This window comes from Micromonospora sp. AMSO1212t (genome assembly GCF_008868145.1).
Taxonomy (GTDB): domain Bacteria; phylum Actinomycetota; class Actinomycetes; order Mycobacteriales; family Micromonosporaceae; genus Micromonospora; species Micromonospora tulbaghiae.
Map to the genome: position 1 here is coordinate 1 of NZ_WBKS01000027.1, position 54,544 is coordinate 54,544.

Annotated in this window: 48 protein-coding genes; 22 read left to right on the forward strand and 26 right to left on the reverse strand. The window is 72.2% G+C overall.

Features of this window, described 5'->3' with window-relative positions:
- The 6 genes from F8279_RS10110 to tmk form a co-directional block, all read right to left on the reverse strand.
- A partial coding sequence (locus tag F8279_RS10110) for a regulatory iron-sulfur-containing complex subunit RicT (protein ID WP_151499778.1) occupies positions 1 to 851 on the reverse strand: 851 nt, incomplete at its 3' end.
- Between the two features lie 258 nt (positions 852 to 1,109).
- The gene (locus tag F8279_RS10115; protein WP_151499779.1) at positions 1,110 to 1,778 is read right to left on the reverse strand and encodes a hypothetical protein; all 669 of its coding nucleotides are present in this window, start codon (positions 1,776 to 1,778) and stop codon (positions 1,110 to 1,112) included.
- Positions 1,778 to 2,083 (reverse strand): hypothetical protein, encoded by a 306-nt coding sequence (locus F8279_RS10120; RefSeq protein ID WP_018788783.1) that lies wholly within the window; start codon positions 2,081 to 2,083, stop codon positions 1,778 to 1,780. Before F8279_RS10120 ends, F8279_RS10115 begins: the two co-directional genes overlap by 1 nt.
- Position 2,084: 1 nt before the next feature.
- Positions 2,085 to 2,414, reverse strand: a complete 330-nt coding sequence (locus F8279_RS10125) for a YbaB/EbfC family nucleoid-associated protein (RefSeq protein ID WP_013473591.1) — start codon at positions 2,412 to 2,414, stop codon at positions 2,085 to 2,087.
- Positions 2,415 to 2,546: 132 nt separating this feature from the next.
- On the reverse strand, positions 2,547 to 3,809 hold the full coding sequence (locus F8279_RS10130) for a DNA polymerase III subunit delta' (protein ID WP_091414629.1): 1,263 nt from the start codon (positions 3,807 to 3,809) through the stop codon (positions 2,547 to 2,549).
- On the reverse strand, positions 3,806 to 6,031 hold the full coding sequence (gene tmk, locus F8279_RS10135; RefSeq protein ID WP_225853213.1) for a dTMP kinase: 2,226 nt from the start codon (positions 6,029 to 6,031) through the stop codon (positions 3,806 to 3,808). Before tmk ends, F8279_RS10130 begins: the two co-directional genes overlap by 4 nt.
- Before the next feature lie 148 nt (positions 6,032 to 6,179).
- Between tmk and F8279_RS10140 the strand changes: the two genes are divergently transcribed.
- Positions 6,180 to 7,388, forward strand: coding sequence for an amino acid deaminase/aldolase (locus F8279_RS10140; protein ID WP_151499780.1), 1,209 nt, complete (start codon positions 6,180 to 6,182; stop codon positions 7,386 to 7,388).
- Between the two features lie 65 nt (positions 7,389 to 7,453).
- Here the strand turns inward: F8279_RS10140 and F8279_RS10145 are convergent, their stop codons facing one another.
- Entirely contained in the window at positions 7,454 to 8,029 is a 576-nt protein-coding gene (locus F8279_RS10145) for a TetR family transcriptional regulator (protein ID WP_030274442.1), read from the reverse strand.
- Positions 8,030 to 8,248: 219 nt separating this feature from the next.
- On the opposite strand from F8279_RS10145, the gene F8279_RS10150 reads away from it, so the two are divergent.
- Together F8279_RS10150 and F8279_RS10155 are read left to right on the forward strand one after the other, a co-directional pair.
- Positions 8,249 to 9,565 (forward strand): D-arabinono-1,4-lactone oxidase, encoded by a 1,317-nt coding sequence (locus F8279_RS10150; RefSeq protein WP_175438600.1) that lies wholly within the window; start codon positions 8,249 to 8,251, stop codon positions 9,563 to 9,565.
- Positions 9,566 to 9,700: 135 nt separating this feature from the next.
- Positions 9,701 to 10,597, forward strand: a complete 897-nt coding sequence (locus F8279_RS10155; RefSeq protein ID WP_225853214.1) for a DUF559 domain-containing protein — start codon at positions 9,701 to 9,703, stop codon at positions 10,595 to 10,597.
- 46 nt (positions 10,598 to 10,643) lie between these two features.
- Here the strand turns inward: F8279_RS10155 and topA are convergent, their stop codons facing one another.
- The 6 genes from topA to F8279_RS10185 form a co-directional block, all read right to left on the reverse strand.
- A complete protein-coding gene (gene topA, locus F8279_RS10160; protein WP_151499781.1) occupies positions 10,644 to 13,454 on the reverse strand; it encodes a type I DNA topoisomerase in 2,811 nt (936 codons plus the stop codon).
- Positions 13,455 to 13,721: 267 nt separating this feature from the next.
- Positions 13,722 to 14,330: a hypothetical protein gene (locus tag F8279_RS10165; RefSeq protein ID WP_091414623.1), complete on the reverse strand. Its 609-nt coding sequence runs from the start codon at positions 14,328 to 14,330 to the stop codon at positions 13,722 to 13,724.
- Positions 14,321 to 14,863 carry a hypothetical protein gene (locus tag F8279_RS10170; RefSeq protein WP_091414621.1) on the reverse strand — a complete coding sequence of 181 codons (543 nt, stop codon included), beginning with the start codon at positions 14,861 to 14,863 and terminating at the stop codon, positions 14,321 to 14,323. The genes F8279_RS10165 and F8279_RS10170 overlap by 10 nt, the downstream gene beginning before the upstream one ends.
- Positions 14,864 to 14,964: 101 nt before the next feature.
- A complete protein-coding gene (locus tag F8279_RS10175) occupies positions 14,965 to 17,313 on the reverse strand; it encodes a sodium-translocating pyrophosphatase (protein WP_091414618.1) in 2,349 nt (782 codons plus the stop codon).
- A 321-nt stretch (positions 17,314 to 17,634) separates the two neighbouring features.
- Positions 17,635 to 18,072, reverse strand: a complete 438-nt coding sequence (locus tag F8279_RS10180) for an ATP-binding protein (RefSeq protein WP_013283650.1) — start codon at positions 18,070 to 18,072, stop codon at positions 17,635 to 17,637.
- Positions 18,072 to 18,422 (reverse strand): STAS domain-containing protein, encoded by a 351-nt coding sequence (locus F8279_RS10185; RefSeq protein ID WP_013283649.1) that lies wholly within the window; start codon positions 18,420 to 18,422, stop codon positions 18,072 to 18,074. The genes F8279_RS10180 and F8279_RS10185 overlap by 1 nt, the downstream gene beginning before the upstream one ends.
- A 134-nt stretch (positions 18,423 to 18,556) precedes the next feature.
- On the opposite strand from F8279_RS10185, the gene F8279_RS10190 reads away from it, so the two are divergent.
- The 3 genes from F8279_RS10190 (at position 18,557) to F8279_RS10200 (ending at position 22,158) form a co-directional block, all read left to right on the forward strand.
- The gene (locus tag F8279_RS10190) at positions 18,557 to 21,013 is read left to right on the forward strand and encodes a DEAD/DEAH box helicase (protein WP_151499782.1); all 2,457 of its coding nucleotides are present in this window, start codon (positions 18,557 to 18,559) and stop codon (positions 21,011 to 21,013) included.
- Positions 21,014 to 21,156: 143 nt separating this feature from the next.
- On the forward strand, positions 21,157 to 21,363 hold the full coding sequence (locus F8279_RS10195; RefSeq protein ID WP_013283647.1) for a hypothetical protein: 207 nt from the start codon (positions 21,157 to 21,159) through the stop codon (positions 21,361 to 21,363).
- A gap of 216 nt (positions 21,364 to 21,579) precedes the next feature.
- Positions 21,580 to 22,158, forward strand: a complete 579-nt coding sequence (locus tag F8279_RS10200; RefSeq protein ID WP_013283646.1) for a hypothetical protein — start codon at positions 21,580 to 21,582, stop codon at positions 22,156 to 22,158.
- Positions 22,159 to 22,212: 54 nt separating this feature from the next.
- Here F8279_RS10200 and F8279_RS10205 read toward each other — a convergent pair whose 3' ends face one another.
- From F8279_RS10205 to ssd, 7 genes are all read right to left on the reverse strand, one after another.
- The gene (locus F8279_RS10205) at positions 22,213 to 22,605 is read right to left on the reverse strand and encodes an Rv3654c family TadE-like protein (protein ID WP_151499783.1); all 393 of its coding nucleotides are present in this window, start codon (positions 22,603 to 22,605) and stop codon (positions 22,213 to 22,215) included.
- An 89-nt stretch (positions 22,606 to 22,694) separates the two neighbouring features.
- Positions 22,695 to 23,069, reverse strand: a complete 375-nt coding sequence (locus F8279_RS10210; protein ID WP_192580670.1) for a TadE family type IV pilus minor pilin — start codon at positions 23,067 to 23,069, stop codon at positions 22,695 to 22,697.
- Between the two features lie 116 nt (positions 23,070 to 23,185).
- Positions 23,186 to 23,353: a DUF4244 domain-containing protein gene (locus F8279_RS10215; RefSeq protein ID WP_013283643.1), complete on the reverse strand. Its 168-nt coding sequence runs from the start codon at positions 23,351 to 23,353 to the stop codon at positions 23,186 to 23,188.
- A 23-nt stretch (positions 23,354 to 23,376) separates the two neighbouring features.
- Entirely contained in the window at positions 23,377 to 24,105 is a 729-nt protein-coding gene (locus tag F8279_RS10220) for a type II secretion system F family protein (RefSeq protein ID WP_151499785.1), read from the reverse strand.
- On the reverse strand, positions 24,105 to 25,013 hold the full coding sequence (locus tag F8279_RS30245) for a hypothetical protein (protein WP_192580669.1): 909 nt from the start codon (positions 25,011 to 25,013) through the stop codon (positions 24,105 to 24,107). Before F8279_RS30245 ends, F8279_RS10220 begins: the two co-directional genes overlap by 1 nt.
- Positions 25,010 to 26,212, reverse strand: a complete 1,203-nt coding sequence (locus F8279_RS10230; RefSeq protein WP_151499786.1) for a TadA family conjugal transfer-associated ATPase — start codon at positions 26,210 to 26,212, stop codon at positions 25,010 to 25,012. Before F8279_RS10230 ends, F8279_RS30245 begins: the two co-directional genes overlap by 4 nt.
- Positions 26,209 to 27,312, reverse strand: a complete 1,104-nt coding sequence (ssd, locus tag F8279_RS10235) for a septum site-determining protein Ssd (RefSeq protein ID WP_151499787.1) — start codon at positions 27,310 to 27,312, stop codon at positions 26,209 to 26,211. The genes F8279_RS10230 and ssd overlap by 4 nt, the downstream gene beginning before the upstream one ends.
- Before the next feature lie 246 nt (positions 27,313 to 27,558).
- Here ssd and F8279_RS10240 point away from each other — a divergent pair, with 246 nt between their 5' ends.
- From F8279_RS10240 to F8279_RS10255, 4 genes are all read left to right on the forward strand, one after another.
- Positions 27,559 to 28,254, forward strand: coding sequence for a hypothetical protein (locus tag F8279_RS10240; protein ID WP_151499788.1), 696 nt, complete (start codon positions 27,559 to 27,561; stop codon positions 28,252 to 28,254).
- Positions 28,255 to 28,296: 42 nt separating this feature from the next.
- On the forward strand, positions 28,297 to 29,262 hold the full coding sequence (locus tag F8279_RS10245) for a phosphotransferase enzyme family protein (protein ID WP_151499789.1): 966 nt from the start codon (positions 28,297 to 28,299) through the stop codon (positions 29,260 to 29,262).
- 822 nt (positions 29,263 to 30,084) lie between these two features.
- Positions 30,085 to 30,549: a hypothetical protein gene (locus tag F8279_RS10250; protein ID WP_151499790.1), complete on the forward strand. Its 465-nt coding sequence runs from the start codon at positions 30,085 to 30,087 to the stop codon at positions 30,547 to 30,549.
- The gene (locus tag F8279_RS10255; protein WP_151499791.1) at positions 30,546 to 31,283 is read left to right on the forward strand and encodes a hypothetical protein; all 738 of its coding nucleotides are present in this window, start codon (positions 30,546 to 30,548) and stop codon (positions 31,281 to 31,283) included. The genes F8279_RS10250 and F8279_RS10255 overlap by 4 nt, the downstream gene beginning before the upstream one ends.
- A 3-nt stretch (positions 31,284 to 31,286) precedes the next feature.
- Here F8279_RS10255 and F8279_RS10260 read toward each other — a convergent pair whose 3' ends face one another.
- Positions 31,287 to 31,709 carry a hypothetical protein gene (locus F8279_RS10260; protein WP_151499792.1) on the reverse strand — a complete coding sequence of 141 codons (423 nt, stop codon included), beginning with the start codon at positions 31,707 to 31,709 and terminating at the stop codon, positions 31,287 to 31,289.
- Positions 31,710 to 33,082: 1,373 nt separating this feature from the next.
- On the opposite strand from F8279_RS10260, the gene F8279_RS10265 reads away from it, so the two are divergent.
- Both F8279_RS10265 and F8279_RS10270 read left to right on the forward strand, forming a co-directional pair.
- Positions 33,083 to 33,292, forward strand: coding sequence for a hypothetical protein (locus F8279_RS10265; RefSeq protein ID WP_255474108.1), 210 nt, complete (start codon positions 33,083 to 33,085; stop codon positions 33,290 to 33,292).
- A 333-nt stretch (positions 33,293 to 33,625) separates the two neighbouring features.
- Positions 33,626 to 34,432 (forward strand): HAD family phosphatase, encoded by an 807-nt coding sequence (locus F8279_RS10270; protein WP_091414576.1) that lies wholly within the window; start codon positions 33,626 to 33,628, stop codon positions 34,430 to 34,432.
- A gap of 12 nt (positions 34,433 to 34,444) precedes the next feature.
- On the opposite strand, the gene F8279_RS10275 is transcribed toward F8279_RS10270, so the two are convergent.
- The gene (locus F8279_RS10275; RefSeq protein WP_091414574.1) at positions 34,445 to 35,191 is read right to left on the reverse strand and encodes an oxidoreductase; all 747 of its coding nucleotides are present in this window, start codon (positions 35,189 to 35,191) and stop codon (positions 34,445 to 34,447) included.
- A gap of 201 nt (positions 35,192 to 35,392) precedes the next feature.
- Between F8279_RS10275 and acs the strand changes: the two genes are divergently transcribed.
- The 5 genes from acs to F8279_RS10300 all read left to right on the forward strand — a co-directional run bounded on the left by acs (position 35,393) and on the right by F8279_RS10300 (position 44,734).
- Complete coding sequence (acs, locus tag F8279_RS10280; protein WP_151499793.1) at positions 35,393 to 37,381, forward strand: acetate--CoA ligase; 1,989 nt, start codon at positions 35,393 to 35,395, stop codon at positions 37,379 to 37,381.
- Between the two features lie 230 nt (positions 37,382 to 37,611).
- Complete coding sequence (locus F8279_RS10285; protein WP_225853215.1) at positions 37,612 to 40,395, forward strand: immune inhibitor A domain-containing protein; 2,784 nt, start codon at positions 37,612 to 37,614, stop codon at positions 40,393 to 40,395.
- A gap of 356 nt (positions 40,396 to 40,751) precedes the next feature.
- The gene (locus tag F8279_RS10290; RefSeq protein ID WP_091414568.1) at positions 40,752 to 43,154 is read left to right on the forward strand and encodes an immune inhibitor A domain-containing protein; all 2,403 of its coding nucleotides are present in this window, start codon (positions 40,752 to 40,754) and stop codon (positions 43,152 to 43,154) included.
- 175 nt (positions 43,155 to 43,329) lie between these two features.
- Positions 43,330 to 43,671 (forward strand): hypothetical protein, encoded by a 342-nt coding sequence (locus tag F8279_RS10295; RefSeq protein WP_091414566.1) that lies wholly within the window; start codon positions 43,330 to 43,332, stop codon positions 43,669 to 43,671.
- 130 nt (positions 43,672 to 43,801) lie between these two features.
- Positions 43,802 to 44,734, forward strand: a complete 933-nt coding sequence (locus F8279_RS10300; protein WP_091414564.1) for an alpha/beta fold hydrolase — start codon at positions 43,802 to 43,804, stop codon at positions 44,732 to 44,734.
- Position 44,735: 1 nt separating this feature from the next.
- Here F8279_RS10300 and F8279_RS10305 read toward each other — a convergent pair whose 3' ends face one another.
- Together F8279_RS10305 and F8279_RS10310 are read right to left on the reverse strand one after the other, a co-directional pair.
- Positions 44,736 to 45,101 (reverse strand): hypothetical protein, encoded by a 366-nt coding sequence (locus tag F8279_RS10305; protein ID WP_091414562.1) that lies wholly within the window; start codon positions 45,099 to 45,101, stop codon positions 44,736 to 44,738.
- Positions 45,098 to 48,517, reverse strand: a complete 3,420-nt coding sequence (locus tag F8279_RS10310; RefSeq protein ID WP_151499794.1) for an SseB family protein — start codon at positions 48,515 to 48,517, stop codon at positions 45,098 to 45,100. Before F8279_RS10310 ends, F8279_RS10305 begins: the two co-directional genes overlap by 4 nt.
- A 152-nt stretch (positions 48,518 to 48,669) precedes the next feature.
- Here F8279_RS10310 and mycP point away from each other — a divergent pair, with 152 nt between their 5' ends.
- Positions 48,670 to 49,884 (forward strand): type VII secretion-associated serine protease mycosin, encoded by a 1,215-nt coding sequence (gene mycP, locus F8279_RS10315; protein ID WP_151499795.1) that lies wholly within the window; start codon positions 48,670 to 48,672, stop codon positions 49,882 to 49,884.
- A gap of 61 nt (positions 49,885 to 49,945) precedes the next feature.
- Here mycP and F8279_RS10320 read toward each other — a convergent pair whose 3' ends face one another.
- Together F8279_RS10320 and F8279_RS10325 are read right to left on the reverse strand one after the other, a co-directional pair.
- Complete coding sequence (locus F8279_RS10320) at positions 49,946 to 50,239, reverse strand: WXG100 family type VII secretion target (protein ID WP_120572062.1); 294 nt, start codon at positions 50,237 to 50,239, stop codon at positions 49,946 to 49,948.
- Between the two features lie 20 nt (positions 50,240 to 50,259).
- Complete coding sequence (locus F8279_RS10325) at positions 50,260 to 50,577, reverse strand: WXG100 family type VII secretion target (RefSeq protein ID WP_091414556.1); 318 nt, start codon at positions 50,575 to 50,577, stop codon at positions 50,260 to 50,262.
- A gap of 244 nt (positions 50,578 to 50,821) precedes the next feature.
- On the opposite strand from F8279_RS10325, the gene eccE reads away from it, so the two are divergent.
- The 4 genes from eccE to rarD all read left to right on the forward strand — a co-directional run.
- Positions 50,822 to 52,624: a type VII secretion protein EccE gene (gene eccE / locus F8279_RS10330; RefSeq protein WP_151499796.1), complete on the forward strand. Its 1,803-nt coding sequence runs from the start codon at positions 50,822 to 50,824 to the stop codon at positions 52,622 to 52,624.
- A gap of 58 nt (positions 52,625 to 52,682) precedes the next feature.
- On the forward strand, positions 52,683 to 53,069 hold the full coding sequence (locus F8279_RS10335; RefSeq protein WP_013283623.1) for a phage holin family protein: 387 nt from the start codon (positions 52,683 to 52,685) through the stop codon (positions 53,067 to 53,069).
- A gap of 104 nt (positions 53,070 to 53,173) precedes the next feature.
- Positions 53,174 to 53,662, forward strand: coding sequence for a GNAT family N-acetyltransferase (locus F8279_RS10340; RefSeq protein WP_151499797.1), 489 nt, complete (start codon positions 53,174 to 53,176; stop codon positions 53,660 to 53,662).
- A partial coding sequence (gene rarD / locus F8279_RS10345; protein WP_151499798.1) for an EamA family transporter RarD occupies positions 53,659 to 54,544 on the forward strand: 886 nt, incomplete at its 3' end. The genes F8279_RS10340 and rarD, both read left to right, overlap by 4 nt.

Below are 54,544 nucleotides of genomic sequence, written 5' to 3' on the forward strand. Positions count from 1 at the left end.
TCGGAGATGTGTATAAGAGCCGGGTGCTGGTCGTGGGCCTGCCTCGGGCCGCACACCGAGGCACGGGAGCACATGGAACGCGAGCCGTCGGCGTCCAGGCGGACCGTGACCGCGTCGCGCGGGACACTGTGGCCGACCACCTTGCCCTCGCCCTGCGGCGTGGACACCCGGCTGCCGACCGCCGGGGCCGTCTCCTGGAACTTCTGATACAGAGGATGTTCGTACTTGAGGCAGCACATCAGCCGCCCGCACGCCCCGGATATGCGCAACGGATTGAGCGGCAGGTCCTGGTCCTTCGCCATCCGGATGGTCACCGGCTCGAAGTCGGTCAGGAACGTGGCGCAGCACAGGTCACGACCGCAGGAGCCGATGCCGCCCTGCACCCGGGCGGAGTCCCGGGCGGAGAGCTGCCGCAGCTCGACCCGGCAATGCAGCGTGGCACCCAGGTCGCGGACCAGCGAGCGGAAGTCGACGCGGTGCGGAGCGGTGAAGTAGATGGTGGTGCGGTCGCTGCCGTTCTCCGGCGTGGCCAGGACGTGGTCGACGGAGACCACCTTCATCGGCAGGCCGTGCTCGCGGATGAGCCGCTTGGCGGCCACCTTCGCCTCGGCCTTGCGCCGGCGCAGCATCTCGTCTCGGCGCAGGTCGTCGTCACCGGCGATCCCCGCGAGTTTCGGGAAGCCGTCGGTGTCCTCGCTGACCCACTGCGCGGCCCACACGCACTCGGCCACCTCGGGCCCCTCGTCGGTGGGCACCAGCACCCGGTCACCCACCTGCGGGCGCCACTCGCCCGGGTCGAGGTAGTAGAGGCGCCCGTACCGGTTGAAGCTGACCGCGCAGAGCATGCCCATGCGCCCACACTACGCGGATCGACGTCCGCCGCACGGGGCACCTGTCGCCGCCCGGTCACCCACCGCAGCGATCATCGTGGTCGACCCGGCCGAACCGGCCCCATCGCCTCGCCCGGACGGATGAATCTCCGGCGGGCCCCTGACAAACACCGTCCGGGCGCGTTGAGTGAAGGCATACCTGCGGGGGGTGCAGGGGAAGGCCACGGCGCCGCCGCCGGCCCCGGCCACGGCCGGTCCGGCGCGCGGCGCCGTGGGCCGTCAGTAGCCGATCCGGGTGGTGCCGCCGTAGCGCGGGGCGGTGGTGGCGCGATCCCGCCACGGCGTCTCGGCCAGGCTCGGCCCCCACTGGCGCAGCAGCGTCTCGGCGCCGTCGTAGGCCACCCCGAGCACGCCCAGGATCCTCGTGGCGATCTCGGCCGCGGCCGACGCCCCGGCCCGTCCGGCATCGGCACCGGGCCGGGTCGCCGCGTGCACCGCGACCGCCTCGGCCGAACCCAGCACCTCGGCCAGTGCCCGGGCCAGCGCGACCCGGCTGCCCTCCACCCAGCCGGCCAGCGCGTCGGCGTAGCCCGCCGTCGACTCCAGCCGCCCGACCAGGCTCTCCGGCCCCTCGTCCAGGTGCCGCAGCAGAGCGGCACGTGCCTCGTCGTACGCCGACGCGGCGGCGCCGGACCAGGCGACCTGGTCGGCCAGCAGGGCGCAGGTGTCGTCGTACCCCCGGACGAGCCGGCGCACCGCGTGGCCGGCGCCGGTCAGCGGCGCGGGGTGCAGATCGAGGAACTCGCGTACGGCCGCGCCGGGAAGCACCTGCATGCGGCGCAGCAGCGGCCAGAGCCGGTGCCCCTCGGGCGCACCGGCGGCCAGCACCGTGTCGACGCGGGCGAGCAGGTCGAGGCCCGGCTCGGCGAGGCGGTCGAGCGCGTCCATCAGGCCTCCCGGGCCAGCCGCCGGGCGACCGCGTCGTCGGCGGCGGCGTAGCGGTCGGCGGCGCTGCGCAGCGCCGCCGCGGCGGCGGCCAGCCGGACGGCGGCGGCCTGCGCCTCGCGTGCCCGGTCGGCGGTCGCAAGGGTCCACTGGCGGTGCAGCGCACGGCCCACCTCGCCGGGACGGCCGGTGGCGTGCGCGCCGAACGCGGGATGCGGCGGGTCGGTGGCGGTCACCGTGCGGGAGAGGGTGGCGAGGGTCGCGCCCGCCTCGTCGAGACGGGCGGCCAGGGCACGCAGCGTCTCCATGTCAGGCCCCCGCCAGCGGCCGGTAGGCCGCGAACGTCTCGTTGTGCAGCTTCTCCCGCGCCCACTGCGCCGCGTCGGCGGCAGCGGTGACCGCGGCCTGCACCGAACCGGCCACGTCGCGCGGGCTGCGGTGGTGCAGCGGGCCGAGGAAACGCACGTCGGTGATCCGCCCGCCGGCGGTCACCACCACCTCGACGAGCCCGTCGGGTGAGCGGACGGTGACCTCGACCGTCGCGACCGCCTGGTCGAACTCGGCCTGCAGGTTCTCGATACGGCGGTAGCGCCGCACCGCCTCCTCGATCCAGGCCTCGTCGATCTCGCCCCGCGGCATCGGCGGACTCCTCCCGGCCGGTCGGCCCGACCCTCACTGAGCGTGCCGCCTCGGTCACCGCGGCATCACCGGACCGTACCGCACGTCAATCGCGCGTGTCGATGCCCTGTGGACAGTGCGGAAGGGCCGGGCTCAGCCGCGCCAGAGGGCCAGCATCATCGCCTCCACCGCAATGCGCGGCTTGACGTTCGCCTCGATCGCCGCGCGGCATTCCAGCACCGCCTCCAGGCGGCGCAGCGAGCCCTCGGCGTCCCACTTCTGCGCGCCCGCCGAGGCGAGCGACGCGGTGTCGGTGTGGACCGGGGCGACAGGCGCCCGCAGCGCCATGACGATCGCGTCCCGGTAGAACCCGGCCAGGTCGACGAGCGCCCGGTCGAGCGCGTCCCGCTGGGCGCGGGTGGCCCGCGACTTCTGCCGCTTCTCCAGGTCCTTGAGCTGGCCCGCCGCGCCGCGCATGGCGCCGGCCGCGCCCCGGCCGGTGCCGCCCGCGCCGAGCGCCGTCTGCAACGCCGTACGCTCCGCCTCGTCGATCTCCACGACGGAGGCGGCGGCCTCCGCCTCGGCCGCCTCGATCAGCGCCGAGGCCGCGTCGAACGCCGCGCCCACGCCGGTCAGCCGGCGCGGCACGGCCAGCACCGCGTCGCGCCGCTGCCGGGCCTCCGGGTCGCGGGCCAGCCGCCGGGCCCGGCCCACGTGTCCCTGCGCCGCCGCGGCGGCCCACTCGGCCACGTCCGGCGCGATGCCGTCGCGGCGGACCAGCACCTCGGCCACCGCGGCCGGCGGCGGCTGCCGCAGCGGTACGACCCGGCAGCGTGACCGGATGGTCACGGAGATGTCGTCCGGGTGGGTGGAGGGGGCGCAGAGCAGGAAGACGGTACGCGGCGGCGGCTCCTCGATCGCCTTGAGCAGCGCGTTGCCGGCGGCCTCGGTCAACCGGTCGGCGTCCTCGATGATCACGATCTGCCACCGGCCGCCGGAGGGCGCGCTGGCCGCCCGCAGCACCAGCGCCCGCATCTCGTTGACGCCGATGGACAGGCCCTCGGGCACCACGAGGCGCACGTCCGCGTGGGTGCCGGTGAGCGTGGTGTGGCAGCCGGGGCAGCTACCGCAGCCGGTGCCGTGCACGCATTCGAGGGCGGCGGCGAACGCGCGGGCGGCCACCGAGCGGCCCGATCCGGGCGGGCCGGTGAAGATCCAGGCGTGGGTCATGCCGGCGCCCGGATCGGCCGGCGCCGGACCCGGGTCGCCGTCGTACTCCTCGGCGAGCGCGTCGAGGTCGTCGTGCCCACCTGCGGTGACCGGCGCGCGCAGCTGCGCGGCGGCCGAGGCGGCGGCCCGCCGCAGCATGGCCACCGCCTCGTCCTGCCCGACCAGATCGCCGAAGACGTCGGTCATCGTCGAGGTTGCTCCATCGTCACCAGCTCCGCGTCGGATAACTCGGGCTGGACCGAGGTGTCCGGGCCCTGCGCCGGGCGGGGGTGCACGATGCCGGCCGGATCGGCCAGCAGCTCGCCCACTCGACGGGCGACCGCGTCGGCGGTCTCCGCGATCGGGCGGGACGCGTCGAGCACCAGGTATCGCTTCGGGTCGCCGGCGGCGAGGTCGAGGAAGGCGTACCGGACCCGCTCGTGGAACGTCAGCGACTCGGCCTCCAGCCGGTCGGTGCCCTCGTTGCGGTCCTCGACCCGGCTCAGGCCGGTACGCGGCTCGACGTCGAGCAGCACCACCAGGTCGGGCTTGAGACCGCCGGTGGCCCAGGAGGAGAGCCAGGAGACCTCGTCCACCGGCAGCGTCCGGCCGGCGCCCTGGTAGGCGAGCGACGAGTCGACGTACCGGTCGCTGATCACCACCGCGCCGCGCACCAGCGCCGGGCGGACGACAGTGGCCACGTGGTGCGCCCGGTCGGCGGCGTAGAGCAGCGCCTCGGCGCGCGGCGACGGCGCCTCGTCGGGGGCGGTGCCGAGCACCAGGGAGCGGATCCGCTCGCCGACCGGCGTGGCGCCCGGCTCTCGGGTGACGACCACGTCGCGGCCCTGCGCGCGCAGCCGCTCGGCGAGCGCGGCGAGCTGGGTGGACTTGCCGGCGCCCTCGCCGCCCTCGAAGACCACGAACAGGCCGCTGGAGACGAACGGCTCGGCCGGCATCAGCGGGCGGCCCCGGATCGAGCCCCAGAGGTCCGCGAGGACCGGTACGCCCTTCTTGTCGTCCATCTGGCCGAACGCGCTGATCCCGGCGATGATGCCGGCCGCGCCGGCCGCCAGCAGCAGCAGCCGGGTGGAGGAGATGGAGATGCCCAGGTCGGCGATGGTGAGCTGGCGGGAGCCGCCGACGCCGACCAGGAGGCTGCTGAGCGCGATGGCCAGGATCAGCACCAGCCGGGTGCCGATCTGCACCACCGCGAAGACCCGGCCGCGTACCTCGTCGGCCACCTCGCCGCCGAGCAGCGTGGTGCCGGCCAGGAACGCCATGCCGGCGCCCGCGCCGACCAGGATCGCGCCGAGGATGGCCATGGACAGGTGGATGGCGAACGCGAGCACCAGCACCGAGGCGCTGGCGAGCACGATGCTCATGCCGAACCAGCGGCGGCGGGACATGTCCCGCACGATCATCGGCCCGAGGCCGATGCCGAGCGCCAGGCCGACGAAGATCGCACCGAAGAGCAGCGAGAACGCGGCGTCACCGGCGCCGAGCGAGTTGGCGAAGAACTTGGCCGTGCCGACCACGATGCCGCCGCCGGCGAACGCGCCGAAGATGCCCAGCACCAGGCCACGCACCAGCGGGGTCTGGCCGATGTATTTCCAGCCCTCGGAGAACTGCCGGAACATGCTCTGCTCGGTGCGCTCCGCCTCGCCGCGCTGGGCCTCGCTGATCTCCTTGATGCCGAACGCCACCACGAGCGCGGTGGCCAGCCGGGAGAAGGCGTTGAACCAGAGCGCGAGCTGGGCCGGCTCGGCCCAGTCGGGCAGGTCGCCGCCGACCGCGCCGCGGACGCCGCGGTCCAGCACGGCCAGGGCGATGGCCGCCGCGACCGGCGTCAGGCCGTACGTGGTGATCAGCGTGAGCTGGTTCGCCGCCTCGAGCCGGGTACGCGGGATGAGGTTGGGGACCGCCGCCTCCTTGGCCGGGATCCACAGCAGGGTGATCGACTCGATCAGGAACGTGGCGATCAGCGCCCAGCCGACCACCAGCCCGCCCGCGGCGCCGGTGAGCGCGTACAGCGGGATCGAGGCGAACAGCACGAAGCGCAGCAGGTCGCAGATGACCATCGTCCACCGGCGGTCGAACCGGTCGGCGAGCACGCCCGCGACCGGGCCGAGCACCAGCGCCGGGAGCAGCCGGATCGCTGTCACACCGCCGAACGCGGCGCCCTGGGCGGTGCTGCCGGAGACCTGGGAGGCGGCGAACAGCGCGGTGGCGAGCAGGCCGAGCCAGTCGCCGAAGGAGGCGGCGCTGAGCACGATCCACAGCCTGCGGAACGGCCGGATGCGCAGCACCGACCGGATGGCGGCGGCACCGGAGTGATCGGCGGCTGTCCCGGACGACGACACGCCGGGCGACTCGCCGTTGTTCTGGCTTTCGATGGCCGTACCTCCACGTGCCGGCCCAGGTCTGGGCATCCCCGGTGGAACACTCTAGTCGCGCAGGAAGGGTCGTCCCCCGCGACATTCACCTGCTCGCCGAGCCTAGGCCGCCGGGACCACCGCCCGCAGCCCGGACAGACGCGAGGGTATTTCGCATTGCCGTCCAGACAGTTAGCGTGCAGACGTGGCCATCGACCGTGACAAACTTCGCGATCGTCTCGACCGGGCGACCGCTCACCTCGACCCGCCGTACGCCGTGGTCGACCTCACCGCGTTCGACACCAACGCCGAGGCGCTCGCCGGCCGGTCCGGCGGCAAGCCGCTGCGCGTGGCGAGCAAGTCGGTACGCGTCCGCGAGCTGCTGACGCGGGCGCTCAAGCGTCCCGGCTGGCACGGCGTGATGGCCTTCACGCTGCCCGAGGCGCTGTGGCTGGTCCGATCCGGGGTCAGCGACGACGTGCTCGTGGCGTACCCGACGGCCCACCGGGGCGGCCTCGCCGAACTGGCCGCCGACCCGGTGCTCGCCGACGCGGTGACGCTGATGATCGACGACACCGGGCAGCTCGACCTGATCGACGCGGTGTGCCCGCCCGCGCGCCGCCCCGCGCTGCGGATCTGCCTCGATCTGGACGCCTCCTGGCGCCCGCTGGGGGGCCGGGTGCACGTCGGCGTGCGCCGCTCCCCGGTGCACAGCGCCACGGCGGCCGGCGCGCTCGCCGCCGCCGTCGCCGGCCGGCCGGGCTTCCGGCTGGTCGGCCTGATGTCGTACGAGGCACAGATCGCCGGCCTGGGCGACGCGCCGCCCGGACAGGCGGTGCTCGGCTCGGCGATCCGGGTCGCGCAGCGCGGGTCGTACCGGGAACTGCTGGCCCGCCGCTCCGCGGCGGTCAGCGCGGTCCGGGAGCACGCCGACCTGGAGTTCGTCAACGGCGGCGGCACCGGCAGCGTGGCCGCCACCAGCGCGGACCCCGCGGTCACCGAGGTCACCGCGGGCTCCGGCCTGTACGGGCCGACGCTGTTCGACGCGTACCGTGCCTGGCGGCCCACCCCGGCGGCGTTCTTCGCCTGCGCGGTGGTCCGCCGCCCGGCGCCCGGGCTGGCGACGGTGCTCGGCGGCGGCTGGATCGCCTCCGGCCAGGCGGCGACCAGCCGGCTGCCCCGGCCGTGGCTGCCGGAAGGGCTGAAGCTGCTCGGCGCGGAGGGCGCCGGCGAGGTGCAGACCCCACTGGCCGGAAAAGCCGCGGACACCCTGCGCGTCGGCGACCGGGTGTGGTTCCGCCACGCCAAGGCGGGCGAGCTGTGCGAGCACGTCAACGAGGTGCACCTGGTCGAGGGGGACGCGGTGGTCGCCACAGTGCCGACCTACCGGGGCGAGGGGCACGCCTTCCTCTGATCTGCCCGCGGCATGACGACGGCGGGCCCCGACGCACTCTCAGAACCCGCCGTTCAACGTGCCGCTCAGCCCTGGTGGACGGCCTCCGTGGGGGCGTTCACCTGCCGGTGCAGGTACTCCCGGATGAGCGCCTTGGCCTCGACCAGCACCCGCTCGTCGCCGTCGGTGCGGCGGCGGAAGGCCAGCTTGATCAGGGCGTCGGCGGCCTCCACCGCGACCTCCAGGTGGAACCGCAGGTCGGGCACCCCGGCCAGGCCGAAACGCTCGGTGAGTACGCGGGCGAGCTGCTCCGCGATGACCCCGTTGTTGTCTCGCTGGTCGTCCAGCAGGTGCAGGTCGACCACGTCGCCGAAGTGCAGGGTACGGAAGCCCGGAACGGTGCGGTGCATCGAGATGTACTCGTCGATCGCCGCGTCGACCCCGTCCCACCAGTGGGTCAGGTCGTCCGAGGAGAACCGCTCGTCGAGCCGCTGGAGGTAGGACTCCATGGTGCGCAGGGTCAGCGCCTGCACGATCGCCCGCTTGTCCGGAAAGAACTGGTAGACCGACCCGATCGCCACCTCGGCGCGCTCGGCGAGCAGGGTCGTGGTCAGCCCTTCGTACCCCACCTCGTCGACGAGCTCGGCGCAGGCGTCCAGCATCCGCTGGACCCGCGCGACACTTCGGCCCTGCACCGGTACTCGACGCAGCGGCCCGGTCGTGGCGGCTGGTGTGGACACTCGGCGCCACCCCCCTTCGACGGATGAACATATCTGCACGTCACGAGTCTGTGACTACCGGTACAACGAGCCGGGCTCGATTGCGGTATTTACCAGGCACAACGTTCCTGATATGAATTCAGTTCATATTCATGTCGAGGAGTGGCCGCGATGACCGGTACCACCGCCACCTGGTCCAACTGGGCCGGCAACCAGCACAGCACCGCGCTCCTCACCGTGCGCCCGCGTAGCGTCTCCGACGTCGTCGAGGCGGTCCGCCAGGCCGCCGCGGCGGGCCGGACCGTCCGGGCCACCGGCAGCGGCCACTCGTTCACCGCCACCGCCGTCGCCGACGGGCACCGGATCGACCTCGCCGCGCTGGAGACGGACGTCACGGTCGATGTGGCGCGCCGCTTGGTCACCGTACCGGCCGGGATGACGTTGCACACGCTCAACGATCTGCTCGCCGGGCACGGCCTCGCGATGCCGAACCTCGGCGACATCGACGCCCAGACCATCGCCGGGGCACTCTCCACCGGCACCCACGGCACCGGGGCGAAGCTGGGCTGCCTGTCCACCTTCGTGGCCGGGCTGACGCTGGTCACCGGCACCGGCGAGGTGCTGCGCTGCTCGGCCGAGGAGAACCGCGACGTCTTCGACGCCGCCCGGGTCGGGCTCGGCGCGGTGGGCGTGCTGGTCGAGGTCACGCTGCGCTGCGTGGACGCCTTCGTGCTGCGGGCGCACGAACGCCCGGCCCCGCTCGCCGAGGTGCTCGACGACCTGCCCGGCCTGTACGAGGCGCACGACCACGCCGAGTTCTACTGGTTCCCGTACACCGACCGGGTTCAGGTCAAGACCAACGACCGGGTACCCGCCGACGACCAGCCACTGCCCGGCTGGCGCGGCTGGCTGGACGACGAGTTCCTCTCCAACACCGTCTTCGCCGGCGCCTGCCGCCTCGGCCGGGCCGTACCCGCCCTCGCACCCCGGATCAGCGCCGTCTCCGCCCGCGCGCTCACCGAACGCACCTACACCGGCCGCTCCGACCGCGTGTTCTGCACGCCGCGCCGGGTCCGCTTCGTGGAGATGGAGTACGGCCTGCCGCGCGAGGCGCTGCCCACCGCGCTGGCCGAGTTGCGCCGGATCGTGGACCGCCTGCCGTTCAAGGTGCTGTTCCCGGTCGAGGTGCGGTTCACCGCCGCCGACGACATCTGGCTGTCCCACTCGTACGGGCGGGACTCCGCGTACATCGCCGTGCACCAGTACGTGGGCATGCCGTACGAGCCGTACTTCCGCGCGTTCGAGCAGGTGGCGACCGAGTTGGGCGGCCGGCCGCACTGGGGCAAGCTGCACTGGCGCGACGCGGAGTCGCTGGCTACCGCCTACCCCAGATTCGCGGACTTCCAGTCCGTCCGCACCCGTCTGGACCCGTCCCGCATCTTCCAAAATCCCTACCTGAGTCAGGTCCTGGGCATCTAAGGATCTTGGTACGAGGACGCCCTTCGAGGGGCGTTTCCGTACCAAGATCTCGACGGTTGTCCACAGGGGCAGCGTGACGGGTGCTTTTCGGGTGGGGTTTCCGGTGTGGAGATGCCGGGGGACGACGCAGGGGAATTGAGCTGGTTGCTCTTCCGTCAGGCGCGCGTGCTGGGTGCGGCGCAGGCTCGGCGGTTCCTGTCCGAGAAGGCGATCCGCCACCGCGTCGCCAGCGGGCGCTGGCGGCAGGTGCACCCCAGGGTCTACGTCACGCATGACGGTCCCGTCGGCCCGGAGGAGCGACGCTGGGTCGCGGTGCTGGCAGCTGGACCGGCCGCGACGTTGGGCGGGCTCACCGCGGCCCGGTGCTGGGGACTCAGACGCTACGAGAGCCGGCTGATCCATCTGCTGCTGCCGGCTCGGCACCAGACCCGGGCGCTACCACCCGGCGTACGGATCCACCGCACCACAGTGCTGCCGTCGGAGGACGTGCTCGCGGTCGGCCGACCTCGCCGGACCATGCCGGCCCGCTCGCTCGTCGACGCGGCGCAGTGGGCGGCGACCGACGAGGAGGCACGGGCTGTCATCGCGGCAGGCTTCCAGCAACGCCTGGTCTGGGGCGACGACCTGCACCGGGTGCTGGAGCGGCTCCCTCGCGCACGTCGGCGCCGGCTGATCCTGGCGACCGCCACGGACGCGGCCGGCGGCGCCCACTCCCTCGCCGAAATCGACTTCCTCGATCTCGTCCGGCGGGCCGGGCTACCCGAACCGTCCCTCCAGGTCGTCCGGCGTGACGCCACCGGGCGGCGGCGCTACCTGGACGTCTGGTTCGAGCGATGGCGGGTGCACGTCGAGATCGACGGTGGGCAGCACTTCGACCCGAAGACCGCCTGGGCGGACATGCAGCGGCAGAACGACGTCTGGACCACCGGTGACCGGGTCCTGCGCTTCCCCGCCTGGGCCGTCCGCAACGACCCCACCCGCGTGATCACCCAGTTGCGTGCCGCCCTGCGATACGCAGGCTGGCCCGGCTGAGATCTTGGTACGGATCCGCCCCTCCACGGGCGTTTCCGTACCAAGATCACTCCTTCGGGGTTGAGGTCGCCTTCTTGGGGGCCGCCTTCTTCGCGGGGGCCTTCTTCGCCGCCGTGGTCTTCTTCGCCGCCGTGGTCTTCTTCGCGGCCGTTGCCTTCTTCGCCGGGGCGGCCTTCTTCGCGGCCTTCTTCTTCGGGGCCGGACCCTTCGCGCGCTTCTCGGCCAGCATCTCCGACGCCTGCTCCAGCGTCAGCTCCTCCGGCGTCTGCCCGCGCCGCAGCGACGCGTTGAACTCGCCGTCGGTCACGTACGGCCCGAAGCGCCCGTCCTTGATCACCAGCGGCTTCTCGGTGAGCGGGTCGTTGCCCATCTCCCGCAGCGGCGGCGCGGCAGCCCGGCGCTGGCGCGTCTTCGGGGTGGCCAGCAACGCCAGCGCCTCGTCCAGCGTGACCGTGAACATCTTGTCTTCCGAGTCCAGCGAGCGGAACTCGTCACCGCGCTTGACGTACGGGCCGTAGCGGCCGTTGTTGGCGAACACCTCGGTGCCGTCCGGGGCCACGCCGATCAGCCGGGGCAGGCGCAGCAGCTGCAACGCCTGCTCCAGGGTGAGGCTGTCCGGCGTCTGCGAGCGCAGCAGCGACGACTTGCGCTCACCGCTTGCCACGTACGGGCCGAACCGGCCGGACTTGAGCAGGATCGGCTCGCCGGTCGACGGGTCGTCGCCGAGCTTGCGCTCACCGCCGCCGCCCAGGAACAGCTCGTGCACCTTCTCCGGCGTCAGCTCGTCCGGCGCCAAGCCCTCCGGGATCGGCGCCCGGTCACCCTGCGAGCCGCTCTCCTCGCCCTCACCCGAGGCCGCCGGCGTCGGCACCTGCTGCTCGCCGGGCAGCGCCCGCTGGAGGTACGGCCCGTACCGGCCGACCCGGACGACTACCTCGCGGCCCTCGTCGTCGGTGAACAGCGGGATGGAGTTGACGCTGCGCGCGTCGATCTCGCTGAGGTTCTCGGTGACCAGCTTCTTCAGGCCGCCCGCGTGCGCGATGGCCTGGTCGCCGGTGCCGTTGGTGCTGCCGAAGTAGAAGGAGGTCAGGAAGTCGACGGCGGCGTGGTCACCACCGGCGATCTCGTCCAGCTCGTTCTCCATGCTGGCGGTGAAGTCGTAGTCGATCAGGCGCGGGTAGTGCTGCTCCATCAGCCCGATCACCGCGAACGCCAGGAACGACGGGATCATCGCCTGGCCGCGCTTCACCACGTACCCGCGGTCCTGGATCGTCTGCATGATCGACGCGTACGTGGAGGGCCGGCCGATGCCCAGCTCTTCGAGCGCCTTGACCAGCGACGCCTCGGTGTAGCGGGCGGGCGGCTGGGTGTGGTGGCCCTGCGCGACCAGCTCGTCGGCGGTGAGCGGCTGGTCCTTGACCAGCGTGGGCAGCCGCCGCTCGGCGTCCTCGGCCTCGGCGTTCTCGTCGTCGCTGGACTCGACGTACGCGCGCAGGAAGCCCGGGTCGGTGATGGTCTTGCCGGTCGCGCCGAAGTCGGCCTCCTCCTGGGCGGAGGAGACGGCGCGGATGCGCACCGACACGCTGGAGCCGACCGCGTCGGTCATCTGCGAGGCGATGGTGCGCCGCCAGATCAGCTCGTAGAGCTTGAACTCCTCGGCGGACAGCTCCTTGGCCACCTCGCCCGGGGTGCGGAAGTTGTCGCCCGCGGGGCGGATCGCCTCGTGCGCCTCCTGCGCGTTCTTCACCTTGCCGGTGTAGCGGCGCGGCTCCGGCGGCACGCTGCGCTCGCCGTACAGCTCGACGATCTGCCGGCGGGCCGCCGTGATGGCCGTCTCGGACAGGTTGACCGAGTCGGTACGCATGTAGGTGATGTAGCCGTTCTCGTACAGGCGCTGCGCGGTGCGCATCGTCTGCTGCGACGAGAACCGCATCTTGCGGGCCGCCTCCTGCTGGAGCGTGGAGGTGATGAACGGCGCGTACGGGCGGCGGCGGTAGGGCTTCTCCTCGACCCGCGTGACGGTGAACGGCCGGTCGACCAGGCGGGCCGCGAGTCCCCGGGCCCCACCCTCGTCCAGGTGCACCACGCCCGCGCCGGGCCGGACCTTGCCGGTGGTCGGCTCGAAGTCCTTGCCGGTGGCGATCCGGTCGCCGCCCAGCGCGACCAGCGTGGCGTTGAACGTACGCGGGCCCTCGCCCGGCTTCGCCACCGCGAGCGTGGCCAGGATGTCCCAGTACTCGGCGGTGCGGAACGCCATCCGCTGGCGCTCCCGCTCGACCACGATCCGCGTCGCCACGGACTGCACCCGGCCCGCCGACAGCTTCGGCATGACCTTCTTCCACAGCACCGGCGAGACCTCGTACCCGTAGAGGCGGTCGAGGATGCGCCGCGCCTCCTGGGCGTCGACCAGGTCGCGGTCGATCTCCCGGGGGTTCGCCACGGCGGCCTGGATGGCCGGCTTGGTGATCTCGTGGAAGACCATCCGCTTGACCGGCACCTTGGGCTTGAGCGTCTCCACCAGGTGCCAGGCGATGGCCTCGCCCTCGCGGTCCTCGTCCGTCGCCAGGAAGATCTCGTCGACCTCCTTGGCCAGCTTCACCAGCTTGCTGATCTGCTGCTTACGGTCGGGCGAGACCACGTAGAGCGCCTGGAAGCCGTTGTCGACGTCGACGCCGAGGCGCGCCCACGGCTCACCCTTGTACTTCGCCGGGACGTCGGCGGCGTTGCGGGGCAGGTCCCGGACGTGGCCGAAGCTGGCCTCCACGACGTACCCCGGGCCGAGGTAGCCCGAGATCGTCTTGGCCTTCGCCGGTGACTCGACGATGACCAGACGGGTGGTTCCAGCGTTGCTCGGCACGTCTCTCCCCGACCTCACTCCTACGCCATGCCCGCTTCGGGCCGTGTTGCGCCACCCGGACCAGAGGCGGTCCGGATGTCCAACGTAACGCGCCGTCCGCGTTCCGGGTTTCGTGGGCGGCAAACGGGCCGCCCTCCCGGCGACCGCCGGCCGCACCCTGCCGGACGGCGTCACGGTACACCGTGGGTAGGGCAGCAGGCCGGTCACTGTGACGATCGCGTACCGCCGGCGGAGCCCTCGCCGGGTGTCCGGCTTCGGACAGCGGCGTCAGCTCCGCGGCCCCGGCCAGTCCGTCACCGGCGCCGCTGCCGGCCGTTCCCCCACCAGCTCCGCGAGCCGCGACATCCGCCGTCCGCCGATCCGGAACGCGGGCCCGCCCTCGTCCGGCTCGACGAACGCGGCCGGCAGGCCCACCGCCGCCAGCGCGGCGCGGACCACCGGCCAGGACTGCTCGTCGGCCGGTCCGAGCCGCAGCCGGAACCCGGCCGGCTCGGCCGTGCCGGCGGCCGCCGCCCAGAGCCGCAGCCGCCGCCCGTCCAGGTGGAAGCGGGGCGGCGGCCGCTTCGCCGCGCCGCGCAGCCAGGCCCGCGCGAGCGGCGCCAGCATGCTCGTGTACGCGGTCCGCACCCGGTGCCGCCCGTCCTCGGTCGGCTCCCAGCTGGCCGGCACGCCCCGGGCCCCCAGCTCCGCCACCAGCACGTGCACCCGCCAGGCGGCGTCGACCACCACGGAGATCCGCGCCGTGCCGCCCATCCGCCCCACCTCACCCGGCCCGGCGAGCAGGCCGGCGAGATCCGCCAGCGCGGGATCGGCCGCCTCGGTGGAGAACAGCGAGGGCTGGCGGGCCGGTTTCGGGGTGGGAGGGGTCAGCGACACTCCGGGACCTCGTCGAAGGCCTCTTTCAGCTCGGTCGAGTTGAGCTTGCTGGTGTCCAGCGCGCTCGCGTCGTACTCCTTGTTGAGCGTGTCCACGGCGGCGCGCACGCCGTCGTAGAACGGACCGGCCTGGGCGGTGTCGAGCCGGTCTACGGTGTCCCGGGCCCGGCCGTAGGCGTCGCGCATCTTGCTCAGCGACCCCAGGAACCCGGCGGACACCTCTTCGCCGCGCTCGGCCTCGGGCACGCCCGCCTCCTCGACCTTGCGCCGGGCCGTCTCACTGGCCTGCTCGGCGCCGGCGAAGAGCCGGACCAGGTTCTCCTTGGCCTGCGGCGGAGTCGTCTGCGCGGTCATCTGCTGCTGGGTGCTGCTGGTCAGCTTCGAGATCTCCGCGCGCCACGGGGTCAGCGCCTGGCACACCGACGCGGCCCAGACCCGGGGGCTGGGACCGCCGCCGCACCCGGTGACGACGAGGACCAGCGTGGCCAGGACCACCGTGAGCTTTCCGGCGGTTGCCGCCCGGCGCGTACGCATGCGAAGCAGCGTACGACCTCCGGGCCGAACCGCCACCGGTCAGGTTTGCCGGGCACGGGGTTCCCGGCCGGCCGGGGCCGGCCGGGAACCGTCACGTGCGATCAGGCGTTCACCGTCTCCGGACGCTGGTCCGGGGTGCCGGCGCCGCTGTCCGAGTCGGACATCGCCACACCCTTGCGCTTGCTGAACACCACAGAGGCCGCGATGATCAGCGCGGCCACCACGGCGATCGTGATGCGCAGCGGGTTGTTCTTGTCGTCGCCCACGCTCCAGGCCACCACGGCCGGGGCGATCAGCAGCGAGACCAGGTTCATCACCTTGAGCAGCGGGTTGATCGCCGGGCCGGCGGTGTCCTTGAACGGGTCGCCGACGGTGTCGCCGATGACCGTGGCGGCGTGCGCGTCGGAGCCCTTGCCGCCGTACGCGCCGTCCTCCACCAGCTTCTTGGCGTTGTCCCAGGCGCCACCGGAGTTGGCCAGGAACACCGCCATCAGCGTGCCCGCGCCGATCGCGCCGGCCAGGTACGCGGCCAGCGCGCCCGGGCCGAGGCCGAAGCCGACAGCGATCGGGGCCAGGATCGCCAGCAGACCGGGGGTCATCAGCTCGCGCTGCGCGTCCCGGGTGCAGATGTCCACGACCTTGCCGTACTCGGGCCGCTGGGTGCGGTCCATGATGCCGGGCAGCTCGCGGAACTGGCGGCGTACCTCCATCACCACGGCCCCGGCGGAGCGGGAGACCGCGTTGATGGCCAGGCCGGAGAAGAGGAAGACCACAGCGGCGCCGATGATCAGGCCGACCAGGTTGCGCGGGTTGGACACGTTGAGCGAGTTCAGGATCTCGTTCCCGACGTCGCCCACGCCCGCGTCCTCGTAGGCGGAGCGCAGCGTGTCGGTGTACGAGCCGAACAGCGCCGTGGCGGCCAGCACCGCCGTGGCGATCGCGATGCCCTTGGTGATCGCCTTGGTGGTGTTGCCGACGGCGTCCAGCTCGGTGAGCGTCCGCGCGCCGTGCTCGTCGATGTCGCCGGACATCTCGGCCACGCCCTGCGCGTTGTCCGAGATCGGGCCGAACGTGTCCATCGCGACGATGACGCCGACGGTGGTCAGAAGGCCGGTACCGGCCAGCGCGACGGCGAACAGCGACAGCGTGATCGAGCTGCCACCGAGCAGGAACGCGCCGAACACGCCGGCGGCGATCAGCAGCGCCGAGTAGACGGCCGACTCCAGGCCGACGCTGATGCCGGCGAGGATGACGGTGGCCGCGCCGGTCTGCGAGCTCTTGCCGATGTCCTGCACCGGACGCCGGTTGGTCTCGGTGAAGTAGCCGGTGAGCGCCTGGATCGCGGCGGCCAGCACGATACCGATCACCACCGCGCCGATGGCCACCAGCCGCGGGTTGCGGTCGACGTCGGTCAGCCCGCCCTCCAGCTCGGCGAACGTGGCCGGCAGGTACGCGAACGCGGCGATCGCGACGAGCACCGCGGCGATCAGCGCGGACAGGTAGAAGGCCCGGTTGATCGCGGTCAGGCCGCTGCGGTCGCTGGCGCGCAGCCGGGTGATGAAGACGCCGACGATCGCGACCAGCACGCCGATGGTGGAGATGATCAGCGGGAAGACCAGGCCGGTCTCGCCGAACGCGGCCCGGCCGAGGATCAGCGCCGCGACGAGCGTGACCGCGTACGACTCGAACAGGTCGGCGGCCATGCCGGCGCAGTCGCCGACGTTGTCGCCCACGTTGTCGGCGATGGTGGCGGCGTTGCGCGGGTCGTCCTCCGGGATGCCCTGCTCGACCTTGCCGACCAGGTCGGCGCCGACGTCGGCGGCCTTGGTGAAGATGCCGCCGCCGACCCGCATGAACATGGCGAGCAGCGCGGCGCCGAAGCCGAAGCCCTCCAGCACGGTCGGGGCGTCGCCCCGGAAGATCAGCACGACCAGCGCCGCACCGAACAGGCCGAGGCCGACGGTGAGGAAGCCGACCACGCCGCCCGTGCGGAAGGCGATCTTCATGGCGCCCTCACGGCCGCCTTCTCGCTCCCGCGCGGCCGCCGCCACCCGCAGGTTGGCGCGGGTGGCCAGCCACATGCCGGCGCCGCCGATGAACGCGCTGAACAGCGCACCCACCACGAAGAACGCCGAGCGGCCGACCTTCACGAGCGTTTCGTTGCCGTCGGTGTCGTGCACCGGCAGCAGGAAGAGCAGCACGACGGCGACCACCACGAAGATCGCCAGCGTGCGGAACTGTCGCAGCAGGTACGCCGACGCGCCCTCCTGCACCGCGCCGGAGATCTCCTGCATGTTGGTGGTTCCCTTACCGGCCGCCAGGACCGCCCTGGTGAGGGCGGCCGCGAAGACGAGCGCCACCAGCGCGATGACCGCGGCGATGACGACGTACGTCACGTTGGCTCCGGTAAGGGACAGTGCGCCGCCGTCGGCGGCCAAGGTCCCGGACATCTATGTCCTCCTGTACCGAACAACTCGCGTCGGCTCGTGGAGACGCACGGGCCGACGCCTGGATGCGGACTCGCAAGCGCGCGCCAACCCACCCCGGCGGACCAGCGATGAACTCCCCTTCCCGCTGGCTACGGGACGGGATCACTTGCTGACAACCCGCGTACTGTAGCCCTCCGGCGTGGCGAGGGTCACACCGAGGGGGCACCGTGTCTCGATGATCTTCGTAACTGTGTTATGCGAAGAAATCTGATATATGGCGCGGCCAATACGACGAGGCCGCGCTCCCCCTTCGGGGAACGCGGCCTGCGTGTGCGAATCGGGTCAGGCGCGGCCGGCCGGCCAGGACATCCGCACCTCGGTGCCGACGCCGTCGTCGACCGGGCGGACCTGGAGATCCTCCACGAAACCGGCGAGCAGCGCGAAGCCCACCCCGGTCGTGAGCGCGTCCTCGCTGAGCGACTCCTTGGCCAGCTCGTCCGGGCCGAGCGCGGCCAGACCGAGGCCCGCCTCGATCGGGGCCCGGTCCACCACCCGGACCGTGTAGCCGCCGCCGTCGGACATCTCCACGTACACCGGGTCGGCCAGGCCGTACTGCCGGTGCAGCGCGACCGCCCGCGTGCACGCCTCGCCGATGGCCAGGCGCACCTCGTCCAGCAGGTCCTCGCGTACGCCGGCCCGCCGGGCCACCGCGACGCCGACCAGGCGGGCGGTGCGCACGTGCACCGGGGCCGGAGAGAAGGACAGCTTGACGGTGGCCATCACGCGCCGGTGGAGTCGGCGGCGATGGCCGCGTCGACCGTCGGATGCAGCGGGAAGACCTGGTCCAGTGCGGTGATCCGGAAGATCTTGAGCAGCGGCTCCTTGTCGCAGACCAGCGCGAAGGAACCACCGGCCGAGCGCAGCCGCTTGAGCGCGCCGACGAGCACACCCAGCCCGGTCGAGTCGAGGAAGTCCACCCGGCCGAGGTCGACCACCACGTGCCGGGCTCCGCCGTCGATCAGTTCGAGGAGCCGTTCCCGCAGGCGGGGGGCGGTGTAGACATCCACCTCACCACCGACCTCGAGCACCGTGTGCTCCCCCACGGCGCGGGTCGCCAGCGACAGCTCCATCGGTCCCTCCTCGGTAAACTCTCCTGGGCATCTAACCATCCCCCCGTGCGGCCCTCTCGGGTCACCGGCCACGCCCTCCCCATACCCCCACCCTGCGGTTCCCAATTCCGAACACCAGTGCGAGAGTGCAGGACGTGACCGACCACAGCCCCGGCCCGCGGCGTGCGCCGGGCGAGCTGCTGCGCCGGCTGCGGCTGCGTCACCCCACCGACCCGGTCACCCACGTCGAACGCGTCCCGGCCCGCGCCGGCGAGCCGGTCGGATGGCCCGGCTGGGCGCCGGAGGAACTGCGGGCGGCGTTCGCGCGACGCGGCGTCACCGCCCCGTGGCGGCACCAGGCCGAGGCCGCCGAGCTGGCGTACGCGGGACAGCACGTGGTGGTGGCCACCGGGACGGCGTCCGGCAAGTCCCTGGCGTACCAGCTTCCGGCGCTGAGCACGCTGCTCGCCGACCCGCGCGCCACGGTGCTCTACCTGGCGCCGACCAAGGCGCTCGCCGCCGACCAGCTCCGCGCCGTCGCCGGTCTCGAACTCGACGGGGTACGCCCCGCCACCTACGACGGGGACACGCCGCGCGCCGAGCGGGAGTGGATCCGCCGGCACTCCCGGTTCGTGCTGACCAACCCGGACATGCTGCACCACGGCATCCTGCCCGGGCACGCCCACTGGTCCGGGTTCCTGCGCCGCCTCGCGTACGTGGTGGTCGACGAGTGCCACACCTACCGGGGCGTCTTCGGCTCGCACGTCGCGCACGTCCTGCGGCGGTTGCGTCGGCAGTGCGCCCGCTTCGGGCGTACCCCCGTGTTTCTCCTGGCCTCGGCCACGTCGGGTGACCCGGCGACGGCGGCCGGGCGGCTCACCGGCCTGCCCGTCACCGCCGTCACCGAGGACACCTCGCCGCGCGGCGGGGTGACGTTCGCGCTCTGGGAGCCGCCGCTGCTGCCGCCCACCGACTCGTCGGTCGACGCCGACCTCGTCCAGGTCCGGCGCTCCGCGCTGCGGGAGACCGCCGACCTGCTCGCCGACAGCGTGGTCGAGGGGGTACGCACGCTCGCGTTCGTCCGGTCCCGGCGGGGCGCCGAGGTGGTGGCGGCGAACGCCCGCCGCGCGCTGGACGAGGCGGTGCCCGGGCTCGGCGAGCGGGTGGCCGCCTACCGGGCCGGCTACCTGCGCGAGGAGCGCCGCGAGCTGGAACGGGCGCTGCTGCACGGCGACCTGCTCGGGCTCGCCTCCACCAACGCGCTCGAACTCGGCGTCGACCTGGTCGGGCTGGACGCGGTGCTGATCTGCGGCTGGCCCGGCACCCGCGCGTCACTGTGGCAGCAGGCCGGGCGGGCCGGGCGCTCCGGCGACGAGGCGCTCGCCGTGCTGGTGGCCCGGGACGACCCGCTCGACACCTACCTGGTGCACCACCCGGAGGCGCTGTTCGGGCGGCCGGTCGAGGCGACGGTGCTCGACCCGGCCAACCCGTACGTGCTCGCGCCGCAGCTCGCCTGCGCCGCCCACGAGTCCCCGCTCACCCCGGCCGACCTGGACCTGTTCGGGGAGGGCGCGAAGGAGGCGGTGGACTCGCTGGTCGAGGCCGGGGCGCTGCGGCAGCGGCCCACCGGCTGGTACTGGCGGCACCGGGAACGCCCCGAGGTCGACCTGCGCGGCGAGGGCGGCGCGCCGGTGTGCGTGGTGGAGGAGTCCACCGGCCGGCTGCTCGGCACCGTCGACGGCGGGTCGGCGCACTTCCTGCTGCACACCGGCGCGGTCTACCTGCACCAGGGCGTCTCGTACGTGGTCGACTCGCTCGACCTGGCCGACGGGTGCGCGCTCGTGCACGCCGAGGAGCCGGACTGGTCCACCCACGCCCGCGACGTCACCTCGCTGTCGGTGGTGTCGGTCCGCTCGTACGTGGACGCCGGACCGGTCGGGCTGTTCCTCGGCGAGGTGGACGTGACCAGCCAGGTGGTGTCGTACCAGCGGCGGCGCATCGCCACCGGCGAGGTGATCGACACCCGCCCGCTGGACCTGCCGGCCCGGGAACTGCGCACCGTCGCGGTGTGGTTCACGCTCTCCCCCGAGTCGCTCACGGCCGCCGGTGTCGAGGCGGCGGACGCGCCGGGCGCGCTGCACGCCGCCGAGCACGCCGCCATCGGCCTGCTGCCGCTGATGGCGACCTGCGACAGGTGGGACATCGGCGGGCTGTCCACCGCGCTGCACCCGGACACCGAGGCGCCCACCGTCTTCGTCTACGACGGGCATCCGGGCGGCGCGGGTTTCGCCGAGCGGGCGTACGGCACGGCCGCCGCCTGGTTGCGCGCCACCCGGGACGCGATCGCCGAATGCGGGTGCGAGACCGGGTGCCCGTCCTGCGTCCAGTCCCCGAAGTGCGGCAACGGCAACAACCCGCTGGCCAAGGCGGAGGCGGTGAAGGTCCTCGACGTGGTGCTGACGAACCTCGCCACGGCCGGGTACGCGGCCCCGGAGCGACCCGGCAGCCTGGGCCCGGACGGCGCCACTTCGCCGGAGGCGGGGCCCGGTGGGGCGCTGCCCCGGCAGGGCGACCGGGTGGCCCACCCGGCCCCGGCCGCGGGTGGTTCCTGACCTTTCCAGTGTCGAGGTGTCTGGTTGGTGGGACGGGTGCATGAGGGTAGGGCCGCCGGGGCATTGATGTATGGGAGCGCTTCCATGCATCATTTCCGGTAGCGCACAGGTGACCCGAGACCCGTCCCGCCGGAGGTGCCGCCGTGGCCGACACGATCGCCGAGACCGTCGAGCTGCTCTACACCATCGACCAGGAAAACCTCACGCCCGACCAGCAGATAGCGCTGGGCACCGCGATGGCCACGCTCGCCCAGGCGGAACGGCTGGAGCAGATCAACGAGCGTCTGCGCGGCATCCATCAGGTGCTGAACAGCTGGGCGATGAAGGCCACCGTCGACGGCGGCCGCTGACCTCGCGCCTCGCCCGGTGTGCCGGCGTCGTGGTTCGCGGTCCCGTCGCGGTGTCCCGGCCCGCGCCAGTCACGGCGGCGGCGTATGCGCTGCGCCGCGTGCCACTGTGCGAGCCCTGCGTGTGGGCCCCGTCCGTCCAGGCTGCGGTGGGTGCGATCGGGCGAGCGGTGGTCGGCTCGCTGTGCAAGACTCCGGCGACCCCTCGAAGGAGAGCCCATGTCGCCCGACAACCTGCAGGCCCAGCACCGGTTCATCATCCGTCAGCGACTCCGGATGATGGTCAACCAGTACGAGGTGCACTCGGTGGCGCCCGACGGCTCCGAGGGTGGGCTGCTCGCGTTCGCGCAGCAGAAGCGGCTCGCCTTCAAGGAGCAGGTGACCATCTACACCGACGACTCCAAGCAGTACCCCCTTCTCGGCTTCAAGGCCCGTCAGCGGCTCGACCTCGGCGCCACCTACGACGTGACCGATCACGCGGGCAACCCCATCGGGCTGTTCCGCAAGGACTTCGCCCAGTCGCTGCTGCGCTCGACGTGGCACGTCGAGCAGCCCGGCCTGCCGCCCGCCACCGGGCAGGAGCGCAGCCTGCCGGTCGCGCTGCTGCGTCGGTTCGTCGACTCGCTCTCCTGGCTGCCGTACCACTTCGACTTCATGGCCGGCGGCCAGCCGGTGTTCTCGGTCGACCGGAAGTGGGGTCTGCGGGACCGGTACAACGTGGAGATCCAGCACCCGCAGATCGACCGTCGGCTGGTGATCGCCATGGCGGTCGGACTGGACGCCCTCCAGTCCCGCTGACCTGCGGCACTCGGGCCCGGCCCGGCTCTCGGTTCCGGCACTGGCGTCCGCCCGTCAGGACCGGGCCGGGCCGGCCCGGGACGTCGCGGTGGCGTCCCGGGTCAGCCCCGGCAGCGGTGCGACACGTACCCGGGCTGTGACGATCAGGTCCAGTCCGTCGGCCCGGCACCCGGTCATCCGGCCCCCGTTGGCCGAGACCAGGTCGGCGGCGCGAGCGCAGGCGGCGTCGGCTCCGTCGAGCACCTGCCCGGCCCCGGCCAGCGCCCCGAAGTCCGCCGCGTTGCGGGCCTGATGCCGCGCGCAGCGGGCAGCCCCGAGCGCGGCGCCGAACACCCCGACCAGCACGAACACCAACCCGATCGCGAGCAGGCAGACGGTCGCGCCGCCCCGGTCGGCCGATGGCGTCCTACCAACGGGCTCCCCGCTCTCCTCCGGCCCGCTCCCCACGGGCCCGCTTGCTCCGGGCCTGATGGTGACCCGAGGCCCGTCCACGGCGCGCAGGCGTGGGGACGGGCCGGCCGGGGAACCGTCAGCTCTCATGGCACCGCGCCCGGCGCGCCGGGTTCCAGGGCGGCCACCGCCTCCCCCGACACGACCAGGCGAGGCAGCCGGGCGCCGAGCGTCCGTACCGGCGCCCGGACCGTCGCCGTGACCCGATCGCCGGCCACCGTCACTGTCACCTCGGCGCCGTCGGGGGCGTACCGGGTTCCGGCGATGGTGCCGGGCTCGCCCCGGGCCGCGGCGAGAGCCGCCTCCCGGGCCGCGTCGACACACGCGACCCGGGTGCCCACCGCGTTCACCGCGGTCAGCCCGGCGACGAGAAGCAGCATGAGCGCCGGCAGGCCGGCCGCCAACTCGGCGGTGAAGGAACCCCGCTCACACGCGACCCGCGAGCGCCACGAGCGCCCCACCGCCCCGGCCCGGGTGCCGACGGCGTCCCGGATCAGGCCGGGCTCGGTCGACACGTCGAGCGGGACCGCTGGTTCGTGGAGCCACCGACCACGGCGGCCGGCCGGCCGGCGCGCGATCACTTGAGGGCCCGGTCGATGACGGCGGTCAGCGCGGACTGCACGTTGCCGGAGGTCAGCACCTTCAGCAGGATCCCGGCGAAGGCGACCGCGGCGAGGGTGCCCACGGCGTACTCGGCGGTGTTCATACCGGCGTCACCCCGCAGGCGGGTGAGGAGCTTGCGCATGTCGTACGTCCCTTCTCGATGGTTCACAGCACGTCGCCGAGAACGGCGACGATCACCGGCACCAGACCGGCGAGAATGAAGGCGGGCAGGAAGCACAGCCCGAGCGGCAGCACGATGAGCACGCCCGCGCGGCGGGCCGCCGCCTCGGCCGCGGTCGACCGTTCGGCACGCAGGTCGTCGGCCAGCCGGGTCAGCGCGCGAGCCAGTGCGGCGCCGCTGTTCGACGAGCGGACCGCCGCCGCGACCACGGGTTCAGCCCCGGTGACGCCGTCCAGGTGCGCCCACGCTTCACCAGCGCTGCCACCGAGCCGTAGCGTCCGGCCGACCCGGCCGAGCCGGTCCGCGAGTGGCCCGCCGAGCGCCTCGGCGACGGCGAGCACCGAGCGGTCGACCGGCGCGCCCGCCCGCAGCGCGGCGGCCAGCAGGTCCGCGGCCAGCGGCAGGTCGGCGGTCTCCAGCAGCCGCCGTTCCCGGACTGCGCGCGGCTCGATCCGGCGCAGCAGGCGGTCGGCGGCGACACCGGCCAGCAGCCCGAGGAACACGCCCGTCACGCCGCCGGCGACAACCGCCACCGCGATCCCGGCCAGCGCCGCGCCGAGGCGTACCCGGTCTGGCCACCACGCCGGGCGGTCCGGTCGCGGCGCCGGGACGAGACGGCGCAGCCGTCGAGCAGGGCGGACGGCCGGACCGGCGACGACCAGGACCGACGCGGCGCCGCCGAGACAGACGGCGGCCAGCACCTGCCGTGACATCAGGCGGCCCGCCCGGGCGTGACGCCGAGCCGCTCGGCCCAGAGCAATCCGCCGACCTGCAACACGACAGCCGCCACCGCGCTGCCGGCACCCACCGGGGTGCGCAGGAGCACCGCCACCGGGTCCACCCCGATGCCGTAGCCGAGACCGATCCCGCCGAGCGGCAGCGCGGCGAGCAGCCAGGCGGTCGCTCGCGCCCCGGCGGCCTGGGCTGCGGCAGCGGCAAGGCCGCGGTCGGCGGCGCGGGCGTCGGCCTCGATCCGTTCCAGCAGATCGGCCAGCGGCGCACCCGTCTGGTCGGCCAGCTTCCCTGCCGCCCGGGCCAGCCGCGCGACGCGTCCCGGGCAGTCGTCGACACCGTTGTCGGCGGGCAGCCCTGCCCGCAGGTCGGCCGCGACGGCGGCCAGCCGGTCGAGATCGCGGCGGTGCGCGAGGGCGGCCCGCCGGTGGGTACGCCGGCGCAGCACCGCCCGAGCCGCGAGCACGCCATAGGTGGCGAGCACCAGGGCGGCCACCGGACCGCCGAGCAGCACCCCGGTCACGGCGCCGCACAGCGCCGCCACGGGCAGCACGCGTCCGGCGGAGAGCGCCGGCCCGGGAGCCGAGGCCGGAGAGGGTGTCACCGGAACCGGCACGAGGCCGGTCCATCGCCGTGCCTGCTGTCCGGCACCGGGTCGCCTCCGTTCCCGGCCCCGGCCGGGCGGACGGGCGGACGCCTTGGGCCCGGAGTCGAGCGGACGTCGTGGCGGGTCCGGGGATGCTGGACGCGCGCCCTTCACCCGCTCGCCCGGGGTGCCCGCACTACCCAGGACCGCCAGCCGCCGGGCGCGACCGGCCCGGACCGGCCAGGCGACGGCGACCGCCGCAGCGGCCAGGAGCAGGACCGCCGGCCAGAGGTGGCCGGTCACGACGGTTCCGCCGGAGTCGGCCACGCCGCCTGGAGAATCGGCGGTACCGGCGCTCCCCGTTCCCGCAGCAGGCCGGCGAGCAGCTGGGCCGCCGGTGCAACACCCCGACCCCGCGCCCAGGCCGGAACCACTGTCACCACCCGGTCGGGCCCGTCGGGCAGCAGCAGGCCGATGGAGTCCAGTACGCGCCCCTCGCCGGTGCGGCGGAGTTGAAGGACGACCTGCAACGCGGCGGCGACCTGAGCGTGCAGCGCGAGCCGGGGCAGGCCGCCGAGCATGCCGAGCGCCTCCAACCGGGCCGGAACGTCGGCCGGGGCGTTCGCGTGCAGCGTTCCCGCCCCGCCGTCGTGGCCGGTGTTCAACGCGGCGAGCAGGTCGACCACCTCAGCGCCCCGGCACTCGCCCACGACCAGCCGGTCCGGCCGCATCCGCAGCGCCTGCCGCACCAGGTCACCGAGACCGACGGCTCCGGCGCCCTCGACATTCGCCGTCCGCGCCTGCAGGCCGATCACGTGCGGGTGCACCGGGCGCAGCTCGGCGGCGTCCTCCACCAGCACGATCCGCTCGGTGCCGGGCACCAGCCCGAGCAACGTGTTGAGCAGCGTCGTCTTGCCGGAGCCCGTGCCACCGCTGACCAGGTACGCGAGGCGGGCCGCCACGAGCGCGGCGAGCAGCGGCGCGATCGGCCGGGGCACTGTGCCCCGCTCGACGAGTTCGTCGAGGGTGAACGGCCGCTGCCGGAAGGTACGCAGCGACAGGTAGGGCCCGTCGGTCGCCACCGGAGGCAGCACCGCGTGCAGCCGGGTGCCGTCGGGCAACCGCGCGTCGGCGTACGGGGAGGCGTCGTCGAGCCGGCGGCCGGCGGCCGCGGTGAGGCGCTGCGCCAGCCGGCGTACGTCGTCGAGCGTGCCCAGCGGCACGGCGACCTGGCGCAGTCCCTGCCCCCTGTCGACCCAGACGCGCACCCCGTTCACCAGTACGTCGGTGACCTGCGGGTCGGCGAGCAGCGGAGCCAGTGGACCGGCGCCGACCAGGTCGTCGTGCACCCGGTCGGCGATCCGCAGCAGCGTGGTGTCACCGAGCACCGCCGTCGCCGGTTCGGCGCGTACCGCGGAGACGATCGCCGCCGGTGTGACCGGCGTGGCCTCGGCGGCGAACCGGTGCCGGACCCGGGCCGCCAGCTCCCCCGGGCCGGTCACGCCGCACCCGCGGCCGACGACCCGACCAGCTCGTCCACGATCCGCTGACACAGCGCGGCGAGCGGCCCCTTCCCGCTCGCGCCCGGCGCCTCGCCCCGCTCCAGTCCGCGGCACAGTCCCGGCTCGGGTCGCAGCGTGCCGGCGAGCGGCAGCCCCAGCGCCCGGGACACCTCGGCCGCGCGCAGCCGGCCGGGCGCCGGACCGCGCACGACGACCGACAGGTCGACGCAGTGCGGCGCGGCCACGGCGGCGACCCGGGCCGCCGCGGCTGCCGCCCTCAGCTCGGCCGGTACGACGAGCAGCGCGCGGTCGGCGGCCTGAAGCGCGATCACCGCGGCGTCGTCGAGGTGCCGGGGCAGGTCGAGTACGACCAGGTCCCGCCCTCGCCGGCCGGCGTCGACTGTGGCGGCCATCGCCTCGGCCGGCAGGTGCCGCAGGTCGCCCCGGTCCCAGGAGAGCACCACCAGGTCGCCTCGGCTGGGCAGGGCGCGGATCAGCGACGGCGGGTCGACCCGCCCGTCCGTGCCGGCCAGTTCGGGCCAGCGCAGCCCGTCGAGCTGCTCCCACCCGAGCACCAGGTCGAGGCCACCGCCGAGTGGGTCGGCGTCGACGAGCAGCGTCCGCAGCCGGGACCGGGCCGCGCTGACGGCGAGCCCACCGGCCAGCACGCTGGCTCCGGCACCGCCCCGGCCGCCGAGCACCGCCACCACCCGGCCCTGACCCGGGCCGGCCGGACCGGCCACGCACTCGGCGAACCGGTCGACCAGCCAGGGCTCAGCCGCCGGCAGCGTCGCGACGTGCTCCGCGCCGACGAGTTCGGCCAACTCCGTACCCGGATCGAGCTCTCCGGAGCGACCCACCAGGACCGTGCGGGCGCGGCGGGGAAGGCGCGCCCGCAGGCAGGCCGCCGCCTGGTCGGCGCCGATGAGCACCAGCGGCGCCGGCGCCCAGCGGGCCCGGGCGGCGGCCGGATCGGCCGCCAGCTCGACCTCGGTGCCACCGGCCGCCGCGAGTCGCAACAGCTCGTCGAGCAGGTCGCCGTCGGAGGTGACGAGCAGGGGCAGGCGACGGTACGGCGGGGGCGGGGTACGGGGCGGCATGGCGGCCTCCATCGGTCGGACTCGGACGTGCCGGGGTGAGCCTGCCCGGCCGGGGGATGCGGAATCGGCGCCCTGTGGACAACGGAGGCCGTTGTGGACAGACCTCGGGGACCCGGTTGATCTGCTATGCGCCGGAGACGGAGTCGACGGGTGGGCAATCGGCCATTGACGACAGGGATGATCGGTAACGGATAATCGGGGCCCTTCGCCGCCCGATGGACGGCACCGGCTTGCGGAATCGAGGCCATGACCGATTCACCGCACCCCCTGGCGATCCCCTCGGGTGGACGCCACCCGCGATCCGGCCGGAGGACCGAAGACGGGGTCTGGCTACGCGATCCGTCGCCGACACTGCTCGCCGCGATCGCCGTCGGCCTCGTGGTCGTGGTGCTGGCGAGCATCGTCAGCGTCTTCGCCACGCCACGTCGCCCTGACCTCCCGCCGCCGATCAAGGGCGAGGCCATCCTGGCGTCCCCGACGAGGGCGGAGTTGGTGACGGAGGCGCCCGCCGAGTCCTACGCGCCGCCGTCGGTGTCGTTCTCCAACCGCGCCGTGGCGCCGACCCGAACCGCAGCACCGACCCGCCGCGCCACCCCGAGCAGCCGTCCGACCTCACCGAAGCCATCGACTCCCCAGTCGAAGCCGCCTGTGGTCGGACCCGGGGAACTGGCCCCGCTGCCGGCCTCGCGCGAATCAAGGCTGCGCTCGCACGGCGGCGGGCCGTCGACGTTCATCGACTTCGTCAACAGCCACGGGTCGACAGTCGTGGTCCACTGGATCAACTACGAGGGCCGGCGACAGCAGTACGCGGTGCTCCGGCCCGGGCAGTCCTACCGGCAGCAGACGTACGTCGGTCATCCGTGGGTGGTGGCCGACGAGCGGGGCCGCGGACTGGTGTGCTTCGAGCCGGCCCGGCAGACGCTGCGCGCGGTGATCCGGTAACTCCCTTGCCGGGCCCGACCGGCGGCTGCGACGCTCCGTCGGGTGATCGACAAGCCGGACATCGACGAGCGGTCACTGGCGGCCGAGGTCGCCGACGCATGGTCGGTCGACGTCACCGGCCTGGTGTTCATGCCGGTCGGGCTCGACGGGCACGCGTGGGCGTACCGGGTGGAGACGTCCGACGGCAGGCGCTACTTCCTCAAGGTGCGCCGCGGCGACTTCACGCCGGCCGCCGTCCTGCTGCCCCGTTTTCTGCGCGCGCAGGGCCTTCGGCAGGTGGTCGCACCCTTGGACCTCCCCGAGGGCGGTGCCGGGCGCGAGTTCGGGGACTATCGGCTACTGCTCTACCCGTTCCACGACGGCGGCAGCCTGTGGGGTCGCGGCCTCACCGACCGCCAGTGGATCGAGTACGGCAATTTCCTGGGCCGGCTGCACCGGGTCACGCCGAGCGCCGAGGTCGCCGCCGTCCTGCCGGCCGAGACGTACCGGTCGAGCGTGGGCGAGCGGTTACGAACCCTCGGCGGGCAGGCCGCGACGAGCGAGGTTCTGGGCGCCTTCTGGGACCGGTACGGCGCCGCGCTGCGTCGGCTGGCGGAGACCGTCGACGAGCTGGCGTCGCGCGTGACGCGGGGGCGGCACGTCATCTGTCACGCCGACATCCATCCGGGCAACCTCATCGCCGACGGCGACGGTCCCCTGCACGTCGTGGACTGGGACGCGCCGATCCTCGCGCCGCGCGAGCGGGATTTGATGTTCGTCTACAGCGCCGACTTCGGCGACCACCCGGTCAACGGACGCCGGGCTGAACTCTTCCGCGAAGGCTACGGGGCGCTGGAGCCGGACCCGGTCCTGCTGAGCTATTACCGCAGCGAGCGGCACCTCGACGACGTCGCGGCGTTTCTGGGCAGCATCCTCGAGCCGGAGGCCAGTGCGGAGTCCCGGGCCAATGATCTGCACTGGCTCACCCGCATCGCCGAGGCGGTCGCCGACCCCGGTTACGCGCCCTGATCTCGCTGCGGAACGCCACGGCGCAAAGGGACGACCCCGTCGGGGGATGCGGTCTCAACTTGTCGGCTGTCGCCAGCCGGTGGCGACCGCGTCAGCGAGCAGCTGCCGGAGATCGGCCGCGACGTTCAGGTGTGGTTCGGCATCAGCGCTCGCGCTCCCTAACGCCTCGCTTACGAGCTCTGTACGTCGCGTCCGCAGGGGTCCGACAACGGCTGCACGCTCGGAACTTCATCCGTGCCAGCGCTCGTGAGTGTGCCGCCACTCAGTAGCTCTGCTGTCAGCGTGGCTGTCGACGACCTATCCGCCTGCTATGCGGGTGCCGGCCCCGGGCACGATTTCCAATTTTCCTGCCAGTGTGTCCGCTGAGGTCTGCAGCCCTCTAAGCAGCGGCGTCTGCGCGGGGATGAGTGGCCTGGCCGGATGACCGAGCACGTGGCCGAACGAGACGACAACCGAGACGAGCACGCCCCGTCACACATACCTCCCCCCTCTGCGCTCCCTCGTCTGTGACGGTTCGGTTCGTCTGTCATCGCTGGCGCACCCTTGACAGGAGGTAGACTGATGCAGTAAGGGATGGATTCTTTGGGTAATAAATAAATCCTGTCGTGACCGCCTCTGTCGCAAAGCCGACAGCCAGGACCGACAACCACGAGTGATGGTCCACCGTACTAACAAGACAGAGGTAGAGCCCGGAGAGGACGGAGAATCATGATCGATACCGCGACACCGACCTTGCGCTCATCGGTCAATGATTCTCCGCATGGCAGCTCTGCAAAGCGAGTCACCTTTGTGAATCGCGCAACGCTCGCTATGCTGCCCGCCATGCCCAAGGAGACTGAGCGCGACAACCTTCGGGTTGAGCAGGCGGTAGTGCGTGCCCAGCAAGCCGAGCTTCGGGCTGATCAGGCCGAGCTAAGGGCGAAAGAGGCCGCATTTGAGCTTGACAAGCTCCGCAATAGCGATCTTCGCCGGAAAGAGTACGAGAAGTTCCAACTTTGGAGCCACGGGATCCAGGGAGGGACCTGGGCGGTCATCGTGGGTGCGACCTACTTCCCCCTCACGGCCGTCGATCAGATGCTTACGCACTTCGATAAGGACTCGCCCGAGCTCACCTATGCACTTCAGATATCCATCTCATTCTCTGTCGTGCTACTCGTTTTCCTAGGCATTACCGCGGCGCAAAGCCGGCTCCGAAAGAGGAAGATCAAGGGCCAACGCGAGCGGCTGAGGGAGCTGGAGCAGGAGTTGAAGGGCTACACTCAAGAGCAGGGTGGTGTTTCGTCATGAGTGCAGGATCGGCTCCGTTCTTCTTCATGCTGCTGTTCGTCGCACTTTCCCCTTTCCTCATCACATTTCAGTTGACGCACCTTGCTCACAGTTCGTACAGGAATAAACTCTGGCTGCTCCGTGACCGACTGAATGACGACCTTCGAAGGGGAAGAATTTCGCGGAGTGCCGCGGCACGTACCATCCAAGCGCTACTCGAGGATCAAATCGAGGTCGCAGGGCGTCACACATTGAAAGATACCATCCTGGCTATTTCTATTTATGAGGTAGACGGGGGGACTTCAGTCTTCGAGGAGATACTCCGCAAGGACACGCCCTCAGGCGACAAAGAAAAGCTCTCCATGTATTTAAGAGAGCTCAGGCAGGCTACCATCCAACATCTTACGTGGGGCTCGGTTGCCGGCTGGATCGTAATTCCGCTATTCAAGGCTGTCAGCCGGATACTTCGAGCCCTGACTTCCCGCAACTCTAAGGTCGCTGCGGAACGGGCAACTGTCCGCGCCAAGCAGCGCCAGACTGACAAGCCGATGCGATCGATCGAGGGCCCCAGGAGCGTGGTCGCGGCAGGAAATGTCGGCGGACATGCTCCTCTACAAGAGAGAACCCTCGAACGAGCTGAAGAAATGAAGCAGAAGGTCGAACGCGCGGAAGTGGAAATCATGCCAGAGGCGGCACCTAACCGACGAGTGCGAAACGCAAAAGAAAGGCGGATGGCAGACCTTCTGCGCGCATAAGGCTTAGCCCCCCAGGGCTTGCTTCATCGCTAGGACGGTGGCGTTCTTCTGCCGCGCTATTTCACTGCGGTCCTCGGTCAGGCTATCTCGCATGATCGCCGAAAGATAGCGATCTGCTGAATCGGCAACGCCAACTGGCCCGAGAATGGTTATCTCCGCCATTGCCGCCATGGCCTCCGAGCGAGCCTCCTTGAAAGCCGCCGCGCTTTCTTTGCCATCCGTCACTTCATCCGCTACGAGTCTTATCGCGCAGTCTTCCATCTGATGTGTAGCCTTTAAGAACTGTCCATAGACGGTTCTCCGGTCTGTCTTGAGCGCTCTGCCCTCCTGAAACGTAAACTGCTTATTCGCCAACCAAATAGTGGCGGATATGGTTACCGTACCAACGGCGCCGGTTACCGACGGCGCAACCCACTCCCATGCCATGCTTAATTATGTAGTTGAGGCATGGATTGTAAAGGGCAAGATGAGCACCGGTTACTCGTGTTCGACCTGGGAGGAGGTAGCACTGGGAGCCCTCGCCTCAGGTTCATAGATCTCAAGCCGGACCCACGGCGCTGCCGCACCTGATTGTCCAACATCAATGCGATGCATCCAAATCAGCGATGACAGATCCGACCGCCCTCCGCCTACATCGACCTGGACCTCAGCGAGGCAACACGGCTCCGCCACTAAACTCCCGCGCATTGGATCTGCGTTGATCACGCATCTGCCCACTACTCGCCGATTCCGGCGCACTGGTCAGCGGCCCGCTCCTCCGGGCGACGTGGTTATTCACGTCCGTCCTGGTCCACTGCTGCTCGTGGGCTCGGCTGCTCGGCCCCCAGCAGCGGGTATATGCCTTCGAGTACGTGGACGCCTCGACCAGCCTGTACCGAACGAGCTTGTGAAGCTTGGTGGCTACCACCAACCCGGTCAGGACCAAGGCGACAACGCCGCTCGCGACTCCGACGGCGATGCTACGCACGGGCCCGAGGGCCGGGCTGGCATACAGCCCTGCGATCAGGCCGACGACTACAGCTGGGAGGAGGCCGACGATGAGTGTGACCATCAGGATGAGCAGGGCTCTTGGGGTCACGAGGATGAGCTGCGAGCTGTTGCGGTCAGACGCCGAGGTCAGGCGTACCAGCCTTTGCCGGCAAGACGTGCTCTTCGGCACCTTCGCTCCATGGGCATGTTCGTAGGTTCCTCGGACAGTGAGATAGCCCGCTGGGGAGAGCGCCGCCGGTTACCGCCGGATGGACGCTGCGGGTGTCTCAGAGGGCTAAACGAAGATCCATCTTCAAAGACGCGCCTTGTGCGACGTTGGTTTTCACTGAGAGTGGCCGATCGCGTGGGTGTTCGGCGCAGAGGTGGACTTGCAACGCAACGTTCATCACTGTAGGTAGTCAGGAGGTCCGAGCGCAGTGGATCTGATCACCCGATCGCTACCTACGACTTGTGGGCCAACAAGATTGGCACACCTAGGCCATCATGTCGTCCTACGTGCAAAAACGCGTAGGCCGCATTCACGAGCGTCAGTTCGACGTGAAGCTCCCGGACGGGAGCTTTCCAGAAGCCGAGCGGCACTGCGGGACAGGTAGGCCGCCACTAAGCAAGCGAGACCTCGTTATAGGTGGCGGGATGTGAGCCATGGGCAGTGATCTGGCACACACCTCGGACAGAACGGCCCTCTGTTACCGCGGGGGGTCGTTCGCATGCGGTGGCCTTCCTAACGAGTTGGCACAGTACGACTACACCTCGGTCCTACCTTCCGGCGGGTACCGTTCCACGGTCTGCGGCACTCCTACGCCACCTGGTTGGTCACCGACGGCGTGCCGATCAACCTGGTGCAGCGGGTCATGGGCCACGAACAGGCGTCGACGACGCTCAACCGCTACACCCACACCCCGGACGACTACGCCGCCCGCGTCCTGGCCGCCCTCGAGGGCTCTGCTGCCTCTCTGCTGCCTCCGACTCTGGAGACACCGCCGGGCAGCGACCTGGACGACGACGGAGAGGGCCTGTGACCTGCGGCGGAACGCTCACGGGGCAAAGGGACGACCCCCGTCGGGGGGAGACGGGGGTCGTCTTGTGGTTCGGCTCCGGGGGGGTCGAGCCGAACCGACTCAGCGGTTACGGGGGGTGCAACCGCCGAGGCCCATCGACGCCGGGTATGCGAACTCCCGTCGCGAGCACAAGCATGCCGCAGTCGACCCTTATACGTCGAGTGTTGTTCACTCCACGCAAAGCTAAATTCATCGATAGCTACCTGTGACCGCCGTCACTCCACCGGGTGCTCATCGGCTTTCGCGACCCGGGCGGACGCCTCCACGCCTCCCGTCGGGCTAGACTTTCGCGCCGTGGGCCGCAGCGCCGCTTTCTTCGATCTCGACAAGACCGTCATCGCCAAGTCGAGCGCCCTGGCGTTCGGTCGGCCGTTCTACCGGGACGGGCTGATCACCAGGCGTGACGTGGTCAAGTCGGCGTACGCGCAGTTGATGTTCCGGCTGGGCGGCACCGACGAGCAGACCATGGCCCGGACCCGGGACTACCTGGCCACACTCTGCAAGGGCTGGCCGGTGGAACAGGTCCGCCAGATCGTCGCGGAGACGCTGCACGAGCTGATCAACCCCTATGTGTACGCCGAGGCGGCCGCCCTGATCGAGGAGCACCAGTCCGCCGGGCGCGACGTCGTGCTGGTCTCCGCGTCCGGCGACGAGATGGTCCGGCCGATCGGTGAGCTGCTCGGGATCACCGACGTGATCGCGACCCGGATGGGCGTGGTGGACGGCCGTTACAGCGGCGAGGTCGAGTTCTACGCGGCCGGTCCGAGCAAGGTCGAGGCGGTCAGCGAACTGGCTCTGGAGCGGGACTACGACCTGGCCGACTCGTACGCGTACTCCGACTCGTACTCCGATCGGCCGCTGCTGGAGTGCGTGGGGCATCCGACGGTGGTCAACCCGGACCGGGCGCTGCGCAAGCTGGCGGTGGAGAACGCGTGGCCGGTGCTGGAGTTCCGGCACCCGATCCCGCTGGGTCGCCGCCTGCGCGAGCGGCCGGCGGTGCCGGTCGCGGCGGCAGCGCTCGGCGTGGGCGTCGGCGTGGCCATCGGCATCGCCTGGTACGGCCGGCACCGCCGCACCCGCACGGCCGCACCCACCGCCTGACACCCGCAACCGTCAGGACGCGGCGAGGATCTCGTCGCCGATCAGCGTGATCTGGTCCGCGCCGACCTCCACCGCGCTCATGTAGTGCCGCAGCCAGGAGCGCAGGCCGTCGGGCGTGCCGGTGGCGAACGCGCCGGCCGCGCCCACGTACTCCGGCTCGCGCTCGCGGTGACCGACGTCCACCGCGACCAGCCCGCGGGGGTCGAAGCCGGTGGAGATCAGCACCAGCCGGGCGGCGGCGCGGGCCACCACCCCGGACGGGCCGGGGAACGGGCGCAGGTTCAGCAGCTCGCCGTGTACGACGGCGGCCAGCACCAGCGGTGGCACCTTGGTGCCGCCGGCGACCAGGGCGGCCAGGCCGTCGAGGCGGGCCGCCACCACCGGGTCGGCGACGGGGCGGCCCAGTTCCTCCTCGGTCACCACGTCGCGGGCGGCGAGCACGTGCAGCCGGGCCATCACCTGCCGGGGGGCCTTGGGCCAGAGGTCGCTCAGTCCGGGCAGCGCCCCGGCGACCCGTAGCGCGCCCTGGAGCACCGGGTCGGTGACGGTGCCGGCGCGTACCTCCTCGCGTTCGTGGTCGCGGCCCTCCAGCGCGGCGCTGGCCACTGCCGAGCGGAGGCTGACCTCGGCGGCGACCTGGCCGCCCTGGCGGCGCAGCGCGCGGTGCCGGTGGGCCAGGTCGACCCGCTCACGGGCCCGCTCGACGGCGGGGGCGACGTCGGCGAGCGCGAGCAGCGGGGCGAGCGGATCGGTGGTCACCCCGTCACGCTAGCGACCGGCGGGCCGGTATCCGCCTCCGCCCGCCGGGAAAGTGACGCCGTCGGCGTCGCGCGGTGCACTCGGCGCGGGGACGGGGCCGCTCGGCGCGCGGTGAGAGGCCGGGCGGTCGCGGCCGGAGTACGGCGGGACTAACCTTCCCCGCAGTAGGAGACGCAGGTCACGCGACGAAGGAGTCACCGCATGAGCGAGGCATTGGCCAACTTGCTGAACGAGACGCGCCAGTTCCCGCCGCCGGCTGAACTCGCCGCGAACGCCAACGTGACCGCCGAGGCGTACGAGGAGGCGGCCGGCGACCGGCTCGCCTTCTGGGAGCGCCAGGCCGGCCGGCTGGCCTGGGCCCAGCCGTGGGGGCAGGTGCTGGACTGGTCGAACGCCCCGTTCGCGAAGTGGTTCACCGGGGGCCGGCTCAACGTGGCGTACAACTGCCTGGACCGGCACGTCGAGGCGGGCCAGGGCGACAAGGTGGCGATCCACTGGGAGGGCGAGCCGGGCGACACCCGTACCGTCACCTACGCCGACCTGCACAAGCTCACCTGCCAGGCCGCGAACGCGCTGACCGAGCTGGGCGTGACCGCCGGTGACCGGGTGGCGATCTACATGCCGATGATCCCGGAGGCGGCGGTGGCGATGCTCGCCTGCGCCCGGATCGGCGCCACGCACAGCGTGGTGTTCGGCGGCTTCTCCGCCGACGCGCTCACCAACCGGATCCAGGACGCCAGCGCCAAGGTGGTGATCACCGCGGACGGCGGCTTCCGCCGGGGCAAGCCGTCGGCACTCAAGCCGACGGTGGACGAGGCGGTGGCGAAGTGCCCGTCGGTGGAGCACGTGCTGGTGGTCCGCCGCACCGGTGAGGAGGTCGCCTGGTCGGGCAAGGACCACTGGTGGCACGAGACGGTGGAGACCGCGTCGCCGGAGCACGAGGCGCAGGCGTTCGACGCCGAGCACCCGCTGTTCATCCTCTACACCAGCGGCACGACCGCCCGGCCGAAGGGCATCCTGCACACCACCGGCGGCTACCTGACCCAGACGTCGTACACCACGCACGCGGTCTTCGACCTGAAGCCGGAGACGGACGTCTACTGGTGCACGGCCGACATCGGCTGGGTGACCGGGCACTCCTACATCGTGTACGGCCCGCTCTCAAACGGCGCCACCCAGGTCATGTACGAGGGTACCCCGGACACCCCGCACAAGGGCCGGTTCTGGGAGATCGTCGACAAGTACAAGGTGACCATCCTGTACACCGCGCCGACCCTGATCCGCACCATGATGAAGTGGGGCGAGGACATTCCGGCCGGGTTCGACCTGTCGTCGCTGCGTCTGCTCGGCAGCGTCGGCGAGCCGATCAACCCGGAGGCGTGGATCTGGTACCGGCAGCACGTCGGCCGTGGTGAGCTGCCGGTGGTGGACACCTGGTGGCAGACCGAGACCGGCGCCATCATGATCTCGCCGCTGCCCGGCGTGACCGAGGCGAAGCCCGGCTCGGCGATGAGCCCGCTGCCCGGCATCGTCGCCGACGTGGTCGACGACCAGGGCCAGTCGGTGCCGAACGGCGGCGGCGGATACCTGGTGCTGAAGGAGCCGTGGCCCTCGATGCTGCGGACCATCTGGGGCGACGACAACCGGTTCCTGGAGACGTACTGGTCCCGGTTCGGCGCGGGCGCCAACACCGGCGACGAGTGGGTCTACTTCGCCGGTGACGGCGCCAAGAAGGACGACGACGGGCACATCTGGCTGCTCGGCCGGGTCGACGACGTGATGCTGGTGTCCGGCCACAACATCTCCACCACCGAGGTGGAGTCGGCGCTGGTCAGTCACCCGTCGGTGGCGGAGGCGGCGGTGGTCGGCGCGACCGACCCGACCACCGGCCAGGCGATCGTCGCGTTCGCCATCCCGCGCGGCAGCGCGGAGACCGCGGGTGACGCGGGCGAGCAGCTCATCGCCGAGCTGCGCAACCACGTGGCGAAGACGCTGGGCCCGATCGCCAAGCCGCGACAGATCATGCTGGTGCCGGAGCTGCCGAAGACCCGCTCCGGGAAGATCATGCGCCGACTGCTGCGGGACGTGGCGGAGAACCGGTCGCTCGGCGACGTGACCACGCTCCAGGACTCCTCGGTGATGGAGTTGATCTCCTCGGGGATGAGCGGCGGCAAGTCCGACGAGGACTGACCACAGCCGACCGAGGGGCGGGCCGCGCGGCGGTCCGCCCCTCGTCGTACCCGGGGACCTGTTCCGGTCGATCGGTGGACCCGGTCTGACCTGATCGGCCAGAGGGGCTTTTCACCACTGTCGATGTCGCTGCTTGTCGGTTACGTTCAGCCGCACCGGCGGATTTCGACGAGTGTCAGTGAGACGGCCGGTCCCTCACCATTCCCTACGAACGGAGTGGCATGCTCCCCATGTCGCAGCACAGGGCACGCCGACGCCTACTCGTCGCGCTGCCCGCCATCGCGCTCGCGGCCACGTCGCTGACCGTGACGGGCAGCGCGGCGGCCCAGCCGTCCCGGTCCGCACCGGTCACGATCGGGGCGGACGAGCACTACATCAACTACGCCGAGCCCGAGGTGCAGCCGGACACCGGCGGCAAGGAGGTCAAGGGCCGCGACGGCGTCTTCTCCTCGCCCGCGGACGAGGCGCGCGCCTACGACCGCAAGTACGCCGGCGGCAACCCGATCGCCGCCCGCGAGCTGGCGAAGCTGGAGGCCAAGTCCATCCGGACCGGCCACAGCCCTCGGAAGATCAAGAAGGCCAAGAGCACGCAGACCGCCAAGCTGCTGACGCTGCTCGTCGAGTTCAACGACAAGGCCAACGACGACTTCACGAACGTGATGGTCCCGAAGACGGTGTTCGAGGACCGCACCTGCGTTCCCGGCACCGTGCAGAACGGGCCGCGGCACAACACCATTCCGAACCCGGCCACGCTGCCGCACAAGGACAACAACTCGATGTGGGTGCCGGACTTCTCCCCGGCCCACTACGACAAGATGCTCTACAGCAAGAAGGGCATCACCGAGCGGGTCCGCAAGGACCTGAAGGGGCCGGACGGCAAGCCGGGCATCAGCCTCGCCGGGCGGACCATGCACAACATGTACCTGGAGATGTCCAAGAACGCGTACACCGTGGACGGGCAGGCCAGCCCGTGGATCACGGTGCCGCACTCGGAGGGCTGGTACGCCGCCTCGCGCTGCTTCCAGGACGAGAACGGCAACTGGGTCGCCGGGCGTGAGCAGTCGATGAACGGCCACCCGGACAACCCGCAGGGCGCCGGGCGCCTCGCCACCGATGCGATCGACGCGCTCGCCGCGGCCGACCCGAACTTCCCGTGGGCCGACTACGACATCGAGGACCAGAGCGACCGCGACGGCGACGGCAACTACCACGAGCCGGACGGCGTGATCGACCACCTGGTGCTGGTGCACGCCAACCAGGGCAAGTCCCGTGGCGGCGGCGACGTCGGGATCTACTCGGTCTGGGCGCACTCCTCGACCGTGACCGGTGGCTACACGATCCCGGGCACCAACCTGAAGGTGTCGAACTACATCGTGCAGCCGGAGGACGCCGGCGTCGGCGTCTTCGCCCACGAGTTCGGGCACGACCTGGGCCTGCCGGACCTCTACGACACCTCCGGCAACGCCGACTCGGACGTGGACTTCTGGGACCTGATGGCGTCGGGCTCGCACTCCGGCGAGATCTTCCAGGCGCTTCCCACCCACATGGGCCTCTGGGACAAGTGGGTGCTGGGCTGGGCCGAGCCGAAGACGTTCGGGCCGGGTGACCGGGCCAAGCTGGTCAAGCTCGGGCAGACCTCGCGTACGCCGGTCGGCACCGAGGACGGCATCAAGATCGATCTGCCGGACAAGGTGATCTCGCTGGCCACGCCGCACAGCGGCGGGAACATGTGGTACTCCGGCGCCGACCAGAACTGGGCCGACGTCAAGCTCAGCCGCACGGTGACCGTCCCGAACGCCGCGGACGCGAAGTTCTGGATGTGGAACAACTACGTCATCGAGGCGGACTGGGACTTCGGCTTCGTCGAGGTCTCCACCGACGGCGGGGCCACCTGGAGCGAGCAGAAGGTGTACGCCGAGGGCGGCGCGCTGGTCTCCACCAACGACGGTTACGCCGACCCGAACGGCCGCATGGTCGACTTCGGCAACAAGAAGTACGGCCTGACCGGCAGCACCGGCGGCTGGCGGCACGACTACGTCGACCTGTCGTCGTACGCCGGGCAGACCGTGCAGGTCCGGCTGCGCTACGCCACCGACGAGGCGTTCGTGGAGCGCGGCTGGTTCGCCGACGACTTCTCGGTGACCGGCGGCGGCGCCACCACGTGGAGCGACGACGTGGAGAGCGGCGCCGCGGGCTGGACCCAGACCGGCGGCACGTTCACCGACACCAGCGGCGCGGGTTGGTACATCGACTCGGGCACCCAGGTGAAGTCGCACTACTACCTGGCCGAGTGGCGTAACTTCGACGGCTTCGACAAGGGTCTGAAGTACACCTACGACACCGTCTACTCGCACGAGGCGTGGAAGGTCGACCGGATCGCGTACAACGCGCCGGGCATGCTGGTCTGGTACCGGGACACCCAGCTCGGCGACGTCAACCACGTCACCGCGCAGATGACCGCGCTGCCCAGCTACGGCGCCAAGGGCGGTCTGCTGATCGTCGACTCGCACAACGACCCGCTGCGCCGCAAGGGCGTCGCGGCCGAGAAGGACCCGTCGGTGCTGAAGAACCTGCCCAGCCGGCCGCAGTCCTCCAACGCCGCGTTCGGCCTGAAGCCCACGTACCCGTTCAAGGAGTGCCTGGAGGCGGCGGACGAGCCGTACAGCGAGTACTGCACGAAGTTCGGCCCGCAGGCTCCGGTGCGTGGCTTCACCGACGCCAAGGGCTGGTACCCGGGCATCGAGATCCGCGACGGTGCGGCGTACGCGCGGGACAACGACGCCTCGGTGGTCATCCCGTCGCGGGGCAACCAGCAGTACACGACCCGGGTGGTGAACCCGGACGGCAGCCCGGCGACGGACTACTACGGTTCGACGCTCGGTGGCGGGGCGATCGTGCTCGGCACCGGCAACCCGGGTGACGCGGGCGTCCAGTACGGTGTCTCGATCATCATCAAGCGGGCCGCCAAGGACAACTCGTACGCCCAGGTGTACGTGGTTCCGCCGCGCAGCTGAACGGGCGCGGTCAAAGCGGAACCGGAATGACCGAAAAATGATCTGATCCAGCTCGATGGGGGAAGGGCCGGGAGCGCGAGCGCTCCCGGCCCTTCCGCGCAACCATTAATCCATGCATGTCACTGCAATCGCCGCTGAGCGCATCGTTGCTGGTCAACGACTCGGCCACCGGCAGGCATGTGACGGTGAAAAGCATTCTCAACAAAAAGTTGCTACAAATCGACGCACGCATCTTCCCACCGGTCGCAGCAGTGTCTATGTTCACCTTTGGTCCCACTAGTGGGACGTTCCACCGGCCCGTACCCCCAGTTGGGCCGGTTCCCTCACACCGGAGGTACCACGTGCGCAAAGTCGCAGTGGGTCTGCTCGGGCTTTCGCTGACCGCGACGGGGCTGATGGCAGGCACGTCCGCCAGTGCCGCGCCGACGCCGAAGCTGCCGGCCGCCGCTCCGTCGGTGGCCGAGCCTGCGCAGGCTGAGCACGACCTGCCCAACCCGCTGGAGGAGAAGCGGCGCGCGCTGCGCCAGGAGGGCCTCAGCGAGGTCCTGTCCGGCAGGGCGAAGGCCCAGAAGATCAACGGCAGCAAGGTCGTCAAGGTCGGCGAGCAGGCTGTCGCCGGTCCCGCGGCGGGCAAGGCAGCCAAGAGCACCAAGGCAGGCAAGGGTCCGACCAAGGACCAGTACGTCGAACTCTCCCGCGAGCGGACCGACAAGATCTTCGTCATCCTCGCGGAGTTCGGCGACGAGCGGCACCCGAACTACCCGGACCAGGACACCGACCCGGACACCCCGGGCCCGACCCGGTTCGACGGTCCGCTCCGCAACCAGATCCCCCAGCCCAACCGTGCGGTGGACAACTCCACGGTGTGGCAGGCGGACTACAGCGCCGACCACTTCCGGCAGCTGTACTTCGGCACCAACCCGGGCGACGAGTCGCTGAAGCAGTACTACGAGGCCCAGTCCTCGGGTCGGTACAGCGTCGACGGCGAGGTCACCAACTGGGTGAAGGTGCAGTACAACGAGGCCCGCTACGGCCGCTCCGGCGGCTACCCGTGCGCCTCGAACGTCTGCACCAACACGTGGGCGCTGGTCCGCGACGCCGCCAACCAGTGGGTCGCCGACCAGAAGGCGCAGGGCCGCTCCGACGCGGAGATCGCCGCGGACGTCAAGGCGATGGACGAGTGGGACCGGTACGACTTCGACGGCGACGGCGACTTCAACGAGCCGGACGGCTACATCGACCACTTCCAGATCGTCCACGCCGGCGGTGACGAGGCCGACGGTGACCCGTACCAGGGTGAGGACGCCATCTGGAGCCACCGGTGGTACGCCTTCGCCAGCGACCAGGGCAACACCGGCCCGGAGAACTTCCCGGCCGGCGGCACCCAGATCGGCAACACCGGCGTCTGGATCGGTGACTACACGATCCAGCCGGAGAACGGTGGCCGGAGCGTCTTCTACCACGAGTACGGCCACGACCTCGGTCTGCCGGACGACTACAACGTCGTCAGTGGTGGGGACAACAACAACGAGCACTGGACCCTGATGGCCCAGAGCCGGCTCGGTGCCAAGAACGACGGTGGCATCGGCGAGCGCGGCGGCGACCTCGGCGCGTGGAACAAGCTCCAGCTCGGCTGGCTCGACTACGAGGTCATCGTGGCCGGTCAGAAGCGCACCCTGGAACTGGGCCCGCAGGAGTACAACTCCAAGAAGGCCCAGGGCGCCGTGGTGGTGCTGCCGCAGCGGGAGTACACGTTCCAGAACGGCAAGCCGTTCGAGGGCACGAAGCAGTTCTTCTCGGGCAACGACGACGACCTGAACAACACGATGACGCGCACTGTCGACCTCACCGGGAAGACCAGCGCCGCGCTGTCGATGAAGGGTCGCTACAGCATCGAGGCGGACTACGACTACCTCTTCTTCGAGGCGTCCACCGACGGTGGCCAGACCTGGGCCTCGCTGCCCGGTACGGCCAACGGCACCCCGCTGAAGGAGATCTCCCCCGGGCGCTACGCCCTGGACGGCTCCAGCAACAACGAGTGGGTCGACGTCAACATCCCGATGGACGCGGTCGCCGGCAAGGTCGTGCAGTTCCGGCTCCGCTACCAGACGGACGGCGGTGTCTCCGAGGGCGGCTTCTACGGTGACGCGGTCACCGTGACCGCCGACGGCCAGACGCTCCTCACCGACGGCGCCGAGGCCGGTGCGAACGGCTGGACCCTCAGCGGTTTCAGCATCGTCGAGGAGACCTACACCCGTAAGTTCGACAACTACTACATCGCCGGCAACCGGTCGTACGTCTCGTACGACAAGTACCTCAAGACCGGCCCGTACTTCTTCGGCTACGCGAACACCCGCCCGGACTACGTGGACCACTACGCGTACCAGGAGGGTCTGCTGATCTCCTACTGGAACCTCCGGTTCGCGGACAACGACACGTTCGCGCACCCGGGTGAAGGCCGGAACATGATCATCGACGCGCACCCGCGGCCGATCTACAACCTGACCGGGGCGCCCTGGCGGGCCCGCGTCCAGGTCTACGACGCGCCGTTCAGCCTGAAGAAGGCCGACTCGTTCACGCTGCACGTCAACAGCCAGCCGCAGTACATCCGCGGCCAGGCGGCGCAGCCGCTGTTCGACGACACCAAGCAGTACTGGTACCCGGAGCTGCCGAACCACGGCGTCAAGCTCCCGGCGACCGGCACCAAGATCAAGGTTCTGGAGCAGAACGGCACCTCGCTGAAGGTCCGCTTCTCCTGATCCACTGATCGACGCACCACGCGATGCCCGGGCGGTGAACCGCCCGGGCATCGCCCTTTCCGGGGAACCCGCCGGCCCTCACCCGCGTCCCATCCGGGTGACGCCCCGCACCATGCTGCCGGCCCTCTCGCGAACCGCTGCCGGCCGGCGCGGTCGCGGCCGAGACGGAGGATCCGTGTCCGACGACCACCAGCAGCCGGCCGTGAGCGGCGCGGGCGCACCCGCCGATCGTCCCGCGCCGCTGTCCGCCACCGACCTGCCGACGCTTCGGCGGCCTGCCGGCCCGCCGAAGAGGCCCACCGACAACCGGCCCACCGGCGTCGTCGCCGGCTGGATCACCCGGGGCGGGTCCGGGCCGTGCTACGGGCTGATGGACGAGAACGGCACGGAGTACGCGGTGTACGGCCCGAACGCCGGTGAGCTGCGCAAGGGCGATCTGGTCACGTTGCGGCTCACCGCGCGGGACCGCTCCGTCGACTGCGGACCCGGCATCCCGATGCGGATCATCGAAGAGTGACATGCGGTAGCGGCGCCCTCACGCGAACGCGGTACCCGGCTGCGCGGTTCCGGGTGACCGCCCGGAGAAATCCCTGATCCTCGTCACCTGCGGGGGCCGGTGGGTGACCGGCGGCCCTAGGCTGTGCCCCATGACCGACCAGCGCGGCGGACCCGTCGACGACTCCTGCGTCCTGCCCGAGGGGCCGTGGACGCACCGGTTCGTCGGCGCCAACGGCAGCCGGTTCCACGTCGTCGAGGCGGGCACCGGCCCGATGGTGCTCTTCCTGCACGGCTTCCCCGAACACTGGTACGCCTGGCACGAGATGCTGCCGGCGGTCGCCGACGCGGGCTTCCGCGCGGTCGCGGTCGACCTGCGCGGTTACGGCGCGAGCGACAAGCCACCCCGGGGGTACGACGGCTACACGCTCGCCGCCGACGTCGCCGGCCTGATCCGGGCACTCGGTGAGCGGTCGGCCACTGTCGTCGGCACCGGCGCGGGCGGGCTCATCGGCTGGACCGCCGCCTCCTTCCATCCGACGCTGGTCCGGCGGCTCGTGGTGCTCGGCGCGCCGCACCCGCTGCGGCTGCGGGCGGCCATCTTCGCCGACCCGCGCGGCCAGTTCGCCTCGGCCACCGCGACGCTGAAGTTCCAGCTCCCCCGCTACGAGCACGTCCTGGCCCGGGACGACGCCGCCGAGGTGGAGGAGATCCTGCGCCGGTGGGGCGGCCCGCGCTGGGTGTCCGGCCCCGACTTCGCCGACTACGCCCACTGCTGCCGGGTGGCGATGCAGATCCCGCAGGCCGCATTCTGCGCGATGGAGGGCTACCGCTGGGCGTTCCGCTCGGTGCTGCGGCTGCACGGCTACCGCTTCGTGAAGCTGATGCAGAAGCCGCTGGTCACGCCGACCCTGCAACTGCACGGCGCACTCGACCGCGCCTCGCTCCCCCGTACCGCCCAGGGCTCCGGCCGCTACGTCACCGCCCCGTACGAGTGGCGACTACTCGACGACGTGGGGCACTTCCCGCACGTGGAGGCGCGGGACGTGGTGCTCGGCGAGATCCTGCGCTGGGCGAAGTCCTGACTCAGACCCGCTGCTCGCCCAGGTCGGCCACCTCGGCCGCGGGCGCCCAGCCCTGGTAGACGCCGAAGTCGAACGCCTCCAGCCCCATCGCCTCGGCCACCGGCCAGCGCCCACCGGTGTACTCCAGCCGCAGCCAGCCCTCGTGCTCGGCCAGCACGATGAACGGCTGCCCCTGCCAGGTGCAGGTGGTCCGCACGTACGCCAGATCGTCGACCTCGGCGGCCGGCACCACCCGGACGTACCGGCCGGGGCGTACCTCGGTGAAGCCCTCGCCCGGTCCGGGCTGGTAGAGGCGGATGTCGTCCCCGTCAGGGCTGGCGTGGTACTCCCGTCCCCGCCAGCGGGCCACGTAGCCGTCCCGGGTCACGCCTCGCCCGCCTTCCGCCACAGCAGCTCGTCGGTGTCCAGGACCGCGACCAGCTTGCTGTCACCGTCCGCGCCGACCCGCCACAGCTCGGCACCGTGCGGGAGCCGGGCGCTGTCCACCTTGAACTCGGCGATCACATCGCTGCTCTCCCCCGGCGCGAAGCCGTTGCCGCGGAACGGGGGCCGCTCGATCACCCAGCCCTCCATCGCCCGCATCGCCGCCTCGTTCGGGCCGCCGTACGGGATCCGGTAGAGGCTCGGCCGGTAGGCGGGCCAGCGCAGCAGGTAGATCTCCTCGTCGTCGGGGGAGAACGGCGACCCCGGGTGGCCGAGGCCGAGAGCCCGGTACAGCTCCGCCGGGGTACGCAGGTGCCCCAGTTCCCCGGCCCGGTGCACGAATCCGGAGACCCGGTCGTAGCCACGCTCCAGGTAGTACGCGAGCTGGCTCGCCGCGATCGCCTTCTGCATGGCGACCGGCCGGTTCGCGGCGATCGTGGGCGCCTCCGTGCGCTGTCGTTCCGCCTGCTGCGGCGCAGCGGCCGGCTCCGGGTCGTCACCGAGGCCCACCTCGGCCGCCCAGTTGGCGAGCGCGAGGACCTGCTCCCCCGGGTACGTCGCGCCGACCGGGCTGCCCGGGTTGACCCGGAACGACCAGGCCACGTCCGGCCACCTGCGGATGAGCTGGACGAACTTGACCCGTACCGTCTCGACCTGACCCTCGGTGTGTTCGGCCAGGCGTTCCGGCGAGGTGTAGACCGAAACGCACCTCTCGCCGTCGACCTGATCGGCGTGCCAGACGAAGCCGGGGTCGCCCGGCCGGCTGCCGGCGACCGAGTCGGGCGCGACGGGCAGCAGCACCCGGGCCAGCAGCAGGGTGGTGAGGAAGCCGTCGGTGCTGCCGCTGCCCGCGGCGGCCAGCAGGTCCTCCTCGACGTCGTTCGCCGGTACGAATTCGGCGGGCCCGCTCGTGGTGGTCGATCCGTGGCCGGCCGGCGGACCGGTTGTCGTGGCGGGGGTCGCGGTGTCCGGTGCCGTCGACGCCGGCGCGGACAGCGCCACGGTCGGCTCGCCGGGCGCGAACAGCGACGCGGTGACCGGTTCGTCGCCGGTCGCCGGCGCGAAGAGGGACACGGTCGGCTGCTCCGCCGACACGGGGTTCGACAGCGAGACGGTCGGCTCAGCCGGTGCCGGGTCGAACAGCGGCGCGGTCGGCTCAGCCGGTACCGGATCGAACAGCGAGACCGTCGGCTCGGCCTCGGTAGGCCCGGAGAGCGGCGCGGTCGGCTCGGTCGACACCCGATCGAACAACGAGACAGTCGGCTCGGCCCCAACCGGACCGGACAGCGGCGCGGTCGACTCAGCCGATGCCCGGTCGGAGGCAGAAACCGCCGGCTCAGCCTCGACCGGGCCGGCCACTGGCGCGGGCGACTCGGTCGGTGCCGGATCGAACAACGAGACCGTCGGCTCGGCCGACGGCGACGGCGTGAACAGCGGCGCGGTGGCGTCCGCCGCGGGAGTCGGCGGCTCGAACAGCGACGTCGTGGGCTCGGATGACGACGCGAACGACACGGTCGGCTCGGCCTCACCCGGGCCGGCCGGCGGCGCGGTCGGCCCGGTCGGCACCCGGTCGAACAACGAGACCGTAGGCTCGGCCGACGCCGACGCCGACGGCGTCAACAGCGGCGCGGTGGCCTCGGCTGCCGGGGCCGGCGGCCCGAACAGCGACGTCGTGGGCTCGGATGACGACGCGAACGACACGGTCGGCTCGTCGGGCGGCGTACCCCGGTCCGTCGCGCCGGTGGCCCGGGTGTGGGCCGGCGTCGGCTCGGCGGAGTTCACCGTGTCGTCGGCGGCCGGCGGGTCCGCGGAGAGCGGCACGGTCGGGTCGGTGGTGCCGGCCCACGGCGTGGCCGCGCCCTCGGCCGGTTCCGCGCGCACCGGACCGGCCTGCTGCGCGGACCAGAGCGGCGCGGGCTCGGTCAGGTCGCGGGCCTCGATGACGGTGCCCTCGATGACGATGGGTGTGAAGTCGCGGCGTGATGCGGGCGGCGCGGAGACCGGTTCGGCGATCGACGTTGGCAGCTCCTCCACCGGCTCGTCGATCGTCTCCCACCGCGCGGTCTCGCCCTCGGCGTTGCCCGGCGCGGCCCCCCACCCGTCAGCCGTGGCCTGCCCGGCGGCGGTAGCGGATCCGGCGTCCGCCGCAGTGGCCGGTCCCGCGTGCCGCCGGGGCAGCGCCTCGGTGGCGTCCTCGGGCGGGCGGGTCGGCCGGAACGCCTGGGTCGCCTCCTCCGACCGGGGCACCGGCGACGGCTCGTCCGTCCGGGTCGGGAAGGCGTGGGTCGGGCCCTCGCGTACCGGCTCGTTCAGCGGCCGTCGGCGCGGGAACGGCTGCCCGCCGGCGAACCGGGTCGGCGGCATGGCCCGGTCGCCGGCCCGGCGCGACGGGTCCAGCGGCGACGGGCGCCGGGCCGAGCGGCCACCGGACGAGGGTTCGAAGAAGGAGCGGGACGGTGGCGGCGCGGAGGCCGCCGGCGCCTCGTCGGCAGGTGCCGCCGGGGCGGTGGCGAACGGGTCCGGCTCGTCCGGGCGGCGGCGCAGGTCGGTGAGCCAGCCGTCGAGGGCGTCCGTTTCCGCCTCGGCGCCGGAGGCGCTCCGGCTCGGGACGTCGCTGTCCGACGCCCGGCGGCGGGGCGGCACGGTGGGCAGCCGCCGGCCCAGGACCGAAGCGGCCCGCATCGGCACCGTCGGCGGCTCGTCGTTCTTCATCAGGCGCTCGTCCTTCATCAGCCGCTCGTCCCGGCCGGACGCGCCGGCGACCGGAGGCACGACCGGAGGCGGCACAGCGGGAGGCGGCACGACGGGAGGCGAGACAGCGGCCGGCGGCGGAACGACGGCAGTGGGCACCGATGCCGGCGCGACGGCAGCCGGCGGGACGGGAACGGCCGGCGGGCGGGGGGCCGCCTCGGGCACCGCGTTCCGGGCTCCCCGGGTGGCGTTCTCCACCCGCTCCAGCCGGGCGCGGGCGCCCATGGTGCGGCCGGGAAGCCGGACGTCTCCCCGGGAGAGCTGAGCCACGTACCAGGCGGGCAGGTAGCCCTCGATCGGCAGGCCGGGATTGACCGCCAACCACCACTCGGGGTTGGGCCAGCCGGCCGCCAGATCCGGGTAGGCGACGCGGCGGGTGGGCCCCGCGTTCTCCCCCAGGCTCGCGCGCAGCGCGGCGACGGAGGTGAAGGCCAGCACGTGGGTGCGGCCCCCGGAGGTCCAGGTGCCCCACCCGGCGGTCGGTCCGCTCGCGACCGGAAGCAAGAGATCGACGCGAGTCAGCGCCCGGAAGTACTGCTGCTGGTCCTGCGCGCGCAGCGCATCCCGCATCGCCACCTCGGCCTCGGTGGCCGGCTCCCATCCGGTCACGGCCACCTCTCCTTCCGCGAACAGGCCACAGGCATCGCCTACAACCTACAAGGTGGCAGCAAGATCAGGACTTCTGGCCATCGACGGTCGGCCCCAAGGTGAGCGAGCCGCTAACATCCCGTTCCGGAGCCGACACGTTACGGAGGTCGTCGATGTCTCGGCCAGTCGCGTACCCCGCCGTGGCCGCCCTGGCGACGCTCCTCGCCACAGCGGTTCCGGCCGCCCCCGCGGCGGCTCGCGCGCCCGCCGGCTGCGCCTCGCCGCCCGCGCCGGCCCGGCCGGTGGCCGACCAGCCGTGGCCGCAGCAGCGGTACGCCCCGGACCGGCTCACCCCGCTCGCGACGGGAGCCGGGATCGTGGTCGCGGTCGTCGACTCGGGAGTGGACCGGTCCCACCCGCAGCTGGCCGGCCGGGTTCTCGACGGCGCCGACTTCCTCGACCGGGGCGGGGACGGAACCCGGGACTGCGCCGGCCACGGCACCGGGGTGGCGAGCATCATCGCCGCCGCGCCGCAGCCCGGCGTCGCATTCCGCGGCGTCGCGCCGGACGCACGCATCCTGCCGGTACGGGTGAGCGAGCAGCAGGTGGTCGAGGGTCGGGAGTCGGGGCGTACGGTCGACGCCGCCGGGTTCGCCCGGGCCATCCGCTGGGCCGTGGACCACGACGCCGACGTGCTGAACCTCTCGGTCGTGCTGTACGCGGACGACCCGGCCGTACGAGCCGCCGTCGCCTACGCGGTGCGCCGGGACGTGGTCGTGGTGGCCGCCGCCGGGAACCTGCACGACAACGGTGATCCCCGGCCCTATCCGGCGGCGTACGACGGGGTGCTCGGCGTCGGCGCGATCGGGCGGGACGGGACGCGCTCGGCGTTCTCCCAGACCGGCTCGTACGTGGACGTGGTCGCCCCGGGTAGCGAGGTGCTGATGGCGGCGCCCCGGTCGGGACACCAGCGGGCGGAGGGGACCAGCTATGCCACTCCGTTCGTGGCGGGTACGGCGGCGTTGCTGCGCCAGTACCGGCCGCGGCTGAGCGCGGACGAGGTGGCCCGTCGGATCGTGGCTGCCGCCGACCCGGCGCCGGGTCGGGACGCGGGCTACGGCGCGGGGGTGCTCAACCCGTACCGGGCGGTGACCGAGTCGGCCGGCGCGACCGATTCCCGTACCCGGCCGGGCGCGGCGCTTCCCGCCGACCGGCCCGATCCGGCCGCGCTGGCCCGCCAGTCCCGCCGGGACACGGCCCGGGACCGGGCGCTCCTGGCCGCCGCCGTCGCGGGCGGGGCGGTGGCACTCGTGGCGGCGCTCGCCCTGGTGCTGCCGCGCGGTGCGCGCAGGCGATGGCGGGCGGCTGATCCGGCAGCTCCGAGATGACCGCCGGCCACGTGCGGCGCCGCGCGGCCCGGGTCACCTGCTCGGGCCGCGCGGCGTCGGTTCACTGGAACAGGTTGGCGTTGCGCTTCTCGGTGTCGAGGTAGTCGGTCGCGGAGTCCGCCACCGCGAGCTTGATGTCACGCAGCATCGCCTGGAGATCCTGGGAGGCGGCCCGCCACCGGGACTGCCGCACCTCGTACGCCTCGCGGGCCTCGCCGTTCCAGCTGGCCACCAGCGGAGCGGCGTCGCGTTCGAGCTGACCGAGCTGACTCTCCAGCGTGGACAGCGCACGTTGGATGTCGGCGCCCGCCTGTTGCAGGGCGGCGAAGTTGACGACCAGCACACCGTGCTCCATGGTTTCGATCCTTCCGGTTGTCAGAGCGGCAGCTGGATGCCGCGGTTGGTGCCCGCCACCCGGCCGGCGGCCTCGGTGTCGGAGACGTCGTACTGCCGGCCCGCGGTGCGGATCGCGGTGGCGGTCTCGCGCAGCGCCCGGTGAAGGGCGGCCTGGTCCTGCGCCCACTGCTGCTTGACCTGCGCGAACGAGCGCCCACCGGCGCCCCGCCAGGCCTGCTGCAACACCTCCAGCTCGGCCATCAGGCCGCTGAGCATGGTCTGGAGCGACTGGTCGACCTGCTCGAACTTCGCGGCGGTCTGCTGCATCACCGCGGCTTCTGCCTGGGTCTGGGACATCCCGGACGTCACCTCGTCTCCTCGGTCGTGGCTGGCCACCGTGTGACCACCGTGGACTCGTCGGCGGGGTCCGGGGCCGGTGGAGGGGGAAGCCTGGCGGCGGCGGACACGCAACTCGACGATTTCGTCGCTGACGGTAGCCGTCCGACTCCGGTTCTGCTACCCCTTCGGGCTCCCCTGTGGACAACTCGGCCATTACGATGAGCCACGGCAGCGTCACGCGGAGGCTCGGCGAGGAGGTGCGGTGACGGCGAGCACGTCCGAGCGGTCCGCGTGCGTCGCGGTCGTCGCCCCACAGTGGACGAGCTGTCCGACCGCGCGGCTGCGCGCCGGCCAGATCGTGGCGACCCAGGTCGCGGCGGCTGTGCTGATCGCGGCCGCCGGGCGGGGTGTCGTGCCGACTGCCGTCGCGCTGCTCTCGGCGGCCCTGCTGCTGCCCGCCGCGTGGGTGCGGGTGCGCGGCCGCTGGCTCCACGAATGGCTCGTCACCGCCGCCGCGTACCTGACCCGGCGGCGCGCCCTGCCGGCGGCGGCCGACCCGGCGGCGCTTCTGGAGCTGCTCCGGCCGGGCGCTGTGGTCGGCGCGACGGAGGCGTCCGGCGGGGCGGCCGTGCTGCACGACGCCGCCGGACTGACCGCGCTGCTGGAGCTGGGCGACCCGGACGACCTGCTCGGCGACCACGCGCACGAGCTGCCCACGCCGTTCGACCTGCTTCCCCCGACCGGTCCGGAGGCGCCCGCGATCCGGCTGCAACTGGTGTTCTCGTCATCCCCCGCACCGGCGCCCGCTGTGGCCGGCGGTCCGGCCGGGACGTCGTACCGCCAGCTCACCGACGGGCGGCTGGCCGGACGGGCGCGCGTGGTGCTGGCCGTCCAGGTGCTGCGCGCCGACGGCTGGCCGGACGAGGATCTGCTACGGGCACTGTCCGGCACCCTGCGCCGGCTCGTCCGCCGGCTCGGCCCGCTCACCGCACGGCCGCTCGGCGGCGACGCGGCGCTGCGGGTGATCGCCGAGCTGGCCCACCACGAGCCCGGCGCCCCGGTGCGGGAGACCTGGCCGCTGCTCACCGTCGGTGGCCTCACACAGGCCACCTGGCGGCTGGGCCGGTGGCCGGATCCGCGTGGCGAGGCGGCGCGAGGGCTGGTGGGCCGGCTGCTCGCGCTGCCGGCCACCGCTACCACCGTCGCGCTCACAGTCGGTCCGCGCACCGGCACGGCGCCGGTCCCAGGCGAGCTGGCGGTACGGGTGGCTGCCGGGAGCACGGCCGAGCTGTCGACGGCGGAACGCACGCTGCGCCGGGTCGCCGGTGACGCCGGCGGCGAGTTGCGCCGGCTCGACGGTGAGCACCTGGCCGGGTTGGCCGCCACGCTGCCGTTGGCGGTGAGCGCCGGGGCCGCGTTCCCGGCCGGGTCGCCTCCGCCCGCGCTGGACCTGCCCCCGGCCGCTGCCGGCCTGATGGTGGGCGCGAACCGGCACGGCGCCGCGCTCACGGTGCGCCTGTTCCGGCCGGCTACGACCCGGGTGCTGCTCGTCGGCGGCGTGCCCGCGGCGCAACTGCTCGTGCTGCGGGCGCTGGCGCTCGGCGCGCGCGTGGTGGTGCAGACCGGCCGCCCTCGGTTCTGGGAACCGTTCGTGCGGGGTGTCGGGACGGTCGGCGGCGGCGTACCGCTGCTTCCGCCCGGTCGTCCGGTCGGTGGCGCGCCCGGTTCGCCGCTGCACCCGCTGCTGGTCGTGGTGGACGCCGGCCCGGTGCCGCCGGAGGCCGGACCGGCGTCCGCCTGGCAGTCGGTCCTGGTGGTCCGCGACGAGCTGACCCCGGCCGACACGCCCGCGCTGGCCCGCGCCGACCTGGCGATCCTCCAGCCGCTCGACCCGGACGAGGCCGCCCTCGCGGGCGCGGCGCTGGGCCTGGGCGGCTCCGCGGAGTGGCTGACGCGGATCCGCGACGACATGGTGGCGGTGGTCAACCGACGGGCCCTGCGCTGGGCGCTGCTCTCGCCCACACCTGTCGAGTCGCAACTGGTCGGTCGCCCGGCCCGGCACTGACGGCCGCGCGCCGCCGCGCGACTTCCCCTGGTGGTACGGCCGTGGCACGATCCCGGCCATGGATTTCCTGAAGGGTCTTTTGATTCGCGTGGGTTCGACGGCGGTGGCGTTCTGGCTCGCCACCCTGCTCATCCCGGGCATCTCGCTCGACTCCGACTCGGCCACCGAGACGGTGATCACGCTGGTGCTCGTCGCGGTCATCTTCGGCGTGGTGAACGCGGTGCTCCAGCCGATCATCAAGACCGTGGGGTGCGGCTTCTACCTGCTGACCCTCGGCCTGATCGCGCTCGTGGTGAACGGCCTGCTCTTCCTGCTCACCAGCTGGATCGCCGGTGAGGCCGGACTGCCCTTCCACGTGGACGGGTTCTGGCCGGAGGCGGTGCTGGGCGCGCTCTTCGTCGGCATCGTCACCTGGATCCTCGGCGCCGTTCTCGACCGCGACTGACACCGGGCCCCGGCCGGCCACCGTGGCGGCCGGCCGGGGCCGCCAGGCCAGCAGTAGGGAATTGGCTGGCGAGAGGGCCGGGCGGTGGTACTAGCCTCGGCCGCGTGTTCACCCTGACCCGCGCGGACGGCTACGAGATCAGCACCGACCCGGACCGGATCGACCTGGACCTGGTGCACGTCTGGCTCGCCACCGACGCGTACTGGGCGCTGGGGCGGGAGCGGGAGACGGTGGCGCGCGCCTTCGCCGGCTCGATCGGCTTCGGCGTCTACCGGCCGGGTGACGGGCGGCAGGTGGCGGTCGCGCGGGTGGTCACCGACGGAACCACGTTCGCCTGGCTCTGCGACGTGTACGTGGACCCGGCCGAGCGGGGTCGCGGGCTGGGCACCTGGCTGGCCGGCGCGGTCCGCGACCACCTGGGCGAGCTGGGCGTACGCCGGATCCTGCTGGCCACGCTCGACGCCCACGGGGTCTACGCGAAGATCGGCTTCCGGCCGGTCGCGCCGGGTCGGTGGATGGAGCTGGATCAGCGGGTGACGCCGGTCACCGATAAGGACCAGGGGAGCGATCCACCACTTACGGTGGAGCGGTGAACCAGCTCCGGCTCGGCTACCTGTACGGCGTCGGCGCGTACCTGATCTGGGGTTTCTTCCCGATCTACCTGAAGCTGCTGCGCCCGGCCGGGCCGGTGGAGATCCTCGCGCACCGGATCCTCTGGTCGGTGGCGTTCGTGGCGTTGCTGCTGGCCGCCACGCGGCACGCCGGCTTCCTGCGCAAGCTGGCCCGGCGACCCCGGGCGCTCGCCGGCATCGGGCTCGCCGCCGCGCTGATCGCTGTCAACTGGGGCACGTACATCTACGGCGTCAACTCCGACCGGGTGGTGGAGACGGCGCTCGGCTACTTCATCAACCCGCTGGTGTCGGTGCTGTTCGGCGTGCTGATGCTGCGGGAACGGCTGCGCCGGGCACAGTGGGCGGCACTCGGCGTCGGCGCGCTCGCGGTCGCGGTGCTCACCGTCGACTACGGCCGCCTGCCCTGGCTGGCGCTCACGCTGGCGTTCAGCTTCGCCGGGTACGGCCTGGTCAAGAAGCAGCTCGCGCTGCCCGCCACGGAGGGGCTGTTCGTCGAGTCGGCAGTGCTGGCGCTGCCCGCGCTGGCGTACCTGGGGTGGCTGTCGGCGCGCGGCGACTCGACGTTCGGGCACGTCTCGGCCGGGCACACCGCGCTGCTGGTGCTCGCCGGCGCCGCCACCGCGATCCCGCTGCTGCTGTTCGCCGGGGCGGCCAACCGGCTGCCGCTGTCCACTGTCGGCATGCTGCAGTACCTCGCGCCGATCCTCCAGCTCGGCTGCGGCGTGCTGATCTTCCACGAGCCGATGCCGCCGGCCCGGCTGGCCGGCTTCGCCCTGGTCTGGCTCGCCCTGGTCGTCTTCACCGCCGACGCCCTGCGCCACTCCCACCGCGCCCGCGTAGCCG

Bases quoted from the DNA above. Each gene is read 5' to 3' on its own strand.
- F8279_RS10115 (WP_151499779.1), bottom strand. From the start codon at position 1,778: ATGGACGCGCTCGACCGCCTCGCCGAGCCGGGCCTCGACCTGCTCGCC.
- F8279_RS10120 (WP_018788783.1), bottom strand. From the start codon at position 2,083: ATGGAGACGCTGCGTGCCCTGGCCGCCCGTCTCGACGAGGCGGGCGCG.
- F8279_RS10125 (WP_013473591.1), bottom strand. From the start codon at position 2,414: ATGCCGCGGGGCGAGATCGACGAGGCCTGGATCGAGGAGGCGGTGCGG.
- F8279_RS10130 (WP_091414629.1), bottom strand. From the start codon at position 3,809: ATGACCGACGTCTTCGGCGATCTGGTCGGGCAGGACGAGGCGGTGGCC.
- tmk (WP_225853213.1), bottom strand. From the start codon at position 6,031: ATGCCCAGACCTGGGCCGGCACGTGGAGGTACGGCCATCGAAAGCCAG.
- F8279_RS10145 (WP_030274442.1), bottom strand. From the start codon at position 8,029: ATGCTGGACGCCTGCGCCGAGCTCGTCGACGAGGTGGGGTACGAAGGG.
- F8279_RS10170 (WP_091414621.1), bottom strand. From the start codon at position 14,863: ATGCGTACGCGCCGGGCGGCAACCGCCGGAAAGCTCACGGTGGTCCTG.
- F8279_RS10175 (WP_091414618.1), bottom strand. From the start codon at position 17,313: ATGTCCGGGACCTTGGCCGCCGACGGCGGCGCACTGTCCCTTACCGGA.
- F8279_RS10180 (WP_013283650.1), bottom strand. From the start codon at position 18,072: ATGGCCACCGTCAAGCTGTCCTTCTCTCCGGCCCCGGTGCACGTGCGC.
- F8279_RS10185 (WP_013283649.1), bottom strand. From the start codon at position 18,422: ATGGAGCTGTCGCTGGCGACCCGCGCCGTGGGGGAGCACACGGTGCTC.
- F8279_RS10200 (WP_013283646.1), top strand. From the start codon at position 21,580: ATGTCGCCCGACAACCTGCAGGCCCAGCACCGGTTCATCATCCGTCAG.
- F8279_RS10215 (WP_013283643.1), bottom strand. From the start codon at position 23,353: ATGCGCAAGCTCCTCACCCGCCTGCGGGGTGACGCCGGTATGAACACC.
- F8279_RS10220 (WP_151499785.1), bottom strand. From the start codon at position 24,105: ATGTCACGGCAGGTGCTGGCCGCCGTCTGTCTCGGCGGCGCCGCGTCG.
- ssd (WP_151499787.1), bottom strand. From the start codon at position 27,312: ATGCCGCCCCGTACCCCGCCCCCGCCGTACCGTCGCCTGCCCCTGCTC.
- F8279_RS10240 (WP_151499788.1), top strand. From the start codon at position 27,559: ATGACCGATTCACCGCACCCCCTGGCGATCCCCTCGGGTGGACGCCAC.
- F8279_RS10250 (WP_151499790.1), top strand. From the start codon at position 30,085: ATGCCCAAGGAGACTGAGCGCGACAACCTTCGGGTTGAGCAGGCGGTA.
- F8279_RS10255 (WP_151499791.1), top strand. From the start codon at position 30,546: ATGAGTGCAGGATCGGCTCCGTTCTTCTTCATGCTGCTGTTCGTCGCA.
- F8279_RS10260 (WP_151499792.1), bottom strand. From the start codon at position 31,709: ATGGCATGGGAGTGGGTTGCGCCGTCGGTAACCGGCGCCGTTGGTACG.
- acs (WP_151499793.1), top strand. From the start codon at position 35,393: ATGAGCGAGGCATTGGCCAACTTGCTGAACGAGACGCGCCAGTTCCCG.
- F8279_RS10285 (WP_225853215.1), top strand. From the start codon at position 37,612: ATGTCGCAGCACAGGGCACGCCGACGCCTACTCGTCGCGCTGCCCGCC.
- F8279_RS10300 (WP_091414564.1), top strand. From the start codon at position 43,802: ATGACCGACCAGCGCGGCGGACCCGTCGACGACTCCTGCGTCCTGCCC.
- mycP (WP_151499795.1), top strand. From the start codon at position 48,670: ATGTCTCGGCCAGTCGCGTACCCCGCCGTGGCCGCCCTGGCGACGCTC.
- F8279_RS10320 (WP_120572062.1), bottom strand. From the start codon at position 50,239: ATGGAGCACGGTGTGCTGGTCGTCAACTTCGCCGCCCTGCAACAGGCG.
- F8279_RS10325 (WP_091414556.1), bottom strand. From the start codon at position 50,577: ATGTCCCAGACCCAGGCAGAAGCCGCGGTGATGCAGCAGACCGCCGCG.
- F8279_RS10335 (WP_013283623.1), top strand. From the start codon at position 52,683: ATGGATTTCCTGAAGGGTCTTTTGATTCGCGTGGGTTCGACGGCGGTG.